Source organism: Aurantimonas marina, from assembly GCF_017183135.1.
Classification (GTDB): domain Bacteria; phylum Pseudomonadota; class Alphaproteobacteria; order Rhizobiales; family Rhizobiaceae; genus Aurantimonas; species Aurantimonas marina.
Map to the genome: position 1 here is coordinate 1 of NZ_JADDXW010000016.1, position 57017 is coordinate 57017.

The following is a 57017-nucleotide window of genomic DNA, read 5'->3' on the forward strand; positions in this document are numbered from 1 at the left end:
ACTGCCGCGCCGCCGCTTCCGCTTGCCCAATCTCGGTGATCGCCACGCCCGCCGCGACCGGCGCCCCGTAGCCCTTCAGCACTTCCTTGGCCTGATATTCGTGGATGTTCATCTGTGGTCTTCCTCGGCGGGGAGGGGAAAAGGAACGGGCCGCTCGATGAGCGGCCCGGCAAAATCACTTCAGCTTCGGCGCGATTTCCGCGCAGGCTTCCATCAGGCCCTTCACCGCCGCGACGGACTTCTCGAACTGCGCCTTTTCGTCACTGGCGAGGTCGATCTCGATCACCCGCTCGACACCGTCGGCGCCGATGACACAGGGCACGCCCACATACATGTCCTTGAGACCGTATTCGCCCTTGAGGTTCGCCGCGCAGGGCAGCACCCGCTTCTTGTCCTTGAGGTAGGATTCGGCCATCTGGATCGCCGAGGCGGCCGGCGCGTAATAGGCCGAGCCGGTCTTCAACAGGCCGACGATCTCCGCGCCGCCGTCGCGGGTGCGCTGGACTATCTCCTCCAGCCGCTCCTTCGAGCACCAGCCCATCTTGACCAGATCGGTGAGCGGGATGCCGGCGACCGTCGAATAGCGGGTGAGCGGCACCATCGTGTCGCCATGCCCGCCCAGCACGAAGGCGGTGACGTCCTCGACCGAGACCTTGAATTCCTCGGCGAGGAAGGTGCGGAAGCGGGCGGAGTCGAGCACGCCGGCCATGCCGACGACCTTGGCCTTGGGCAGGCCGGAGAATTTCTGCAGCGCCCAGACCATGGCGTCGAGCGGGTTGGTGATGCAGATGACGAAGGCGTTGGGCGCGTATTTGGCGATGCCGGCGCCGACCTGCTCCATGACCTTGAGATTGATCCCGAGCAGATCGTCGCGGCTCATGCCCGGCTTGCGCGGCACGCCGGCGGTGACGATGCAAACCTCGGCACCCTCGATAGCAGCGTAATCGTTGGCGCCGGTCAGATGCGCGTCGAAGCCCTCAACCGGAGCCGACTGGGAGATGTCGAGGGCCTTGCCCTGCGGCGTCCCCTCGGCGATGTCGAACATCACGACGTCGCCGAGTTCCTTCAGGCTCGCCAGATGGGCGAGCGTGCCGCCGATCATGCCGGAACCGATAAGTGCGATCTTCGAACGGGCCAAGGCCTCTTCCCTCCTGATGCCGGCCGGCCTCGGCATCGCACCGGAAGCGGACCTCTGGTTATCGCGCGGGCACGGCGGATGGAACGCTCGCTCCGCCGAGCCTCGTCTCCTGGGAGCCGCCGCAGCGGGCTAGGCTGAGCGCAGCCGTAAGGCTGATGTCTGAGCGGCGCCCCCCGTTGCGGCGAGGCAATAGACCGGCTCACCGACAGATGCAACCGCCGCCAATCTGACCTAGGAAATTCAATCGGTTAGAATAGTTTGGGCTTACGTAAACGTAAGAACAATTGACCTAATGACCGAGCTTCCGGCGCCCTATTGTTTCGTTAGTCCTACTTTCCTGTTCCTGTTCGCGGACGGGATCAAAGCTTGCCCTTCGAGCGTAACTGTCCGAGTTCGATCCTGGGAACGTGCCTTCCCCCCCACGATGCGGTGGCGCGTTCGGTGGTCCGCTGACCGCGGTGATATCCGGTCAGGAGCGCCGCGCGGTTCGATGCGCCGCATCGCGCGTCGTCCCGCTCCTTGCCAAGCATCGGCGCCAAGGTGCTGGGAATGGCCGGTCGAATGGGTTCTATCAGTGCAGGTTGGTATTAACCGGAGGCGCCGGGTGTCTGGGCTAGATAATCGTCCGATCGCATCTCGACGAGTCGGGAGACGGCGCGATCGAACTCGAAAGCGACGGTGCCCGAGCTCCCCCGATAGAGCCGATCCGCCGGCGCTTCGGCGGACATCACCAGCCGCCGACTCGCATCGTACAGCGCGTCCACGAGGGTGATGAAGCGCTTGGCTTCATTGCGCTCGGCCTGATCCATCACCGGAACCCGGTCGAGCATCACCGTGTGGAAACGCCGCGCGATCGCCAGATAGTCCTGCGCGCCGAGGGGGCGCTTCAACAGATCGTCGTAGGAAAAGCGCGCCGCCCCGTTACCGGCGCGCGGCACCTTCACTGTTCGTCCCTTCACCGAAAGCGACGCGGCGCCTTCCTTGGTGCCGTCAAGCAGCGTCAGCCAGATTGCGTCCATCCGGGCCTCGGCGGTCGGATCGAGCGGCGACAGATAGACGTCGTCGCGGCCGATCGCAGCAAGCCGGTAGTCTTCCGCGCCGTCGAGCGGGACGATATCGGTATGGGCTTTGAGAATGTCGATGAACGGCAGGAACAGCGGTCGGTTGAGACCGTCGCGATACAGATCGTCGGGCGCGACATTGGACGTCGCGACGAGCACGACGCCGTTTTCGAACAACGCCTTGAACAGCCGCGACAGGATCATGGCGTCGGCGATGTCGGTCACTGCGAATTCATCGAAACACAGCAGTCGGACATCCTTGGCGATCTGGCCGGCGACCGGGCCGATCGGATCGTCGCCGCTGGCTGTTCCCGCCTTCACCGCCTTGCGATGGGCGCCGATGCGCTCATGAACGTCGCCCATGAAGGCATGGAAATGCACCCGCCGTTTCGCCGACACCGAACTCTGGCGAAAGAACATGTCCATGAGCATGGTCTTGCCGCGACCGACATCGCCATGGATGTAGACGCCGCGGATCGGGTCAGCCTCGCGCTTCTTGCCGAACAGCCAGCCGAGAGCGCTCTTCTTCGAGGCGACGGTGGCGGCCGAGAGCGTCTGATCGATGTGGTCGAGCCGGTCGGCAAGCGCCCTTTGACCCGGGTCCGCCTCGATCTCCTGGATGGCGATCAAATGCTCCAGCGCCGAGCGGACAGGTCCTTGCGCCTTCCTGTCGTCGCGCGTGGCGGTACTCGGCATCATTCCTCGAAGGGTCGTTGGTAAAGCTGGCGACAACCTGGGCCAGGATCACGGCAAAGTCTGGCAGCCGAGCCGAGCAGCCTGGCTTGGTCCGAAGCGTGGCCGGACAGCGTCATGCGCGACGCTGTCCGGCGCCGGTGCCTACCGGTAGAGGCTGATCGGCTGGCCGCTCTTGGTACGGCCCTCGTAGCGCGATCCGCCCGACGAGCTCAAATTGGCGACATTGGAGCCGCCGGAATCCTTCAGCACCACCTGATTGCCCGAGACGTCCCAGGCACTGACGTCGGCGACTGCGCCAGGGCAGCCGCGTGATGCCGCCCGATAGCCGCCGGTCCACTTGGTCAGCGACAAGATAATCTGGCAGTTGCCGCCCGTCGTCGTCACCTTGTAAGCGCCGAGCACGGAGTTGCGCGAGATTGGCCCGCTGCTGACAGATGCGACCTTGGTCTCCTGATTTGTCGAACCGTCGACAGATGCATTCTGGCCGGTCTGGTCCGTCTCGTTTGCCATCACATCGGTTTCGCTTTCGAAGGGCGAATTCTGCGACGTCGACGGTGCCGCCGGCGGTGGCGGTGGCGGCAGTTGCCGGGCCGCAACCTGCTGCCGCGGTGCCGGGGTCAGCGGCGCCGGCCCGCTGCTCTCGAAGGACGGCATCGAGCGCGAACAGCCCGCCGCCAGAAGCAGCGTGACGAGTACCGCGCCCGTCCTGGTCAAATTGGTCATGAGATTACCCCGTGCATGTCTTGTTCCTTGCGGTCCCGGGCCGACACGCCCAAGACATTCCTCGTCATAAAGCGGACCACTGCCACGCTTCGCAAGGCTCAATTGTGTCGAAATGCAACAGAAGTCGGTTCATGTGACCCGCAATCCACGAAAACCGACCGAAAAAGGACGGACCTGCCAGGTCCAAACGCGCGGCCGAGCTTGTTCAAGCGTCGGCGAGCGCGCGAGAAAAATCCCCGGTTTCCGGGTTCATCACCCAGAGTTCGCCGGATCGGATGTCGACCCACGCCCCGTGCAGCGACAGCGCACCCTCGCTTTCCAGTTTTTCCACGGCGGGAAACGTCCTGAGATTGGCGATGGAATAACGAATGGCGATGCGCTCCAGCGCCGCCTGCCGCTCGTTCGCGGTCATGTGATCGTTGGCGCCGACCGCCCGCGCCACCGGATCGAGAAGGCTCATCCACTTGCCGATGAAATCGCCTGGCGACAGCGGCTCGGCGGCCGGCGACAGCGCGGCGTGGATGCCGCCGCAGCCACCATGGCCGAGCACGACCACATGCTCGACCTTGAGCGCGTGCAGGGCGAATTCCAACGCCGCCGAGGTCGAATGAAATTCTCCGTCCGGCGAATGCGGCGGAACAAGATTGGCGACGTTGCGCACGACGAAAATCTCGCCCGGCGCCGTGTCGAAGATCGTCTCGGGCGCGGCGCGGGAATCGCAGCAGGCGATCACCATCGTTTTCGGGCTTTGTCCGGCCTCGGCGAGCTGCCGCATGCGCTGACGTTCCTGCGGCAACCGCTTGTCGACAAAAGCGCGATAGCCATTGAGGAGGTGGTCGGGAAGAAATTTCGTCATGCGGCGATCAGTAGCGCTTCGCTGCGGCGCAATCAATTGCCCTGCCGCCGCCCACACACAGCCCGACAGCCGCACCGATCAAGCCCGGCGCCCGCCGCCGGGATAGGCGAGGCTCCGGGTCTGAACCATCGCCATCGGATGCTTGAGACTGTCACTATCGGTTTCGAGCGTCAGTTCGTCGGCACCGCGCTTCGTCGTGCGGGCGAGGATTTCGAACACCGTCGCCGTGGTCGTCCGCAGTGCCTTTTCGACGGGTAGTCCGGCGAGGATGCGGGCGAGATACACCGCTGCGGTCAGATCGCCGAGACCATGCGGCGGATTCTCGATCACCCGATGTTCGGCGAGCATCGCCTGGAAATCATGCACCAGGAGATTGCCGATCCCACCGCGGAGCATCGCGAAGGCCGAGGTGACGATGACGGTTCGGGGGCCGAGCGCGGTGGCGGCCTCTATCAGATGGACGTTGTCGGTCAGTTCCAGACTGCAGAGGAATTCCAGCTCGAAACGGTTCGGCGTCGCGATATCGGCGAGCGGAATCAACCGGTCGCGGATCGCCTCCAGCATCGCCTGCGGCTGGTACAATCTGCCGCTATCGCCGATCACCGGATCGCAGATATAGATCGCGTTCGGATTGACTCGCTTGACGGCTTCGATCAGGCGCCTGATGGGTTCGATCTGATCGCCGGAGCCGAAATAGCCGGTGAGGATCGCGCCGACCTCACCGAGCCAGGGTGCCCCCGCCAGATCGTCGATCAGCGCCGAGAATTCAGCTTCCGGCGGAACGATCCGGGTGGCTGGTCCATGGCCCGGATGCCAGGGCAGAGTCACGGTGGGAACCGACCAGACCGGGAAGCCGAGGGATTCCAGCGCGAACACCGCCGCGCGGTTGCCGACGGTGCCGCGCGCCACATGGCTCGACACCGAGATCACGGCCGGCCGGTCGCTCTGCTGAATGGACTTGGCTGTCGGCATGGGCGGCCGTTCAATCGCTGGCGAGCTGGATGGCGAGAAGGACGGCGAAGACGATGAAGCCGACGATCGCGGCAAGACGTCCGATGCGCGTGCCGATGACCTCGATCCGATCGTTCGGATCGGCGTCGCGCGCCATGAAATGATCGCGCGTCCTGAACAGCATCGCCTCCGTGTGCCCGCCGACCTGCGGCTCGGTCTCCTGGCGCACGCGGTCGAGGATGGCTTTTGCCTCGCGCTGCCGCTCGTCGTCGTGATGATGGCCGGTCATGCGAAATCTCTGTCGCAAAAGCCGGTCGAGAGCAACCGTGAGTGTGGCTGGCACCTTCTGGAACTCACCAGGATGGTCTACATAGTCGCCGACGGGCCGCCCCGCCCATGACCGGAGACCCACCATGCCTTCCCTTGCCGCCGCCCGACCGCCCCGTATTCGCGCCTTCGTCACCGCGTTCGTCATCGCCGTCCTTGCTCCGCTGCTGTCGGCCTGCGGGATCAACGCGATCCCGACTTATGAGGAGCAGGCCAAGGCCACCTGGGCGCAGGTCGAGAACCAGTATCAGCGCCGCGCCGACCTGATCCCCAACCTCATCGAGACGGTCAAGGGCTTCGCCGCGCAGGAGCGCGAGGTGCTGACCGCCGTGGTCGAGGCGCGCGCCAAGGCGACGCAGACGCAGATCAATGCCGATCAGCTGACCGACCCGGCCGCGATCCAGAAATTCCAGGCGGCCCAGGACCAGCTCTCCGGCGCGCTGTCGCGCCTGCTGGTCACGGTCGAGCGCTATCCCGACATCAAATCCAACCAGAATTTCCTGGCTCTCCAGAGCCAGCTCGAAGGCACCGAAAACCGTATCTCGGTCGCTCGCCGCGACTATATCGACGCGGTCCGCGTCTATAACACCGAGCTGAAAACCATCCCCGGCCGCTGGATCGCCGCGCTATTCTATCCAGAGGCAAAGGAAATGCAGGCCTTCACCGCGACGGCCGGCGCCGAGACGCCGCCCAAGGTCGACTTCGGCCAATGAGGAGTACGCCAGCATGGCGATGACGCCGCGGCGCGATACGCATCCCACCCGGCCTTGGCCCGCGCTGCGCCGTGTCGCCCGGCCGACCCTTGGCGCCGCCACCTGGCTGGGCCTGGCTATGGCCCTGTTGCTGGGGGCCGCGGCCCCCTCGGAGGCGCAGGAATTCCCGCCCCTCACCGGCCGCGTGGTCGACACCGCCGACCTGCTCGACCCGGGCGCGGAAGCGGCCCTGACCGAGAAGTTGGCCGCCTTCGAGGCGCAGTCGAGCGACCAGGTCGTGGTGGCCACCATCCCCGACCTGCAAGGCTACGACATCGCCGACTATGCCAACCGGCTGGCGCGGCAATGGGCGATCGGCCAGAAGGACGAGGACAACGGCGTCCTGCTGCTGGTCAGCCGCGACGATCGCAAGGTCCGTATCGAGGTCGGTTACGGTCTCGAGGGCACCCTGACCGACGCGCTGTCGACGCTGGTCATCCAGAACGACATCCTGCCGGCCTTTCGAAGCGGCGACTATCCGGCCGGTATCGTAAAGGGGGTCGACGGCATCCTGCAGGTCCTGTCCGGCGACGCGGCCGAGCTAGAAGCGCGGGCTCAGCGCAATGAATCCTGGTCCGGCGGCGAGGTCTCGGACTGGCTGTTCACGCTGTTCTTCGTTGGCGTCTGGGTCTTCGTGATCGGCAGTTTCGTGATGACCAATCTCGCGCGGCGCCACGGCCGCAAGATCGGCAAGAACCGCTATCGCTGGCTCGGCATGATCTGGGCCCTCGATGCCGCCGGCAGGTCGCGACGATCCGGTCATGGCGGATTTTCAGGTGGCGGCGGCGGTTTCGGCGGCGGCGGCTTTTCCGGCGGTGGTGGATCATTTGGCGGCGGCGGATCGTCGGGGAGCTGGTAGATATGGCGCATCTCAGTTTCACCGAGGCCGATCATGTGCGCATCGCCGAGGCCATCCGGGCCGCTGAAGCGGCCACCACCGGCGAGATATACGCGGTTTTCGCGCGCACCAGCGACGCCTATGTCTTCGTGCCGGCGACGATCGCGCTCGCCTTGTCGCTGGTCGCCGCGCTGCTGGCGGCGCTGTTCGCGCCGCTAGCCGGCTTGGCGATCTCGGGCCTGGCGCTGGTGACCAGCCAGCTTGCCGCGACACTGCTGCTGCTGGTGCTGTTCGCGGTCGTCCCGTCGCTGCGCATGGCGTTCGTGCCGCGCGCCGTCGCCGAGGATCGCGCCCATCGCATGGCGCTGTCGCAGTTCTTCGCCCACAATATCCATGCAACCGTCGGGCGGACCGGAATCCTCGTCTTCGTGTCCGAAGCCGAGCGCTATGCCGAGATCGTCGCCGACGCGGAGATCGCCGCCAAGGTGCCGCAGGAGGCCTGGGATGCCATCGTCACCGACCTCATCGCCGCCGCCCGGGACAACCGCCTGCCCGAGGGCTATATCCAGGCCGTTACCGCGGCCGGCGCGATCCTGACCGAGCATTTTCCCGGCGACCATGCCAATCCGAACGAGATCGACGACCGGCTGGTGGAGATTTGAGGGGAGCGAATTGCCCGAGAAATGGAATGCGAGGCTTCCGTCTCGGGACGAAGCTCTGAGACGGGGTCCGCCAGGCAGCTCTCGGCTTCCTGTGGCGAGAGCTGCCGTAACCATGGCATCATCGGCTTTGCGGCATCGACTCCGGTCGAAGATATGCCGACATGTGGGGAACGTAATCGGCTTTTCCGAGCTCTACCCCTTGGCTTCGCAGGATGGCGTAGGCTGTAATCAGATGAAAATAGAATTGGGCCAGCGCCCAGTCCCGCGCATATTGCTCGCCGGTCATGTCGAAGACGAGGCCGTTCGGAAGTTCGATTGTGATCGTGCGTTTCGTGCCCGCGTCGAGCGCATCTGATCCAAGCCCACCCAGCAACGACAGAGTTTGATCGATCCGGGCCTGTGCATCCGAAAGTGTACCCGGCTCTTCACCCGCGCTTCTGCCCGCCCGACCCAGCTGCTCTAACGTCTCTGGCAGGGGATCCCCCGGAGTCGGAATGTTGCTTCCTGCGCCTGCAAACAGGCAAAGCAGACCTGGGATGAAAGGGGGTACATGTCCGGCGCAAGTCGCGCGGACAGCAGCGCCTCGGCGCCGGCGTCCGGGATCTGCTTCTGTGCCTTGTCAAGCCAACCCGATAGGGCGCGCAGCATCTGCGTGTAGGTTGGGACAAGAAGGTTGGTCAGTGACATGGGGTACTCCTGAAACCTGATGGTCTGACACCAGACCGTACGAGGCTGCGATCGGACAGCCCTGTTCCGGATTAGTCGGATCGCTCGGAGATGACCATCAAGGGTCGGAGACCGTCAACATGATTGGCGGGCCCTTTTGGATCGTGGCGGACGGGTCCGCTTTTTTTTCACCGCGCCATCGCGTGATAGGCTGCGTTCGGCTTCATATCCGTCGCGGAGGCGACCCGGTTCGACATGGCGAAGAACGCCGCCACCGAGGCGATGTCGAAGATCGCCCGGTTCGAATAGCCGGCGTCGCGCAGCGCCTGCCGGTCCGCCTCGACGATCGTGTCCGGCCGCTCGGTGAGCTTGACGACGAAATCCAGCATCGCCGTCCGCTTCGCGTCGAGCCCGGCCGCGCGCCAGTTTTGCGCGATCGTCTCACCGAAATGCGCGTCGCCGGCAAGCTGCCGGACGGCGGCCCCGTGCGCGGTCAGGCAGTAATGGCAGTGGTTGATCGCCGAGACGACCACCGCGATGATCTCGCGATCGAGCTTGTCGATCTCGCTCTCGCCCAGCATCAGCTCGTTATAGAAGGTCGAGAACGCCTCGAGCTTCTTTTCGTCGAAGGCGTAGGCGACGAGCACGTTTGGCACGAGGCCCAGCTTCTCCTCGCATTTGGCGAAATAGGTTTTCGTACGTTCCGACAATGGTTCGGCGACGCCGAGATCGAGCGCGGTAACGGCATCTTGATGGTCGTCTTCCATGCTTCCTCCCCCAGATGAAATGCCGTGTGGGAATGCCCGCAGGCATCGCACACTGGCGCCACTCCCCTATGATAGGGTGCTTGGACAGACAAGGCGACGCTTGGAGCGCGGCACGAATGGACCATCACGAGATCAGCAAATCCGCGATCCTGAGCGCCGTCGAGGCTGAAATCGGGGAAGGCCGACCGGAGGCGATTCTTGCACCGCTTCTGTTCGCCCGCCCCCCCGCCGAGGATCTCGCCGCCTTCACCCCGGACGCTCTCGCCGCCGCCGCCCGGGCCGGTATCGCCGCTCTCGATTCGCACCGCCGCGGCCGGTTCGTCGTGGCGATCGAACGGCCGGAAGCGTTCTTGCACGGCGGCGAGCTACAGGATCTGGTCACCGTCGTCAGCGACGACATGGCCTTCCTGTTCGATTCGATCACCGCCGAGATCGCCGAGACCGCGCCGGCGATCCATTACATCTCCCATCCAATTCTCGACGTGATGCGGGGCGCTGACGGGGAGATCACCAGCTTTTCCGCCTCGCATGCGAGCGACGAAACCCTGGCGGAACCGGACCGCACCAGCCTCATCCAGTTCGCCATCGACCCCCTCGGCGACGACGACGCGCCGGCTTTGCGCGCACGGGTGGAGGCGATCTTGACTCAGGTCGCGCAGGCCAACGCCGATTTCGGCGCCATGCGCGATCGCGTCAGCGAAGCGGTCGACGCGCTGCGCCAGCGGGCTGGCAGCCTCGCTTCAGACGACGCGCGGACCATCGTCGAGGAATCGGCCAATCTGCTCGAGTGGCTACGCGACGACAATTTCATCTTTCTCGGCTGCCGCGAATACGACTATCGCGGCGATGCCGAGGGCGAGGCGCTGGAACGGCGCGAAGATATTGGGCTCGGCATCCTCGCCGATCCGCGCCTGCGCATTCTCGGGCGTGACGGCCGCTCGATGACGACCACACCGGAGATTCGCGCCTTTCTGAAGGCCCCGAACCCGCTGATCGTCACCAAGGCCAACGCCCGCTCGATCGTTCACCGCCGGACCTACATGGATTATGTCGGAGTCAAGCAATATGACGCGGCCGGCAACTTTACCGGCGAATTGCGCATCGTCGGCCTGTTCACCTCGAGCGCCTATACCCAGTCGATTCTCACCATCCCCTATCTCCGCCTGAAAGCCGAAACCGTCATCGACCGGTCGGGGCTTCGTCCAGGCTCCCATTCCGCCAAGGCGCTTCTCAACGCGCTGGAATCCTATTCGCGCGACGAAGTCTTCCAGATGGACGTCGACCTTCTGGAGCGCTTCGCGACGACCATCGTCGAACTCGGCGAGCGTCCGCGCGTGCGCGTGCTGTCACGTATCGACCGGTTCCACCGTTTCGTCTCTGTGCTCGTCTTCGTGCCGCGCGACCGCTACGACACGCGGCTGCGCGAGCGCATCGGTCTTCTGCTCGCCGAGGTCTATGACGGTCATGTCTCGGCCTACTATCCGGCCTTTCCCCAAGGCCCCTTGGCCAGGGTTCACTTCATCATCGGCCGCGGGGAAGGCACCACGCCGGATGTCGACATCCCCCGCATCGAGCAGCGGATCGTCGAACTGGCGAAGAATTGGGAGGATGCCTTCGTCGCCGCGCTCGCCGATGCGGGACGGCCGCACGGACTGGGCAAACTGGTCCCCGGCCTGCCGGAAAGCTATCGCGACGTCGTCGCGCCGGAGGAGGCGATTCACGACGCGGCCGTTATCGACGACCTGTCGCCGGGTCGCGATCTCACGGTGGATTTCTACCGACGCGATGGCGACCCCCAAGATCTGCTGCGTCTGAAGATCTATCACCTGGGCGCCGCGGTGGCGCTATCGACCCGGGTTCCCATCCTAGAAAACATGGGCTTTTCCGTCGTCTCCGAGCGCACCTTCCCCGTTACGCGACCCGATGGGCAGGTCATGCATCTTCACGACATGGATCTCACCCGCGGCAATGGCGGCGACGTCGTGTTCGACGACGACGGCGATGCGTTGCAGGCGACCTTCGCGGCGGTGTGGGCCGGCCGGATCGAAAACGACGGCTTCAACGCGCTAGTTCTCGAAGCCGGCTTCGATTTCCGCAAGGCGAACGTTCTGCGCGCCTATTCGCGCTATCTGCGGCAAGCCGGACTGTCCTACTCGCCAGACTATCTGGCAGCAGCACTGTTGCGCCATCCGGCGATCGCCGCTCGGCTGTGGGAGCTGTTCGAAACCGCTTTCGACCCGGAGCGATCCACACCGCGCGGCGGCGCGGCCACCGATGGCGACGCCACCGACGAGCCCGACGCCCGCCAGGCCCGCCGGGCCGCCGAGCGGGGGGCCGAGACGATTCATGCGGCGATCATCGAGGCGCTGGACGCGGTCGATTCCATTGACGACGACCGGATCATCCGGCGTTTCATGGGCGCCATCCTGGCCACCTTGCGGACCAATTTCTACGCGGTCGACGGCACGTCGTCGGAGGCGAACTCCGAACCGGGCCGGGTTGCGCCGGCCCTAGCCTTCAAGCTCGAATCCGCCGCGGTCGAGGGGCTGCCCGCCCCGGTGCCATTCCGCGAGATCTTCGTCTTCGACGCGCGCGTTGAAGGCGTGCATCTGCGCTTCGGCCGCGTGGCCCGCGGCGGTCTGAGATGGTCCGACCGGGCCCAGGACTACCGCACCGAGGTGCTCGGGCTGGTCAAGGCGCAGCAGGTCAAGAACGCCGTCATCGTGCCGGTCGGCGCGAAGGGCGGTTTCTATCCCAAGCGTCTGCCCGACGCATCCGACCGCGACGCCTGGTTTGCCGCCGGCCGGTCGGCCTATGTCGTCTTCATCGCCTCGCTTCTGTCGGTAACCGACAACATCGTCGGCGATGCGGTCGTTCCGCCGCCGTCGGTGACGCGCTATGACGGCGACGATCCTTATTTCGTCGTCGCCGCCGACAAGGGCACGGCCACCTTTTCCGACACCGCCAACGCCATTGCCCAATCGAATGATTTCTGGCTGGACGACGCCTTCGCCTCCGGCGGTTCGGCCGGCTACGACCACAAGGCGATGGGCATCACCGCGCGCGGCGCGTGGGAGGCCGTCAAGCGCCATTTCCGCGAGCAGGGCCGGAACATCCAGGCCGAAACCTTCACCGCTGTCGGTTGTGGCGACATGTCGGGCGATGTGTTCGGCAACGGTATGCTGCTATCGCGCCAGACCCGGCTGATCGCCGCCTTCGACCATCGCGACATCTTCATCGACCCCGATCCCGACCCCTCGGTGTCCTTCGCGGAGCGCCAGCGCCTGTTCGAAAAGCCGCGCTCATCCTGGGCCGACTACCACGCGGACAGGCTGTCGGCCGGCGGCGGCATCTTTTCCCGGGGCGAGAAGCGGATCACGATTTCGGAGCAAGCTGCGGCCGCGATCGGTTGGGACCGTTGCTCGGGAACACCCGCCGAAGTGATCACTGCCATCCTCAAGGCGCCGGCCGACCTGTTGTGGTTCGGCGGTATCGGAACCTATGTGCGCGCCGCGGCGGAATCCAACGCCGAGGTCGGCGACCGCGCCAATGACGCCGTCCGCGTCACCGGCCTGGAGCTTCGGGCCAAGGTGGTGGGCGAGGGCGCCAATCTCGGCGTTACCCAGAAGGGGCGGATCGAATTCGCGCGCGCAGGCGGCCGGATCAATTCGGACGCCGTCGACAACTCGGCCGGCGTCAACACCTCCGACGTCGAGGTCAACATCAAGATCGCCTTGAAGAACGCGATGGAGGCCGGCCGGCTGACCCGAAGCGACCGTGACGCGTTGCTGGCCGGCATGACCGACGAGGTCGCCGAACTGGTGCTCGCCAACAATTACGAACAGACCCTGGCGCTGTCGTTGGAAGAGCGGGAGGGAGCCGGCGCGCTGGCGCTCCAGGCCCGGTTCATGACGGTTCTCGAAGCGGAGGGGACCCTCGATCGCTCCGTCGAGACCCTGCCGGGAGAAACCGCGATCGGCGATCACAGGGGCAACGGTCGCGGCCTCACGCGGCCGGAAATCGGCGTCCTGATCGCCTACGCCAAGATCACGCTGTTCGATCAGCTGGTGGCCGGCACGCTGACCGACGACCCCTATTTCGAAGATCGGCTGCTGGACTATTTTCCTGTCCCGATGCGCCACGACTTCGCCCGGGATATTCGCGGCCACCGGCTCTCCCGCGAGATCGTGGCGACCGTCCTCGCCAACGAGATCGTCAATCGCACTGGCCCGACCTTCGTCACCGTTATGCGCGAGGCGCGGGGCGCGTCGCCCTCGCAGATCGTGCGCGCTTTCGTCGCGGCGAAGGACGGCCTCGACGTCACCGCGATCTATGAGCGGGTGGACGCGCTGGATGGTCGCCTCTCGGGCGAGATCCAGAATGCGCTTTACGCGGAGATCGGGCGGTTTCTCCACCGCACGACCCGCTGGTACGCCCAGAACGAGCTCTTCGAAACCGGTCTCACCGGCGCGGTGGTGAGCAGCCGGGACGCCCTCGATCAGCTGAAGCCGAAATTGCTGCAGCTGGCGACGGACGTCGCGCGCGCCGAGGCCATGGCCCGCGCCGATGGCTGGATCGAAAAGGGCGTGCCCGCCGACCTCGCCGGCGAGATCTCGCTTCTGCCGCTGCTGTCCCTGGTGCCGGACATCGCCTCTGTCTCACGTGAAACATCGGCGTCGCTGGAGGCGACGATCGAAACCTACTTCGGCATCACCCGCCTGTTCGGGATCGGCCGGCTCGAAGCAGCCTTGTTGACCCTGCAGACCCCCGACTATTACGAGACCTTGGCACTGGACCGCGCCGCCAGCGAGATCGCGGGAGCCCGTCGATCGCTGACCGCGGCGGCCCTGCGGCAGCATGGCAGCGCTGGCGACGACGCCGCCGGTGCCTGGGCCGAAAGCCGACGCGGCGCCGTCGATCGCATCGCCGGCCAGATCGCCGCGCTGGCGGGGACCGGCGAGACCTCCGTCGCGCGGCTCACCGTCGCGGCGGGGTTGCTGTCGGACCTGGCGGGATAGCGAGCGGCCGCCTGATGGCGACGGGCGGCGCCCGGCTCGAGGGTCAGCCTCCGCCTATTTTTTCTTGCCGTCGCTCTTTTCCTGCGGCGCGAACTTGCCGGGCACGGTGGCGGGGGCCACGACCTTCGCCTTGTCCGCCTTCGGCTTGCGGGTTTCCTTGTTGCTGCGCATTTGACCCTTGGCCATGTTCGATTCCTCGCGGCATCCTGATTGATGCGAGCCGCAGACTAGCATGCGTCGGGCGACCATGGGCATCCCAATCGCGCCGAACTTGATGGATTGTGCTGGCGCCATCGCTTGGTGCAAGGCTCTTTGGAACGCCGATCGACGAGGCCCTGGATGATCCCCGTAAGCGACTCCCCACCCTATCGCGCGCCCCTTCGCCGCCGGCCCGTCTGGGGCTGGATGGCCTTCGATTTCGCCGCCCAGCCCTTCTTCACCGTCATCATCACGTTCGTCTTCGGCCCCTATTTCGTCTCGCAACTCGCCCCCGATCCCGCCACGGGGCAAGCCTGGTGGAGCGGCGCCGTCACGCTCACCGGCATCGTCGTCGCGCTGCTGTCGCCGTTTCTCGGATCGATCGCCGACCGCGCCGGCCCCCGCAAGCCGTGGATCGCAAGCTTCGCCGTCGTGCAGATCGTCGCCCTCGGCCTCTTGTGGTTCGCCGCCCCCGGCTCGCCGCTCGTCCTCGTCGCCCTTCTGATCGTTCTGGCGCAGATTTCCGCCGAGTTCTCGATCGTCTTCAACGACGCGATGATTCCCCGGCTGGTCCATCGGGATTCGATTGGTCGCGTCTCCAACGTCGCCTGGGGCCTCGGCTATGCCGGCGGCATCACCTTCCTGTTCTTCACCCTTGCCTTCCTCGCCGGCTCGCCCACGACCGGCCGTACGATCCTCGGTCTCGAGCCGCTTTTCGGCCTCGATCCGGCGGCCGGGGAAGGCGCGCGGGCGACAGGGCCGCTGGCGGCCCTGTGGTATCTGGTCTTCGTCCTGCCGATGTTTCTTTTCACCCCCGACCGTCCGAAGGCCGAGCCGATCGCCATCGCCGCACGGGACGGTTTCAAGGACCTTCTGGCGACCTGGCGCGAGATCCGCGCGCGGCCAACGCTGTTCCGCTTCCTGATCGCCCGGATGATCTATCAGGACGGCGTCAGCGCCCTGCTCGTCCTCGGCGGAGCCTTCGCGGCCGGCATGTTCGGCTGGTCGATCACCGAAAGCGGCCTGTTCGGCATCATCCTCAACGTCACCGCGATCCTCGGCTGTCTCGGCGCCAGCTTCCTCGACGCGCGGCTCGGCTCCAAAGCGGTCATCACGATGTCAATCGTCTGCCTGATCGCGGCCACAATCGGGATTGTCTCCACCGCGCCCGGCTTCACCGCCTTCGGGCTGATCACCTTCGCACCGTCCGAGGCGACCGGCCTGTTCGCCACCGCGGCAGAGAAAAGCTACATCGCCTGGGGCCTGTTGATCGGCCTTGCCTTCGGACCGGTGCAGGCCTCGTCCCGCTCCTGGCTCGCCCAGGCGGTGACGGCGGACGAGGCGGGGCGCTATTTCGGCTTCTATGCCCTGACCGGCCGGGCGACGTCGTTCCTCGCCACCGGCGCAGTCGCCGTCTTCACCGCCATCGCGGCGGCGCTCACCGATCCGGTGAGCGCCTCGCGCATCGGTATGTCGGCGATCATCCTCTTTTTGATCGTCGGCCTGGCGCTGCTGAGGGGCACGTCGGGACCGGTAAAGGCCCGCGATCGACAAAGAGACTACGGCCTGGACAGCGCCTGATGCGCTCGTCCGGATTCCCGGATTCGGCCCAGCCCCGCGCCATCAATGGCGGAAATGGCGCATTCCGGTCAGGACCATGGCGATGTCGTTGTCGTCGGCGGCGCGGATCACCTCGTCGTCGCGCATCGAACCGCCCGGCTGGATGACCGCGGTCGCCCCCGCCGCGACGGCCGACAGCAGCCCGTCCGCGAAGGGGAAGAACGCGTCTGACGCGACCGCCGAGCCCCGCGTCAGCGGTTCGGCGAGGCCGAGCGCCTTTGCCGCGTCCTCGGCCTTGCGCGCGGCGATCCGGGCCGAATCCACCCGGCTCATCTGCCCGGCGCCGATACCCACGGTGGCGCCGCCCCTGGCATAGACGATGGCGTTGGACTTGACGTGCTTGGCGACCCGGAAGGCGAATTTCAGGTCGGCGAGTTCGGCATCGCTCGGCGCCCGCTTCGTCACCACCTTGAGGTCGAGATCATCGACCACCCCGGCATCGCGCGATTGTACCAAAAGCCCGCCCGCGACCGATTTTACGAACCGCCCGGCGGCGCGCGGATCGGGCAGGCCGCCGGTGATGAGCAGGCGCAGGTTCTTCTTGGCCGCGATGATCTCAACGGCGTCGGGGTCGGCATCCGGCGCGATGATCACCTCGGTGAAGACCTGGACGATCGCTTCCGCCGCGGCCCGATCGACCCGGCGGTTGAGCGCGACGACACCGCCGAAGGCCGAGACGGGATCGCAGGCCAGCGCCTGCCGATAGGCCGCTAGTAGATCCGGTCCTTCCGCGACGCCGCACGGGTTGGCGTGCTTGATGATGGCGACGGCCGCGGTGCGATCCGGATCGAACTCGCCGACCAGTTCGAAGGCGGCGTCGGTGTCGTTGATGTTGTTGTAGGAGAGCGCCTTGCCCTGCACCTGTCGGGCCGTGGCGACGCCGGGCCGCGTCTCGCCGGTCTTGTAGAAGCCCGCGGACTGATGCGGGTTCTCGCCATAGCGCAGTTCCTCGGCGAGCATTCCGGCAAAGCTCGCGCGGCGCGGCATCGCGTCACCCACCTCGCCGGCGAACCATTGCGAGACCGCCGCGTCGTAGGCGGCCGTACGGCCGAAGGCGCGGGCCGCGAGCCGCTGCCTGAGCGCGAGGTCGGTCTCGCCCTCGTTCGCCTGCAGCGCGCCAAGGACCTCGCCATAATCGGCCGGATCGACGACGACGGTGACATAGCCGTGGTTCTTGGCGCCGGCCCGGATCATCGCCGGGCCGCCGATGTCGACATTCTCCACGATCGTCGCGGCGTCGGCGCCGCCGGCCAGCGTCGCCTCGAACGGGTAGAGATTGACCACCAGAAGGTCGATCCCGGCAATATCGTGGGTCCGCATCGCGTCGGCATGGGCGGGATCGGCGCGAATCCCCAGAAGCCCGCCATGCACACCCGGATGCAGCGTCTTCACCCGCCCGTCCATGATCTCCGGAAAGCCGGTGAGGTCTGACACGTCACCGACGGCGAGGCCGGCGGCTTCCAGCGCCTTGCGGGTACCGCCGGTGGAAACCAGCTCGACGCCGAGCGCGGCGAGACCCTTGGCCAGGTCTTCGAGACCCTCCTTGTCCGACACGGAGATGAGCGCCCGGCGGATGCGGACGCGGTCGGGGATGGGTGTGAGATTGGCCTTGACGGACATGGGGATTTCCTGCGGCGATCGGGAAAGGGGTTCGGGCCCTGATACCGGGACGCGGAGGCCGCGACAATGCCCGGGGGTGGCCGAGCCCTACCCCGGGTCGCGCGGCGCCGCCCGATCGCTCTCGGAACGCCCCTTTGAAAGCTCCGCGAGGTCATCGAGCGTGTTCGGCAGGACGGTGACGGCCCGATTCATACCGCAGGATGCGAGCACCACTCCGGCGGCGGCGAGAAGGACGACGGTCTTCATCGCCAGCAGGTTGGCCCCCGGCGGGCTTTCGTCAAGTCGGATTCCGTTGCTTTTGCCAGAGCATCGGACCGAAAAGTGGAATCCGGTTTTCGGGTTCTCCCGATGCTCGATCAAAGTATTAGAACGCGGTGTTGCCGGCGTGAAGCCGCCGGTCACCGCTCGCGCAGGAAGTGCCAGGCAATACCGTTCGGGTCCCGCGCGTCGAACGGCACGACGAGCTGAAGCGTGCGGCGCGCGCCGCCGGCATCGGCGAAAAAGATCGAATCCTCGATCGCCAGATCGCCATCGGTCTCGAACAGCCAACGCTGGTCGCGGACGCTGAGCCGGACCCCGGTCCCCGCCGTCTCGACATTGACGCCCGGATGGAGATGGAAGCGTGCAGTGGCGCTGAGCGCCGTCGCCGCACTTGCATGCGCGCCCGCTGCCTCGAAACGATCGATGCCCTCCACCTGGTTTCCGTCAGGTGACACGGCGAGCCTGCGGCGATGCAGGAGACCGAACCCGCGCTCATAGCCATTGTGGGTGGCGTCGAAACAAAGACCGGTGTCGCCCGGTGCGGCCAGTGTCACGGCGGTCGGCCCCGGCACAAGCGGGGTTCCGAGAAACCGGTCGAGGCTGGCGGAGCGGGCGAAGTGCGACGAGGATTTGTCCGCCACCGTGACAGTCGAATGGGCGGCGGTGGAGCGCGAAAGCCGTCGCCAGTCGGCATCCTCGGTGATCGGGCGTCCGCAATTGACGACGATGCGGCTGGCCTCGCTCGAAAGTTCGAAGGCGAGCGTCCCGGCATGGGCGTTGCTGGAGACCGATGTGTGCGCTGGACAGCCGGTGTCGGCGATGACGGTGGTCCCAGCGGCCGTGATCCGATGGTAGCCCGACTGGCGCGCGTGGCTGATCGGCTCGCCGAGGGTCTCGTCGTAGCGCAGCAGCACGGTCATCAGATGGAGGTCGGAGATGCCGGCACCGTTGAACAGCGCCAGCGCCCCGTCGCCGTGGCGAAAGAAGCGGATCGCCGGCAGCATCCGATCGATCGCCGAGTAGAGACCCTTCGGCAGCGCCTGGCCCTGCCCGAGATAGGTCAACCGCAGCGGGATCAGATCCGCCAGGATCCGGATGATTACCGAAGGGTCGCGGGAAATGTGTCCGCCATCGGGAAAGATCTGCCGGTCGAGCTCGTCGGATAGAGACTGCGCGGCGATCTTGATGCGCCCGCGGGCCGTCGGCAGACACAGCGACGCGAAGGCGAGCGCCGTGCGCACGATGAGGCGCGGCATGCCGTCTGGCGCTTCCTGGGCGATGGCGCGCAGATAACGCGCCTGCGCCGAGAGGCTTTTCATGAAGCGGCGGTAAAAGCCTGGTTCGGCCCCGGCGAGCAGAAGGTCGGCATGGGTGATCCAGGCGATGAGGCGCCGCGCCGCGACCGCTGGCTCGAAGGCCGGGCCGCCGATCGTCTTGCCCTTGAGGCGGATCCAGTCGTCGACCAGCGCGCGGGCGTTCTGGGCCGCCAGCGCGTCACTGGCCGCCGCGTGGTGGCTCAGCCAGTCGAAACCATGGAGTTCGACCGAATAGGCCGCCGACGGCGGCGTCGACTGGAAGATCGACGTGCGGCCGGGCTCGAGCAATTGTCCGGCGAAATGAAAACGCCCGGCATAGATCGCTTCGGCAATCATCGGATCGCCATGGCGCAGATTGGGCGGAAGCGCGATCAGTTTGCCGAAGGTTCCTCCGGCGAAGCGCCAGCGGTGGATCGGGCCGGTGTGGAGTCGCCGCCGGACCCGGCGCCAGGCCTCCCGAAACGTCAACACCGCAAGCAGCGGATGATCCACCAAACCCGTCGACACTCCCGTACTCCAGCGCTATCGGATCGTTTCAGATGCGCTCACCGGTTTTCGGATCACGCGATGCGGCATTGCAGAGATTCACGGCGTTCCGCGCGTGTTCAACCAGGCGCGCACCGTTGTCACCATCGTCTCGCAGGCCAGCCGACGCCGGCCCGATGCCAGCGAGCGCGTGGCGACTGCTCGATACGACCGAGTTTCGCGCGATATGGTAAAGGCTTTGCTAAGGAGCGGAGGCGAGCACGAGCGCCCAGATCACAGGCGCTTGAGCCGGGCCGCGTAAAACCCGTCGAGGCCGCCGTCCGGACCCGCGCCGACCCCCAGCATCTCTGGCGTTGTGCGCAGATCGCCGTCGGGCGTTAGGGCGAATTCGAAGCCCGGCAGCTCCGCCGGCAGCACCGCATCGCGGGCGAAGTCCGGCCGCGCCGCGAGAAACGCCGCGACCACATTCTCGCCTTCCGCCTGGTCGAGCGAACAATTGGAAAACACCAGCCGTCCGCCCGGCGCCAGGAGCCGCGCCGCCTCGGCGAGAAGCCGCGCCTGGACGACGGCGAGCTTGTCCACCTCGGCGACGTCCTTGGTGTAGCCGACATCGGGATGGCGGCGGATCGTCCCGGTCGAGGAACACGGGGCATCGAGCAGGATCGCATCGAACAGCGTGTCGGGTTCGTAGGCCGACAGATCGGTAACGACCGTCTCTGCCTCCAGCGACAGGCGCGCCAGATTCTCCTTCAGCCGCTTCATCCGGTTGGCGTTGATGTCGAGCGCGGTGACCTCACCGCCAGCGAGGATCAGCTGCGCCGTCTTGCCGCCAGGCGCCGCGCAAACATCGGCGACGCGCTTGCCGGAGAGATCGCCGAACAACTTCGCCGGCAGCGCGGCGGCGGCGTCCTGCACCCACCATTCGCCGGTGGCGAAGCCGGGAAGGTCGGTCACCGGTCCGTCGAAGCTGCCGAGCCGGACCGTCCCGGAGGCCAGCACGACACCGCCGAGGCGCTCCGCCCAGGCGGCGGGATCATCCTTCACGGAAAGATCCAGTGACGCCGGCAACAGATGGGCCAGCGCGATCGCATCGGCGCGGGCCGCCCCATAGGTCGCGACGAGCCGGCGCATCAGCCATTCCGGCATGTTCTCGCCAGGCTTGGCGACCGCGCGCAACGTCTCCTTCTCCCGCGATAGGCGGCGCAGCACCGCATTGATCATGCCGGAAAAGCGCTGGCTGCGGGAATCGACGCCGGAGGCCGCGACGGCGAGATCGACAGCCGCCGAATCCGGCACGTCGAGAAACAGGATCTGCGCCGCGCCAACATGCAGGATGTGCTTCAGCACCGCGGCGTTCGGCGGTAACGGCCGGTCGAGGCAGACGTCGAGCGCCCGGTCGATCGTGCCGCGAAAGCGCAGGGCGGTCAGGATGATCGCCTTGACGAGACCCTGGTCGCGGCGTTCCAGCGCGCGAAAGCCGGGATGACCGCCCTTTGGGTCGAGAAGACCGTCGGCGGAGGTTTTGGCGTCGACGATCGCCGACAACAGCTTGGCCGCCACGAGCCGTGCGCCGAGGCCCGGCCGGTCGCCGGCCGAATAGCCATCCGGCACGAAGGCATCGGGTCCGGCGGCGATCCGGGGCTGGCCCGCCCTGTCGGCCGCGACCGGCGCCTTGCCCGGCAATGGCCGCTTACGCGGCGCCGAGCGGGATGCGTCGAAATTGCCACCGCGGCGGGACTTTCGGCCGTCCGACCCGGCGCTCAACCCCAAGGACCCTTGCGCGCGCCGCCGGACGGCGTCTTGCGCGACCGGTTCCACGGCCCCGACGCCTGATCGTCATGCGCGACCGGCGTGGCCGATGTGCCCGCGACGAAGCCCGAAGCGCCGCCACCGCCCATGTCGACCGCCATCTGGCGCAGGGCGGCGATACGATTGCCGGTGTCCGGGTGGGTCGAGAACAGATTGTCCATGCGCTGGCCTGACAAGGGGTTGATGATGAACATGTGCGCCGTCGCCGGGTTGCGCTCAGCGTCCTCATTGACGATGCGCCCGGCGGAACTGGCGATCTTGCCGAGCGCCGAGGCCAGCCAGTCGGGATTGCCGCAGATCTCGGCGCCGCGTCGGTCGGCCGAATATTCTCGGGTGCGGCTGATCGCCATCTGCACCAGCATCGCGGCGAGCGGCGCCACGATGATCGCCGCGATCACGCCGACGAAGCCGAGCGGGTTGTTATTGTCGCGGTTGCCCCCAAAGAAGAAGGCGAAATTGCCGAGCATCGAGATCGCGCCGGCCAGCGTCGCGGTGATCGTCATGATCAGCGTGTCGCGGTTCTGCACATGGGCGAGTTCATGCGCCATAACGGCGGCGACCTCTTCCGGACTCAATCGTTCGAGCAGGCCCGTCGTGGCGGCAACCGCGGCGTTCTCGGGGTTGCGGCCGGTGGCGAAGGCGTTCGGCTGCGGGTTCTGGATCACGTAGACCTTCGGCATCGGCAGACCGGCATTGCCGGCGAGGCCCTGGACGATGCGGTAGAATTCCGGCGCCGTACGCGCGTCCACTTCCTTCGCATGGTGCATCTTCAGCACCATCTTGTCGGCGTTCCAATAGGCGAAGAGGTTCATCCCCGCCGCGATGACGAAGGCGATCATCATGCCGGCGCGGCCGCCGACCAGAAGCCCCAGCCCCATGAAAAGGGCGGTCATGAAGGCGATCAGCATCGCCGTCTTGATCATGTTCATGGGACGGTCCCAACCCTCTGTTCATGGCACGGTCGATCCGCGCCTTTCCGCCAGCAAATCTGGTGATTGCAGGTCGCCGCCGCAATGTCGATCGGCAGGGGACCGTTTCAGCCGCTCCGCGCAATGAGCGTCCCGACCATCTGCGGGCCGCTGTAGGCAATCGCCGAATGGCTCCCTATCTTGCCGGCACCGACCGTCGACCAGGACCATCCCGCCATGACCGACCCCGAAACTTCAGCCTCCCCGCAAACCGTCGCGACCGACGGCCTGGCCGATCCGGAACGCAACGACACGGCCTCTGACCGCCGCCGTCTGTCGGCCGCCGCCCGGCGCGCCCTTGCCGAGGCCGAAGCGCGGCGTCGCGATCGCGACGTCGAGGCGATCGATCCGGCCGGCCAGCCGAAGGAGCTGAATGGCCGCGACGGCCCGGAACCGGTCCGCTACGGCGATTGGGAGAAGAACGGCCTGATTTCGGACTTCTGATTCGCGCGCTCCAAACTGGAAAAGCAGCCGCACCCGGCATCCCGGGCAAGGCCGCCGGATTCATTTCAGCTTATGATTGTGGGCACGATGTCCTAAGGGAAACCGGCTCATCCACGAGGCCGATCAGTGCGGGGAAGACGTGACACCTGGAGCGACCCTTTGCTCTGGGTGAACTAATTGACTTCTTCCGAATCTGGTATAGGAATAATATCCGCAACCCAGATGATTCGGATCGTCCACTGCCGTGAGATACTTCACTCATACCCTTTCCGGTTGCATCGCCGCCTTGCTTGCGCTCGGGGGAGCGACCAGCGCCGCCGAGACTGGCGATGCCTATCTGCGCAAGATCGCCGGGCCGGTGGAGGCACGTGTGATCAAGGTACGCGACGGCGATACGATTATGGTCGAGGCGTTCATCTGGCCGATGCAATCCGTCCATGTCGCGGTTCGCCTGCGCGGCATTGACGCGCCGGAGCATCGCGGCGGCTGCGCGGCGGAGAAGGCCGCGGCGCAAATGGCGACAGATCGGCTCAAGCAGCTGGTCGGCGGCGGAAACGTCACGTTGACCGGCGTTTCCGGCGACAAATATTTCGGCCGCGTGCTGGCCAGCCTGTCGACATCGGACGACATCGACGTCGCCGACCGATTGCTGCGCGAGGGCCTTGTTGTTCGTTATGAGGGCGGGAAACGGCGCGATTGGTGCAACGGCGCCGTGCTGGGCGGGCTCGGCACAGCAGAACGTCATCCAGGCCGGCGTGGATAGCCTGCCTGACGAGATATCGACGACACCCATCTTTCGCCTGTGGCGACGGCCCCCGCTCTGTCATACGCTGTGCTAGCCTCCCCCGAGTTTCACGTGAAACAGGAGGCCGGTCATGGCGACGGGCGAAGCTAAACTCGAAGCCATCGTCCGGCAGGCGATCATCGCCTTCCAGCCGAAGATAGCCGTCCGGTTGTGGACCGGCGAACGCATCGGTCCCGCGGACGGACCGGCCCTCGCCTTGAACGATCCGGCCGCCGTCGCTCGCCTTGCCATCCGCCCGACGATCGCCACGGCCGTCGAATTATGGATGGCCAAGGCGGTCGATATCGAGGACGGCACGATCTTCGATCTCGCCGCCGCGCGTTCCGACATCCGCACCAAGGACGCGCTGAAGAAGCTCGACAAATTGCGGATCGCCGCCGCGCTGCCGGCGCTCTACCGCCTGTCCCGTAAAGGCTGCAAGGCCGCCAAAACGGCGCCCCCAACGGGCGAGGGGGCAGGCGCCAGCGGCTCGTCCATGGCGGCGATCCAGTTCCATTACGACATCTCCAACGATTTCTACCGGCTCTTCCTCGACGAGCGGATGCTGTATTCCTGCGCCTATTTCGACGGCTGGCACGACGACATCGACAAGGCGCAGCGCGACAAGCTGGAGATGATCTGCCGCAAGCTACGGCTGAAACCCGGCGAACGGCTGCTCGACATCGGCTGCGGCTGGGGCGCGCTGCTCATTCACGCCGCCGAGAATTATGGCATCACCGGCCACGGCGTGACGCTGAGCCAGGCGCAACACGACCTCGCCTGCGAGCGCATCGTCGCGAAGGGGCTGGGCGACCGGGTCACGGTGGAGCTCAAGCCGTTTCAGGAGGTCGCCGGGAGCTTCGACAAGATCGCCTCGATTGGCATGTTCGAGCATGTCGGCTGGGCGCATCACGACGCCTATTTCAGCGCCGTGCGCAAACTCCTGCGGCCGAATGGGCTCTACCTCCATCACGCCATTACCAGGCCCGCCAAGGCCACCGACAAAGCGTTTTTAAAGGGCACGAAGGAATATGCGGCGATCATCCGCTATATTTTCCCCGGCGCCGAACTGGACCATGTCGGCCACTCCGCGCAAAAGCTTGAGGCACACCGTTTCGAGGTGCATGACGTCGAGAACTGGCGCGAGCATTACGGCCGGACCTGCCGGCTCTGGCACGACCGTCTGTGCGCCAATATGGACGAGGCATCGCAGATAGCCGGAGAGCCCCGCGCCCGGCTTTGGCTGCTCTATCTCGCCGGCGTTTCGCTGGGCTTCACCCGAGGCGGCTTGCTGATCTACCAGACACTCGCCTCGCGTCGAGCCAAGGGACCGGCCGAGCTGCCGCCGACCCGGCGGGACCTGTACCCGTAGACGCCCCGAGGGAACCTGCCCCTGCGGACCGTCGATTTGATTGGCCCAACTTAGTTTCTTTTGGAACCTCCTACGCCGTGGATCATTCTTTCGTGATCACCAACGGGAGTAAAACCGATGAGAAACACTCTCTACACGGCTCTTCTCGCAGGCGTCGTCATGCCGTTCGCGGCATTGGCGCAGGATTCCACGACGCCGCCGCCGACCGACACGCCGTCGGCCACCGAGGCTCCGGCCGACGCAACCGCACCGGCGGATTCGACGGCGCCAGCCGACTCGGCGGCTCCCGCGGAGAGCACCGATCCCGCAGCAAGCGACGCCACCGCGCCAGCCGAAGGCGAGCCGATGTCGCTGGACGACTCGACGGCCATGCCCGATGCGGGAGCGACGCAGGCTCCTGACGCCGCCACCGACGCGGCTCCGGCGGATGCGGCATCCACCGGGACGGCCACGGCGGGCGATGCCACCATGGCCGACGGACCGTTCGTGGTCGTCCCCCCGACCGGCGCATGGCGCGTCGAAGACCTGGACGGCAAGGACGTCTACGACACCGCCGGCGAGAGCATCGGTTCGATCACCGACGTCCTCGTCTCCGAGGATGGCGAAGTGATTGCCGTGCTCGTCGGTGTCGGGGGTTTCCTTGGCATCGGCGAGAAGGACGTCGCTGTTGCGATGGACGCGCTCGAATTCGGCCCGGGCAAGACCGAAGGTCTGCCCAAGGAGGCTGATGTCGCGGCGGCTGCCCCGGCTCCGGTCGATCCGGCGGCTGGTGGTGCGGCAACGGGCGTCGATCCGGCGGCCGGCGGTGCTGCCGCGCCAGCGGCGGAGCCGCAGACCCCGGTGGTCGGCAAAGACAATTTGCCGGATCGGATCGTCCTGAACGTGTCGCGTGAACAGCTCGAGGCCGCGCCGGCCTATGGCGAGCCGGAACAGGCCGAGGAGGCCGCGCCGGCTGCGGACGCCGGTATGACTCCCGTCGAGGGCGAGCCGCCGGCACCGCAATAAGCGCACGAGCGCGCAAGCCGCGTTCGTCCAGTGGATCGTTCTGCCCTCGCCCGTCCCGGTTCAAACTGGGGCGGGCTTTCACGTCCGGGCATCGGACGCCACCAGGAACGCGTTCTTTCAGCAGGATTGCGGGACGACGCGCAGGTCGGCGCAGCGGCCGCTAACCGGACATTCCGCTGCCGGAGCGCTGTCGGCATGCAAAAAGGCCGCTCCCTGTTTCCAGGAAGCGGCCCCGTGACTTACGTGTGCCGGCGGTCTTTCGACCGTAACCGGACCCGACTGTCTCAGGCGAAGCGCGAAGGCTGCTCCGTCGCCTGACCGAGACATTGAGACCCAACCGGCATCTGGAAATCACTCGACATTGGATCACCTCCTTTCGCTTCGTTAAACACGCCCAGAGTATGGGAGCGGACGACCGACGGCGCAAGACGGTGGCGCTTTTTGCGCCAGCCTGACGCAAGTCCGCCGTCTCCGGCGACGTCGATCAGCCCTTCCTGTTCTCACGATTGTCGACGAGATCGTCGACGACGGCCGGATCGGCAAGCGTCGAGGTATCGCCCAGCGCGCTGAAATCGTCCTCGGCGATTTTCCTCAGGATACGGCGCATGATCTTGCCCGACCGGGTCTTCGGCAGGCCCGGCGCGAACTGGATCTTGTCCGGCGAGGCGATCGGGCCGATTTCCCCGCGGACATGGGCGACGAGCTCTTTCTTCAGTGCGTCCGAGGGCTGCTGCCCCTCCATCAAGGTGACGTAGCAATAGATGCCCTGGCCCTTGATGTCGTGCGGGTAGCCGACCACCGCGGCCTCGGAGACCTTCGGATGCGAGACCAGCGCCGATTCGACCTCCGCCGTGCCCATGCGGTGGCCGGAGACGTTGATGACGTCGTCGACGCGGCCGGTAATCCACCAATAGCCGTCGGTGTCGCATCGCGCGCCGTCGCCGGTGAAGTATTTGCCCTTGTAGGTCGAAAAATAGGTCTGCTCGAAGCGGTCGTGATCGCCGTAGATCGTGCGCATCTGCCCCGGCCAGGAATCGGTGATGCACAGATTGCCTTCGCCCGCGCCCTCCAGCGCCGCCCCCTCATTGTCGACCAGTTCCGGGATCACGCCGAAGAAGGGCCGCGTCGCAGAGCCAGGCTTGAGGTCCGTCGCACCCGGCAGCGGCGTGATCAGGATGCCGCCGGTCTCGGTCTGCCACCATGTATCGACGATCGGCGAGCGCTCGTCGCCGACCACCCGGTAATACCAGTTCCACGCCTCGGGGTTGATCGGCTCGCCGACGCTACCGAGTACCTTGAGGCTCTTGCGCGAGGTCTTGGTCACATGGTCGTCGCCAGCGCCCATCAGCGCCCGGATCGCCGTCGGCGCGGTGTAGAAGATATTGACCTTGTGCTTGTCGATGACCTGCCAGAATCGCGAGGCGTCCGGATAGTTCGGCACGCCCTCGAACATCAGCGTCGTCGCGCCGTTGGCGAGCGGGCCGTAGACGATGTAGCTGTGGCCGGTCACCCAGCCGACATCGGCCGTACACCAGTAAATGTCGCCGTCATGGTAGTCGAAGACGTATTCATGCGTCATCGCGGCAAAGACGAGATAACCGCCGGTCGTGTGCAACACGCCCTTCGGCTTGCCGGTCGAGCCAGAGGTGTAGAGGATGAACAGCGGATCCTCGGCGCCCATCTTCTCGGGCGGACAGTCGGTGGACGCTCTCTCGCGCGCCTCGTGCCACCAGACGTCGCGGCCCTTGGTCCAGGGAACGTCGGCGCCGGTGCGCCGCACGACCAGCACTGTCTTGACCGCATGGCCGGCCTTTTCGGCGATCTGGCAGGCCCGATCCGCGTTCTTCTTCAGCGGTATCGTGCGCCCGCCGCGCAGGCCCTCGTCAGCGGTGATCAAGACGTCCGAGGTTGCACCGTCGAGACGGCCGGCCAGCGCGTCCGGCGAGAACCCGCCGAACACCACCGAATGGACGGCGCCGATCCGCGCCGAGGCGAGCATCGCATAGGCCGCCTCCGGGATCATCGGCATGTAGATCGTCACCCGGTCGCCTTTCTTCACGCCCCGCGCCTTGAGGGCGTTGGCCATGCGGCAAACCTCCTCATGCAGTTCGCGATAGGTGATCGCCTTCGATTCGGACGGATCGTCCCCCTCCCACAAGATGGCCGTCTGGTCGCCGCGCTTTTCCAAGTGCCGGTCGATGCAGTTGGCCGCGACATTGAGCGTACCGTCCTCGAACCAGCGAATGTCGATATTGCCCGGCGCGAAGGAGGTGTTTTTCACCTTGGTGAAGGGTGTCATCCAGTCGAGGCGCTTGCCGTGCTCGCCCCAGAAGCCGTCCGGATCCTCAATGCTGCGGCGATACCAGGCCTGGTAATCCTGGTTGGTGAGCTTCGCGCAGGCCTTCCATTCGTCCTTGACGTGGATGATGTTCATGCTTCGCCTCCCGTATCGTCCCGGCGGTCCCCCGCCTGCGAAAGGCAACTTAGGGTGAAACCCCGCGGGCGGTCCAGCCGCGCGCGGTTAGACTTTCGAGGTGCGCACGCCGGCTGCCGGTTCAAGGTGCATCGACCGCGTATCCGCCGAGCGTATCCTTCACATAGAGGTCTTCGACCATCGTCTTGACGATGGCGACCAGGGGCACCGCGAGCGCCACGCCGATGAGGCCGAACAGGAGACCGAAAACCAGTTGCGATCCGAGTGTCAGGGCTGGGGGCAGGGCGGTTGCCCAGCGCTGCGCCATCGGCTGGGTGACGTTGCTTTCGACCCCTTGGATGATGACGTAGACGATGAGACCGTAGAGAGCCATCTGCGGGCTGTCGGCAAAGCCCGCCAGAACGATGACGACGCCGGCAACGAAGGGTCCGAGCGTCGGCACGAAAGCCAGAAGCCCGGCCTGCAGCGCCAGCAGAAAGGCATTCGGCATTCCGATGGCCCAGAGTCCGACGAGCGACACCACGAAGACCGTTGCCATGGAGATGGCTTGCCCGGCCAGCCACATCGTCAACTGGTGCGCGCTATTGCACAGCGTTTCGGTGATGCGCGCGCGCCGTGGCTTGGGAAACAGGCTGACGATGCCGTGCCGATAAAGGTCCGGCTGCCACGAGACGAAGATGGCGATGAATACGACGACGAAGGCGTTGCCGAGACCGCCGAGAATGGCGTAGGCGGCATGCGAGGCCGAAGAGAACAGACCGGACGCGTTCGGCAGAAGCGGCTCGATGCCGCCTTCCGGCGTTCCCGTGCCCCCGGAGATACCGAAGTCCTGTAGCAGTGATGCCAGGCGCTGGATCTGTCCCGCGACGAGTTGGACCAGCTCGTTGAACTGCTGGACGATCACCACGCCGCCCCAGACGAAACCGGCCGTGATCAGCAGGAACAGCATGAGATAGGCGACCAGCAGCCCGAGGCGGCGAGGAACGCCGACGTATCGCAGGCCGGACGCGATACCAGTGAAGGTCGAGGCCAGCACCAGACCCGCCAGGATCAGGAAGAAGGCCAGCGAAGCCGTCCAGAAGACGAACAGCGCGATGCCGACGGCAGCGACGATTCCGGCGGCAATCAGGGTCTTGCGGGTAAAGGCCGCTTCGGCCGAGCTTTCCGCCATTTCTATCCCCTCACTTTCATCCCGTCGCGGTTTCGCAGACAAAGGCTGGAACACTACCGCCGGTTCCTGACAGCACTATCGGATTGCGGTGCGGCAAGACGTGTCGCAACGCATCGCTGCACGCCCGCGAAGGAGCGCCGGACAAACGGTCCGTCAGTCATAATCCCGCTCTCCGAAGATCGCCGAACCGACCCGCACGGATGTGGCGCCGAAGGCGATCGCCGTCTCGAAGTCGGCGGACATGCCCATCGACAGCTTTGCGACGCCCGCCTCGCCTGCGATCTTGGCCAGCAGCGCGAAGTGCGGGCCGGGATTTTCCTCGGCCGGCGGAATACACATCAGCCCCTCGATCTCCAGCCCATGGTCGGTCCGGCAGCGGGCGACGAAGGCCGCCGCCTCGCCCGGCGCGATACCGGCCTTTTGCGGCTCCTCGCCGGTATTGACCTGGACATAGAGGCGCGGATGCCGGTCCTGCTTGGCGTTTTCCTTGGCGATCGCAGCGGCGATCTTTTCCCGATCGACGCTCTCGATGACGTCGAACAGCGCCACCGCCTCACCGGCCTTGTTCGACTGCAACGGGCCGATCAGCCGCAACTCGATGTCGGGGAAGCGTTCGCGCAAGGCCGGCCATTTGGCCTTGGCCTCCTGCACCTTGTTTTCGCCGAAGATCCGCTGACCGGCCGCGATCACCGGCAGGATCGCGTTCGCGTCGTAGGTCTTGGAAACCGCCACGAGGTCGACCGCGTGCTCGGCTCGGCCCGCGTCGTTCGTCGCGGTGGCGATGCGTTCGCACACCGCCCGGTAGCGTTCGCCTGTCGTGTCGTCCATGCTCATCCTTTTTGCCGCTTCGGCGGCATTCAGCGCCGAATTTGCCGCGATTCGGCGAAATCTCGCCGGTTCGTGTTGAACGGGACGCGAACAACGGAGTAAGTCAAGCCGCATTGCCCACGCCCGACGGCCGCAGATGGCCGCGCCAGGATACCGACCCGCCGCATGTCATCAGAACGCTACAACCCCCGCGCATCCGAATCCCGCTGGCAAAAGGCCTGGGAGGAGGCAAAACTCTTCGAGACCCGCACCGACGCAGGCGGCGAGACCTATTACGTCCTCGAAATGTTCCCCTATCCGTCCGGCCGCATCCATATGGGCCATGTGCGCAACTATGCCATGGGCGACGTGGTGGCGCGCTACAAGCGGGCGAAGGGCTTCAACGTCCTGCATCCGATGGGCTGGGACGCCTTCGGCATGCCGGCCGAGAACGCCGCGATGCAGAACAAGGTGCATCCGCGCGAATGGACCTATCAGAACATCGCCACCATGCGCGGCCAGCTCAAATCGATGGGCCTCTCGTTGGACTGGTCGCGGGAATTCGCCACCTGCGACGTCGATTATTATCACCGCCAGCAGATCCTGTTCCTCGACTTCCTGGAGCACGGCCTCGCCTACCGCAAGAAATCCAAGGTCAATTGGGACCCAGTCGACCGGACGGTGCTGGCCAACGAGCAGGTGATCGACGGCAAGGGCTGGCGCTCCGGCGCCGAGGTCGAGAGCCGCGAGCTCACCCAGTGGTTCTTCAAGATCAGCGATTATGCCGAGGATCTCGACGCCGCGCTCGATACCATGCCCGGCTGGCCCGAGAAGGTCCGAACGATGCAGCGGAACTGGATCGGAAAGTCGCGCGGCATCGAGATTCCGTTCCCGCTCAAGGCCCCTCTGGCCGGACACGATGCGATCACCTGCTTCTCCACGCGGCCGGACACCTTGCACGGTGCGAGTTTCCTTGCCATCTCTCCCGATCATCCGCTGTCGATCGCGCTCGAGGCCGGGAATGCCGGCCTCGCCGCCTTCAATGCCGAATGCCGCCGCGTCGGGACTTCAGAGGAAGCCTTGGAGAAGGCGGAGAAGCGCGGCTTCGACACCGGTCTGAAGGTCCGTCATCCCACCGAGGACCGCGATCTATCGGTTTGGGTCGGAAATTTCGTCCTGATAGGCTACGGAACCGGCGCAGTGTTCGGCTGTCCGGCGCACGATCAGCGCGATCTCGACTTCGCTCGCACATACGGCTTGCCGGTTCGTAATGCGTTCTTTCTGCCGGGTGACGAAACACCTGTGGAGGCCGAGGCGCTCGTCCCGCCGAAGTCGGAAACGGTGGTCTTTGTCGATCACTTCGCCGGCCTCGCGGAGCTGACGAGCCAAGAGGCGATCGACCGCACGATCGACTGGTTTGAGGCCGAGGGCCTGGGCAAGGGTGTCACGCGCTACCGCCTGCGCGACTGGGGCATCTCGCGCCAGCGCTACTGGGGCTGTCCGATTCCGGTGCTGCATTGCGAGGCTTGCGGCGTCGTACCGGAAGCCAAGGCAAACCTTCCCGTCAAGCTGCCCGACGACATCGATTTCGACAAGCCCGGCAATCCGCTCGACCGGCACGCGACCTGGCGCGATGCCACCTGCCCGCAATGCGGCGGCAAGGCGCGGCGCGAGACTGACACGATGGACACCTTCGTCGATTCCTCGTGGTATTTCGCCCGCTTCACCGCACCCCATGCGGACGCACCGACCGACCCGCAGGCCGCCAATGCCTGGCTGCCGGTCGACCAGTATATCGGTGGCATCGAGCACGCGATCCTGCATCTTCTCTATTCCCGCTTCTTCGTCCGGGCGATGCGGTCTTGCGGCCATCTCGATCTCGATGAGCCGTTCAAGGGCCTGTTCACCCAAGGCATGGTGGTCCACGAGACCTATCGTGAAGGCCGCGAGTTTGTACCCCCGGCCGAGGTGGCGATCGCGGAAAGCGAGACCGGCCGCATTGCGACCCGGATCTCGACCGGTGCGCGGCTGGAAATCGGCGGCATCGAAAAGATGTCGAAATCGAAGAAGAACGTGGTCGATCCGGATGACATCATCGCCTCCTACGGCGCCGACACCGCGCGCTGGTTCATGCTGTCGGATTCGCCCCCCGACCGCGACGTCATCTGGACTGAGGCCGGCGTCGAGGGCGCCTATCGCTTCGTGCAGCGGCTGTGGCGGCTGGTTGCCGACACCGCGCCGCGCCTTGCCGGGGCGCCTGAGCAAGGTTCCGGCGACGACGCGTCCGTCTTGGCGATCCGCCGTGCCGCGCATCGCACCGCCGCAGGCGTTGCTGATGACATCGAGCGTCTGGCCTTCAACAAGGCGGTGGCGCGGATCTACGAGCTCGTAAACACCCTCGCCGCGTCCCTTCCCAAGGTTTCCGGCGACAGAGACCCGGCTATGAAGGGCGCGGCACGCGAGGCGCTGTCGATTCTCGTCCGCCTGATCGCGCCAATGATGCCGCATCTGGCCGAGGCGTGCTGGGCCGAACTGGGCGAAGCGGGACTCGTCGCCGCGGCGTCCTGGCCGAGCGTCGACCCGGCGCTGTTGCGCGACGACACGATCACGCTTCCCGTCCAGATCAACGGCAAGAAGCGCGGTGACTTGACCATGCCGGTCGCGGCCGGCAAACCTGACGTGGAGCAAGCAGCGCTGGCGCTCGACTTCGTCCAGTCGGCGCTGGCCGGCAACGCGCCGAAGCGTGTTGTGGTCGTCCCCGGGAGAATTGTGAATGTCGTCCTCTGATCCGCTTCGATCCCGCGCCCTTGTGGCTGTTGGCCTTGCCTTGGTGGTCCTGGCCCTGCCGGCCTGCACCCTCCGCCCGCTTTATGCCTCGGCCGGCAATTCAGACATGCTTGCGCCCGGCGGCGCCTTGGCAGCGTTGCGTGGCCGCATCGCCGTTTCGGAAGCCAATTCGCGAACCGATCAGATCGTCCGCAACGCCCTCCTGTCGCGCCTGAACCAAGGAACGCGGGTGGCCCAGCCGCTCTACGAGGTCCGCCTCACCGTCACCGGCGGCGAAGTCGGCATTACTATCGAAGCGGGAGGCGCGCTCAGCTCCTCCCTCTACCGCATGACTGGGCGATATCAGTTGGTCCGGATGTCTGACAATCAGGTGGTCGAGACAGCCAGCCGCACGGCGACAGTGCCCTTCGATCGGACCGCGCAGCTCTATCAAAGTCAGCGCGCGCTCATCGACGCGCGCCAGCAGGCAGGCGAGGATGTCGCGGCCCAGCTCGAGATTGCGCTCGTGCGCGCGCTCGAGAAGGCCGGCGTCTGACGACAAGGACCGTCACCGACGTGCAGGGCGCTCGATGATGAAGGAAATTGGCGCGACAGATCGCAAGGACGGACTCGGATAATGGCGCAAAAGAAGGCGGGCGAGGTCGAGGCGTTCCTCTCCCGTCCCGATTTTTCGTTTCCGGTCATCCTGCTTTACGGCCCCGATCCCGGTCTCGTCGCCGAACGCTCCGCCAAGATCGCCGAGATGTCCGGCGTCGACCGCAACGACCCCTTCGCGGCTGTGACGCTGGCGGCCGACGAGTTGGAAAAGGATATCGGCCGGCTCTATGACGAAGCCCGGACTGTGTCCCTGTTCGGCGGACGCCGTCTCATTTGTGTGCGTGGCGCCGGCGCCGGCAAGGGTCTGGCGGAAGCGGTCGGCGATCTGGCGGCTTCGCAGCTGGAAGGCGCCCTCGTCATCGTCGAAGCCGGCGACCTCAAGAAGAGCGCCGCGCTACGAAACAACGTCGAGCGCGGACGATTCGCCATGGCGCTGCCCTGTTACCAGGACGAAGGCAGGGTGATCGACAGGATGATCGACGAGGAATTCGGCCAAAGCGGGCTATCGATCGGCCGGGAGGCGCGCGACGAACTGCGCGCCCGCCTCGGAGCCAATCGTCTTGCCTCACGCGGCGAAGTCCGCAAACTCTGTCTCTACGCTCTGGGCGCGCCGTCGGTGACCGAGGCCGACGTCCGGGCGGTCGTCGGCGACGTTTCGGCGGACACGCTGGAAGAGACCATCGACGCCGCGGCGAGCGGGGACGTCAAGCGCCTGCCGCATCTCATCGGCCGACTGGTGTCCGCCGGCACCGCCACCTTCCAGCTTCACCAGAATCTGTTGCGCTATTTCCAGCAGCTGCAGACCATGCGCGAGATGATCGAACGCGGCGGCGAGCCGATCGGGCGGGTGGTCGAGCGGCGACGGCCGCATTTTCGCCGCAAGGCGGCTCTCGAGGCCGCGCTGGCGGCTTGGCCGCTGGAAGAGATCACCGCGATTCTCCAGCGGATCGAGCGGGACATCCTGACGAGCCGCAGGGAAGGCGGGCTCGCCTCGACGATCACCCAGAAGACCTTGCTCGACATCGCCGTCGAGGCGGCCCGGCTGCGCGCCCGGGGCAGCCGCGCCTGACATCAGGCCAGACGACACCGCCCTAGGCGGCATCGAACGCCATCTTTTGTTTCACGTGAGTCATGCGGCCACCCGGACGTGGTCGGTCAGAGCTCCCGCACCCGCGGCGCCTGTTCAACCCGGCGTTGTGCCCGCGTCTGCAGCAGGCCACAGATCTCGTCGAGCTGCTCGAGATCAGCATAGTCGATGCGGATGGAGCCGCGCTCCCCATCGACGCGGATTTCCACCGGCATGCCGAGTGCCTGCGCCAGAAGATTCTCCAGCGCCATGACATCGGCATCGCGCTCGGCAGCCGCTTTGCGCTTGCCTTTGCGCGCGGGCTTGGCAGGCCGGTCTTCCACCGCCTCGGTAGGTTTGCGGGCGAGATCCTCCGCCTCGCGCACACTCAAGCCGCGCGACACGATTTCATTCGCCAGCGCGAGCGGATCATCGGCGGTCACGACGGTCCGCGCCGCGCCGGGCGACAGCGTGCCGGCCACCACCATGCCGCGCACTTCCTCCGGCAATTTCAGCAATCGCAGCGTGTTGGCGACGTGGCTGCGGCTTTTGCCGAGCACGTCGGCGAGATCGGACTGGGTGTAGCCGTGTTCATCGATCAGCGTCTCGTAGGCTTGTGCCTCTTCGACCGCGTTTAAATCGGCGCGCTGGACGTTTTCGATGATCGCGATTTCGAGCGACTGACGATCGCCGATGTCGCGCAGCACGACCGGGACCTCGCTGAGGCCGGCGGCCCGGGCGGCGCGCCAGCGTCGTTCGCCGGCGACGATCTCGAACGCCTCCGGCTGGCCAGGCTTGGGACGCAGCAGCAGCGGCTGGACCACACCATGATTCCTGATCGAGGCGGCAAGATCGTTGAGATCGGCCTCATCGAAGCGGCGGCGCGGATTGTTGGGGTTGGGCGAAATCCTGTCCAAAGCGACGAAGCGCTCGGCCGGAATCGCGGCCGGCGCTGCCTCCGATCCGCCATGGCCTGGCATCGGCCTCGGAGGCATGACGCCGCCAGTCCCGATCAGCGAGGCGAGGCCGCGTCCCAGCCGCTGCCGCGATTTATCTTCGTTCATCCTCGTTTCCCCGCTTCTATCGGCTCGGTTTCCGCGAAATTCCGCCTCGGACGGCGACCCGCCATCGCGCCCCGTCACGCGGCCACCAGCCGTCGTTCGCGCCGAATGATTTCCGACGCTAGGCGAATATATGCCTGACTGCCCGGACATTTCATGTCGTAGAGGACGACGGGTTTGCCGAAAGACGGCGCTTCCGAAACCCGCACATTGCGCGGGATGATCGTCTCGTAGACATGTTCACCCATATAGGAGCGCACGTCCCGGACCACCTGGGCCGCCAGATTGTTACGCCCGTCATACATCGTCAAGACGATCCCGTGCAGTGCCAGTGCCGGGTTCAGGGTATCGCGAACCTGCTCGACCGTCTGTAGCAACTGGCTGAGACCTTCCAGCGCGAAGAACTCGCACTGCAGCGGAACCAGGATCGAATCCGCCGCCGCCATGGCGTTGATCGTGAGGAGATTCAGGGATGGCGGACAATCGATCAGGACGAAATCGAACAGCGGCGTGTCGACCTGATGGAAATGCAGGGCATCGCGCAGCCGATAAGCGCGGCCGGGCGCACCGGAAATCTCCATCTCCAAGCCCAGGAGATCGAGCGTCGACGGGATGATCGACAGGCTCGGCACCGCCGTTGCCATCGCTGCCTCGGTAACCGAGACGTTTTCCATCAGAACGTCGTAGGAGGAGACGTCGCGATCGTCCTTTTCGATCCCCAGCCCAGTCGAGGCATTGCCCTGGGGATCGAGGTCGATGAGCAACGTCCGCTTGCCGATCGCGGCAAGGGCGGTGGCGAGGTTGATGGCGGTCGTGGTCTTGCCGACTCCACCCTTCTGATTGGCTATGGTGATGATCCGCATCGGCTGCCCGCTAGTCGCATCCATCGGTCGCCTCCCGCATCGTTACGATGGCGGCGCACTTGCCAGCCATCACGGCTTGCCTCAAGGCCCGCCGGATAACGATCTCGACCCCGGGGGCGCATGGCGTAGCCTAACGCCGCGCGATGTTGCCGATGTCGAGGACGACCGAACCATCCTCGAGGTTCGATTCATGCTTTACCACGGTGAATCGCCAATGGGCAGCCGCTTGGTTAATTTCCTGTTCATGATTGCGACCCTTTTGAAAAAAGCACCGCGCCGACGTCCTGATATGAGGCGCCACCATCGCCAACAGCTCCGGAAGCGTCGCCAAGGCCCGCGCGGTCACTAAATCCGCCGCTCCCAGCGCCGCGCCGCAATCCTCGATCCGGGCGGCGTGAACCGTCCCGTCGAGACCGAGTCCGCGCTGGACGGCGCGCAGGAAAGCCGCCTTCTTAGCGTTGCTCTCGACCAAATCGACGAGACCGCCCTGGTCCGCCCGCGCCGCAGCCACGACAAGGCCGGGAAGCCCCGCACCGGATCCCAGATCGACGCAGCGCTGAAACGGCGGCAGGAGGCGCTCCAGCACCAGCGAATCAGCGACGTGGCGCGACCAAACATCGCCGATCGTCGCCGGGGCGACGAGGTTGATGTGGCGCTGCCATTCGGTCAGCAGGGCGACATATTGATCCAGACACGCCAGCGTTTCACGTGAAACATCGCGGTTTTCGAGAAACTGGGCACGCCCCTCCGCCTGTTGCGCCGCCACTTCGGCGGGCCGCGGCGCGGCTTTGCGCTTTGGTTTGGCCGCGGGCTGCCGCTCCGGCGGAAAAGGCTTTCGCTCACGCCGCACGAACGACCTCACTGCGCCGCATGGCGACGAGGATCAGCGCGAGGGCGGCCGGCGTCATCCCGTCGATCCGTTCAGCTTCGGCAATCGACGCCGGGCGACGGGCCATCAGCTTTTGCCGCAATTCGTTGGACAAGCCGGTGAGACTGGAAAAGTCGAGATCGTCCGGGATCGTCCGGTTCTCGTCCCGGCGCAGACGTTCCTGATCGCGCCGCTGGCGCTCCAGATAGACATCGTAGCCGGCTTCGATCTCGATCCGCTCCCGAATCGGCCCACCAATATCCTTGAACTCCGGCCAGATGGCGGTCAGCCGATCCAGATTGATCTCGGTTTGCGAGAGTAGCTGCCAGGCCGAGCGGCGGCGGCCATCCTGATTAATTGCCAACCCCTGTCGCTGGGCTTCGGACGGCGTCAGCTGAGCTGTTTCTAGCATCGCGCGGGCCCTTGCGAGCGCCCCCTCGCTTTCCTCGAAAGCCTGGCGACGTTCCGCGTCGACGATGCCAAGCGACAGACCGAGTGGCGTCAACCGGCGGTCGGCATTGTCGGCCCGAAGCGAAAGGCGGAATTCGGCCCGCGAGGTGAACATGCGATAGGGCTCGGACACCCCGGTGCGGGTGAGATCGTCGATCATCACACCGATATAGGCGTCGGCCCGGCCGATGCCGACAGGCTCCGCGCCGCCAGCAAGCCGCGCCGCGTTGATCCCGGCGACGATCCCCTGCGCCGCGGCTTCCTCGTAGCCCGTCGTGCCGTTGATCTGGCCGGCGAGGAACAGGCCCTCCGCCCGGCGAACCGCCAGATGCCGGTCGAGTTCGCGCGGATCCACGTGATCATATTCGATGGCATAGCCCGGCTTCAGCACCGCCACCCGCTCAAGTCCCGGTATGGAACGCAGGAACTGCAGCTGGACGTCCTCCGGCAGGGAGGTCGACACGCCATTCGGATAGATCGTGTCGTCGTCAAGCCCTTCCGGCTCAAGGAATATCTGGTGGCCGTCGCGGTCGCCGAACTTGACGATCTTGTCCTCGATCGAGGGACAATAGCGCGGCCCCGCTCCCTCGATGCGGCCGGAATAGAGTGCCGAACGGCCAATATTCTCGCGGATGATCCGGTGGGTTTCGGGCGTCGTCCGGGTAATCCCGCAATCGATCTGCGGATTGGTGATCGCCTTCGTCAGATAGGAAAACGGGACCGGGTCCGCGTCTGGGGCCTGCCGGTCGAGCCCGCTCCAGTCGATCGTGCGGCCGTCGAGCCGTGGCGGCGTGCCGGTCTTCAGCCGGCCGAGTGCCAGGCCGAGCCGCTTCAGCGTTCCCGAAAGGCCCAGCGAGGGATCCTCACCCATGCGCCCGGCCGGAATCGTCCGGTCGCCGATATGGATCAGACCCGACAGGAATGTCCCCGTCGTCAGCACCACGGCCCGGCACTGAATGGCGCGGCCGTCGCCGAGGACCACACCGGTCACCCGGTTCCGCTTGTCCAGGACAAGATCGGCGACGTCGCCTTCGACCACGTCGAGATCGGCGTGGGCGGCAATCGCCGCCTGCATCGCCTCGCGGTAGAGACGCCGGTCAGCCTGGGTCCGGGGTCCGCGCACGGCTGGCCCCTTGCGCCGGTTGAGCAGCCGAAACTGGACGCCCGCCGCGTCGGCCACCCGCCCCATCAATCCGCCCAGCGCGTCGATCTCGCGGACGAGATGGCCCTTGCCGATGCCGCCGATCGCAGGATTGCAGCTCATCGCGCCGATTGTATCGAAGCGGTGGGTGACCAGCGCGGTTCGCGCCCCGGCTCGCGCCGAAGCGCTGGCGGCCTCGCAGCCGGCATGGCCGCCGCCGATGATGACGACGTCGTAGTTGGACGTTGCGGGGAGGGACGGATCGCGCATGGGTCTCGGATACTGGTTGGACGGGACGGAGTGACAGCCGCGAAAGGGGCTTCGGCACCGACAGGCAAACATTTTGCAGTGAGGCTTAAGCCTATAAAGGCTCAATCGCTCGGAGACAACGCAAGCGGAAATGCGGCAACAAGCCCGCCTTGACTCATTTGCCGATGCAGAACTCGGAAAAGATGACGTCCAGAAGATCCTCGACCCCGACCTGGCCAGTCAGCGCGCCGAGGCGGTTGCCGGCCCGCCGCAGGGTTTCCGCCCCCACTTCCGGCGGCATGTCCCCCTCCGAGACGAATTGTTCGAGGATCCGCAGCGCATCGGCGACCAACTCCTTGTGACGAGTCCGCATCGGCACCGCCTCGTCCGGATCGCCTGCCGCGTCGACCGCCAAGGCCGCGACATGGGCGACAAGCGCCGACATCCCCTCGCCGGATTGGGTGGAAATGCCGAAGTCGAAGGCGAAATCGTCCCATTCGCCGCCGAACCGGGCCGCCAGACCGTGCGGTTTGGGGCGGTCCACCTTGGTGCGAACGGTCAGAATATGGCGTCGGGGCCGGGACATTCCGGTCACCACGTCGTCCCGCGCCGCCTCCGACGCGGTGAGCATCATCGGATGTTTCACGTGAGTCAAAAGCTCCGCGAACCGCGCGAACGGACCGTGTCCTGATTGTGGGTCGACCAGCGCCAGGACCAGATCCGCCGAATCCATCACGGCCTTGGCCCGCTCAACGCCGATCGCCTCCACCGCATCGGCCGTTTCGCGGATTCCAGCCGTGTCGGAGAAACGCACCGGGACACCGCCGAGATCGAGGGTCGCCTCGATCACGTCGCGCGTCGTACCGGGAATTTCGGTGACGATCGCCACCTCGCGGTCGGCCAGGGCATTGAGCAGGCTGGACTTTCCGGCATTGGGCGCGCCGACGATCGCCACCCTGTAGCCCTCGCGCAGTATCTCGCCGCGGTCGGCCTTGGCGAGATGGGCCCGCATCTCATCGACGAGCAACGCGACCTTTGCCATGACCCCGCTAGCAACGTCGTCGCCGACATCGCCCTCGTCGGCAAAGTCGAACGAGGCTTCGATCATCGCCCGCGCTTCGGTCAGCCGCTGCATCCAGTCTTCGTAGATCGCGCGCAACGCCCCGCCCGCCTGCGCCACCGCCATGCGGCGCTGCGCCTCGGTCTCGGCCGAAATGAGATCAGCCAGCCCCTCGGCCTCCGTCAGGTCGATACGGCCATTTTCGAAGGCGCGCCGGGTGAACTCGCCAGCGACCGCGAGACGCACCTCGGGGAGCGCCGTCGCCGCGTCGAGAAAGGCCGCGACGACGGCCCGCCCACCATGCAGGTGAAACTCGGCGAGATCCTCCCCGGTGACGCTGCCAGGCGACGGAAAGAACAAAACGATGCCCCGGTCGATGGTCGCGCCGGCCGCATCGCGGAACCGGCGAAGGCTGGCGCGGCGTTCCGGCGGGATTCCGCCGGCGAGGCTCTCCAAGACAAGCCGAGCGTCCGGACCGCTGACGCGCACGACCGCAACACCGGAGGGCAGGGCTCCGGAGGAGAGGGCAGCAATGGTATCGGATGGGATCAAACGAGCGGCTCGGTCTATTCCGTGATGGTCGAAGGCGACAGAACCAGCTTCTTTGGACGTTCGCAACCGGCAGGCCGCGAGGCATTCGGGACCGCGTTTTGGCCGCGACACGCCATTGAACGGGAAGCAGCCCTCGAAATCGTCGATCGCTTGCCTTAGGCTTCCGGGTTTGAGGGCCGGAACCACAGGATATTCATGAACGACGCGCGCGACAACAGGCTCGGCGATGCCGTCAGCCCGTATCTTCTGCAGCATCGGGACAACCCGGTCCATTGGCGGGAATGGTCCGACGCGACGCTGGCCGAGGCCCGCGCGCTCGATCGGCCGATCCTCCTGTCGGTCGGCTACGCGGCCTGCCACTGGTGCCATGTCATGGCGCATGAGAGCTTTGAGGACGAGGGCGTGGCGGCCGCGATGAACCGCGACTTCGTCAATGTGAAGGTGGATCGCGAAGAGCGGCCTGACATCGACCATCTCTACATGACCGCGCTGCAGGCGATGGGCGAACAGGGCGGCTGGCCGATGACCATGTTCCTGACACCCGAGGGCCAACCGTTCTTCGGCGGCACGTATTTTCCCAAGGATGCCCGCTATGGCCGTCCCGGTTTTGTCCAGGTGCTGGAGGCCATCGCCAAGGCCTGGCGCGAGAAGCGCGCCGATCTGACGACCAGCGCCGGTGCGATTTCCGGGCGGCTGAGCGAGTTCCTGTCGCGCTCGGCGGCACCGGGACCGCTCGCGGCGCTTGATCTGGCGGGTCCGGCGGAACGCATCGGCCAGATGATCGATCCCGCCCAAGGTGGGCTTCGCGGCGCGCCGAAATTTCCCAGCGCCCCGTTCATGGAAATCCTGGCTCGCTCGGCTTTCGAGACCGGCTCCCCGAAGCATCGCCAGGCCTTTCTCAAGACCGTCCGGGCGCTGTCGCTCGGCGGCATCTACGACCATCTCGGCGGCGGCCTGCATCGCTATTCGACGGACGACCGTTGGCTGGTGCCGCATTTCGAGAAGATGCTCTACGACAATGCCCAGTTCCTGCGCCATCTCGGCTGGGCCTACCGGATGACCGGTGACGATCTGTTTCGATCCCGTATCGATGAGACCGTTGGCTGGTTGCGGCGCGAAATGCTGGTTGAGGGCGGCGGCCTCGCCGCGTCGCTCGACGCCGACAGCCTAAACGCCGACGGCCACTCGCAGGAGGGCGCCTTCTATGTCTGGTCGGCGGCCCAGATCGATGGTCTGCTGGGCGATCGCGCGGCGCCGTTCAAGGCCGCCTATGACGTCGGCGAAGCGGGCAATTGGGAGGGCCATTCGATTCTTCATCGCCTGCACCCCGGCGCCGCGTCGAGCGACCCGGACTTTGCCGAGGAACGCCAGATTCTTCTCGGAGCAAGAGCCGGCCGGCCTCGCCCCGGCCGCGACGACAAGGTGCTCGCCGACTGGAACGGCCTGATGATCCGGGCGCTGGCGGAAATCGGTAGCGCTCTCGGGAACGAGGATGCGCTGGCCCTCGCGCGCGATGCCTTCGATTTCGTCGTCCGGGATATGATCGTCGCCGGTCGCCTTCGCCATGCCGCGCGAGCCGGGCGAACGACAGGCCTGGCGCTGTCCTCCGACTATGGCGCCGTGATCCAGGCCACGGTCGCGTTATTCGCGGCAACCCTCGACGGACGCTATCTCGACCACGCCCGCTGGTTCGCCGACGAGCTCGAACGCTGGCACACGGATGGCGATGGCGGACATTATCTGAACGCTTCGGACGCCTCGGACGTCATGATTCGCCTGCGCGGCGACCAGGATGACGCGATTCCCGGCGGCACGGCGCTGGTCATCGAAGGGCTTGCGATGCTCGTCCAGGCCAGCGGCGCGATCGAGATCGGCGAGCGGGCCGAGCGGGCGGCCCTGCTTGCCGCCGGGCGCATCGGCCAAGGAGCGGCCGGCTTTCCCGGCATTGTCGCGGCCACGGGCAGGCTACGCCGCGGCAGCGAACTCTGCGTGATCGGCACGTCAGACGATCCCGGATTCCCCGAGATGCTGGCAAAGGCGCATCAAAGCGTCGATCTCGATCGCCTCGATCTGGTCCTGGCCGATCCCGATCGGCTGCCGGAGCAGCTGCCGACCGCCGCGATGCGGCCTTTGCGCCGGCCCGCCGCCTACTTGTGCGAGGGTCGCGTCTGTCGGCCCCCGGTCTACGATGACGCGGCGCTGGCGAAGGCGTTGAGCGGCGACAGCGATTAATACGAGGGCTCCGCCGGCGCGGTCTACGTCACCCGGCAGACGGTTGCACCGGTAGCACTGCGCAATTGGAGCGGCACCACCTCGAAGACGTGCCGCGGCGTCCCCGCGGCGGCCCAGACGGTGGCGTGCTGGAACAGATCCTCATCCATCAGGGTGGCAAGCTTGCGCGAGGCCCCCAGCGGCGAGACACCGCCGATGGCAAAGCCGGTCGCCTGACGGACGAAATCGGCGTCGGGCCGCTCGAGCGCCTCGCCGAAATGCGTCGCCATCGAAGTCTCGTCGACCCGGTTGGCTCCCGACACCAGCAGGAGGTAGGCTTGGCCGGTCGCGGCGCCCCTAAACACCAGGGATTTGACGATCTGGCCGACGCTGGCGCCGACGGCCGCCGCCGCTTCCTCGGCGGACCGAGCCGATTGGGTGGTCTCGACCACCGCGATCTTGAGGCCCTTGGCCTCGGCATCGGCCTCGACCCGCGCCACCGCGTCCAGTTTCTCTGTCATCCCCGATCCCTCCTGGTTGCTCGCTGCAGGCATCACCGTCCGAGCCGTCGCAGTCAAGCCGAGGTTCGGCGCAACGAAAAACGGCGGCCCGAAAGGACCGCCGTTTCACGTGAGTCATGCCCCGGGTCCGGGACCGAATACGGTCAGGTATTCATCGAATCGAAGAAATCGGCGTTGCTCTTGGTCTGCTTCAGCTTGTCGTTCAGGAACTCGATCGCATCGGTCGTTCCCATAGGCGCCAGGATGCGGCGCAGCACGAAGATCTTCTGCAGATCGGCGCGCGGCACCAGCAGATCTTCCTTGCGGGTGCCGGACTTGAGGATGTCCATTGCCGGGTAGACACGCTTGTCGGCGACCTTGCGATCGAGCACGATCTCGGAGTTGCCGGTGCCCTTGAACTCTTCGAAGATGACCTCGTCCATGCGGCTGCCGGTATCGATCAGCGCCGTCGCGATGATGGTCAGCGAGCCGCCTTCCTCGATATTACGCGCCGCGCCGAAGAAGCGCTTCGGCCGCTGCAGGGCGTTGGCGTCGACACCGCCGGTCAGCACCTTGCCCGAAGAGGGGACGGTGGTGTTGTAGGCGCGGCCGAGACGGGTGATCGAATCCAGGAGGATGACCACGTCGCGGCCGTGTTCCACCAGGCGTTTGGCCTTCTCGATCACCATTTCGGCGACCTGCACATGGCGCTGCGCCGGCTCGTCGAAGGTGGAGGACACCACCTCACCCTTCACCGAACGCTGCATGTCGGTGACTTCCTCCGGCCGCTCGTCGATCAAGAGAACGATCAGGTAGCATTCGGGATGGTTCGCCGTGATCGAATGGGCGATGTTTTGCAGAAGAACGGTCTTGCCGGTTCGCGGCTGCGCGACGATCAAGGCGCGCTGGCCCTTGCCGAGGGGCGCGACGAGGTCGATGACGCGGGCCGACATATCTTTCTTGGAGGTCGGCTCCTCGAGTTCCATCTTGAACCGCTCGGTCGGATAGAGCGGCGTCAAATTGTCGAAATGGCTCTTGTGGCGTATCTTTTCCGGATCGTCGAAATTGATCGTATTGACCTTCAGCAGCGCGAAATAGCGCTCGCCATCCTTAGGACTGCGGATCGGTCCTTCGACCGTGTCGCCGGTCTTCAGCTGGAACTTGCGGATCTGTGACGGCGAAACGTAGATGTCGTCCGGTCCCGGCAGGTAGTTCGCCTCCGGTGAGCGCAGGAAGGCAAAGCCATCCTGAAGAATTTCGACGACACCCTCGCCGATAATCTCGACCTCCTGGGCCGCGAGTTGCTTAAGAATCGCGAACAGCAACTCCTGCTTGCGCAGAACGGAGGCGTTCTCAACATCGTTTTCTTCGGCAAACGCGATTAATTCGGGCGCGCTCTTGTTCTTCAGGTCCTGAAGTTTCATTCGGAAAGTGGCTCTTTTAGGGTTCGGACCGACAGCTCGCGTCGGAACAGATGAAGGCGAAATGGGGAAACGCTGAGGCCGGAAACACGAGACGGTTCTGCGGCAGGGACGATGCGGCCGGCAAGGCTACGCAACGCCCGAGAAAGGCGGGATAGTCCTTCGTGATATAACGGGGGCGGCGCGCGGGCGCAAGGGGCGCGTTGGCCCCCGAGCCGAACGCCTCCCATCGCGGTTACCGCCTCGTGTACCAGCGGCGACGTTGCACGGTGACGGCGGAGCGTGTCGTGGTCGGTTTAGCCTTCCTGGTCGAACCCGAGCGCTTCAAGGGCGTGTGTGACAACCGCTTCGGGCGGGACGCCGACGGATATGGTCACGCCATCCTCGTCGGATTGCAGCGGTTCCAGATCGTCGAACTGGGATTGGAGAAGCGATTTCGGCATATAGTGCCCTGTGCGCCGACCCAGGCGTTCGCCGACGAGATCCTGTTCCGCCGTGAGCGAGACGAAACGCACGCGCGCATCCGCCTCGCGCAAGACGTCACGGTAGCACCGCTTCAACGCCGAACAGGCGACGACGGTCGAAACGCCGCCGGCGGCCTGCCCGGTGATCCAGTCGCGAATGGCGACGAGCCAAGGCGCCCGATCGTTGTCGTTCAGCGGCTGACCGGATTCCATCTTGGCAATATTCGCGGCCGAGTGAAATTCGTCCGCCTCGGCGAAAGGCCAGTCAAGACGCTCCGCAAGCAGCTTTGCCGTCGTCGTCTTGCCGACCCCCGACGGACCCATGACCACGAGCGCGGTGGTCTCTTGCGGCATCAAACGAGCCCTCCGATCAGAACGGCTTCACGACGACGAGGATGATGATCAGGATCAGGATCACCGCCGGCACCTCGTTCATCACCCGCCAGAACTTGCCGGATCTAGTGTTCGCGTCCCGCTCGAACCGCTTGAAAGAGGCGGACAGATAGCCGTGCAGGCCGGACATCACCAGGACGAGGGCGATCTTGGCATGAATCCAGCCGCCCTGGAACTCGAACACCTTCCAGGCGAGCCACAAGCCGAGCACCCAGGTCAGGATCATCGAGGGCGTCATGATCCCCTTGAGCAGCCGCCGTTCCATCACCTTGAAGGTCTCGGACTGGGGTGTGCCCGGTCCCGCTTCCGCGTGGTAGACGAACAGTCGCGGCAAATAGAGCATGCCGGCCATCCAGGCGATGATGACAAAGATGTGAGCCGCCCTGATCCAGAGCTGCCACTCAACCGGCACCAGGACGAACAGGGCTGCGACAAGCGCCAGTGCGACAAGGGCGACGGCGGCGGTGCGTCCGCCACTGGCCGGCTTGGTCATGGACTTGTTCGGCGATGGGTTGTCCTGGTTCATGGCTTGGCGGTCCTGATGCGATTGAGAAGGGCTTCGACGTGCGCGATCGGCGCCTCGGGCGTGATGCCGTGGCCGAGATTGAAGATCAACGGGCCGTTGCCGAGATTTTCGAGGATCCGGTCGACGCCGTCTTCCAGCGCCTTGCCGCCTGCGATCAGCCGCAGCGGGTCGAGATTGCCCTGGACGGCGCCAGCTTTCTGCAATTCCTTCGCCTGGGACACCGGCACCGACCAATCGAGGCCGACTGCGTCGACACCGGTCTTTTCGCGATAGGTGTTCAAAAGCGTTCCCGCGCCCTTGGCGAATCCGATGATCTTCGCACCCGGCACCGCGGCACGAACCTTTTCCACCATCCGGGCGACCGGCCGCACCGCATAGGCTTCGAACGACGCCTCGTCGAGAACGCCGGCCCAGGAATCGAAGATCTGGACGCAGTCGGCACCCGCCTGCAACTGGCGGATCAGATAGTCGGCGCTCATTTCCGCCAGCAGATAGAGCAGCGTCTCCATCTCGGCCGGGTTGCGATAGGCGAACAGCCGCGCCGGGGCCTGATCCGGCGTCCCATGGCCGGCGATCATGTAGGTCGCCACGGTCCAAGGCGCGCCGCAAAAGCCGATCAACGTCGTCTCGTCGGGCAGTTCCTCGCGCAATCGGCCAACCGTCGCGATCACTGGAGCCAGATGAGTTTCGCCGCGCGACGGATCGAGAGCCGCGATCTCGTCGGGGCGAATCGGCGTCAGCTTCGGGCCCTCGCCCTGAACGAAATGCAGGCCGCGATCGAGCGCATCCGGAATCACCAGAATGTCGGAAAACAGGATCGCCGCGTCGAAGCCGAAGCGGCGGATCGGCTGCAAGGTGACCTCGGTCGCCAGATCCGGATTGTAGCAGAGATCCAGGAACCCGCCGGCCTTTTCGCGGGTTGCTCGATATTCGGGAAGGTAGCGGCCGGCCTGTCTCATGAGCCACACTGGAGGGGGAAAGACGCTTTCGCCTTCCAGGACCCGGACGAGCTTGCGCTTCTGCATCAGGTTTGGGCTCCTAATAAAAAAGAAAGATTTCAAGAGAAATCGTTATTTTGATTCTATGAGTCGGTGGATAGCCGGAATTCACAAGCGGCGGTAGATGGCAGGCGTTTCACGCTCGTCCACAGCCTGCGACGATCGGTTTCGGACCAGCGGTGTGAGAAACGTTAAACTTTTAGGGCATCCGCGAAATTTGTCAGGATGTTAGCGAGGCATCCGCGTGGCCGGAAACCTGTCCGGGAGCTGTGGAAAGCGTGGGATGAACACGCGCTGTCCACAAATGCTGGGCTACGCGCACACAGGCCGTGCATCGCCGCCAATTGTGGACGAAAGCCGACTTATGCGCCTCGGTCCGGAGCGTCACGGCGGCGGGCCGGCTTAACGCTTCCTTAACCCACAGGCCCGGCGGAATTCCGGGGGTGGAGGCGGCCGGCCCCTTGCGAAGCGATGCCGAATCGAGTCCCGAGGGGCGCCAATGGCGTTTCGTTCCTCAAGACGCTATCAAACCCATCGGACGTGAAGAAACGGTTAAATGGGGACGGAATGGCCAAAGGCATCGTGCTCGCCTCCGGCAGCATCCACCGCAAGGAATTGCTCAAGAACGCCGGCATCGATTTCACGGTCGAAGCCTGCGAACTCGACGAACGAGCGATCGAGGCGCCGTTGCTGAAATCAGGGGTCGGACCGGAAGATGTCGCCGCCGTCCTCGCCGAGGCAAAGGCGACGGACGTTTCCGAGCGCCATCCGGGCGAGATCGTCATCGGCGCCGACCAGACGCTCTCCCTCGACGACGAGGTCTTCTATAAGCCGGCAAACATGGAGGAGGCGCGGCGTACGCTTCTGAAGCTCTCTGGCCGCACCCATACGCTGAACAGTGCCGTCGTCCTGGTCGAGGACGGCGTGGTCACCTGGCGGCATGTCGCCACGGCCGCGATCACCTTGCGTCCGCTCGATCCGGGCTTTATCGGCCGCTATCTCGCCGCCGCCGGCCAGAAGGCGACGACCAGCGTCGGCGCCTATCAGATCGAGAAGGAAGGTATTCAGCTGATGGAGAGGATCGAGGGCGACTATTTTACCATCATCGGCCTGCCGCTGCTGCCGCTCTTGAAAGAGCTGCGCGAACGGGGCGAGATCGATGGCTGAACCCGAGGCGGAGTGGACGCCGAGTCCTTACGTCAGCGGCGCGTCCCGCCCGCGCGGCGAAGGCTCGATCTTCGATCCGCGCGATGTCCAGGCGACCCCCAACGGCCCAAAAGCCTTTGTCACCGGCTGGCCGGTGTGGCATTCGCGCTCGCCGGTGATCCATCAGAGCTGGCTCGCCGAATTCGGCCTTGCCGGCTCCTATAGTCGCGTCGGCGTGCCGCCAGAGGAGATCGCCGAATTCCTGAAGAGCCTGCGCAAGAACGGCTTTGTCGGCGGCAATGTGACGATCCCGCACAAGCTCGCCGCCTTTGCCGCGGCCTCGCGGCGGGACGCGGCGGCGGAGGCGATCGGCGCGGTGAATACGCTGTGGTTTGAAAAATCCGGCCGGCTGGTCGGCGGCAATACCGACGCCTATGGGTTCGCGGCCAATCTCGACGAACGGCTGCCGGGCTGGGCCGATGTTGAAACGGCGGTGGTGCTCGGTGCCGGCGGCGCGGCGCGGGCCGTAGTCTTCGCGCTGTTGAAGCGCGACGTCAAAGCCGTGCGGATCGTCAACCGCACGATCGAGCGGGCCGAGGAACTGGCGGCGCGCTTCGGGCCCCGTGTCAGCGGCCATGGCGAGGCGGAGCGGGACGCGCAGCTCAGGACCGCCGACCTGCTGGTCAACACCGTGCCGATCCCGGCGCCGGACCCCGACGACGAGACCCCGGACTGGTTCGCGCCGAAGCTGCCGGATCTGTCGGCGCTGCCGGACCACGCGCTGGTCACCGACATCGTCTATGTGCCGCTGATGACGCCGACCCTGCAAGCGGCCGAGCAACGCGGACTGCGCCATGCCGACGGGCTCGGCATGCTGCTGCACCAGGCGGTGCCGGGCTTCGAGCGCTGGTTCGGCCAGCGCCCGGCGGTCAGCGAGGCACTGCGCGCGAAAATCATCCGCGACATCGAGAGCGGGGTCTGACGGTGATGCGAGGCCGGCGCGGACAGGGCGAGCGATGATCGTCCTCGGCCTCACCGGCTCGATCGGCATGGGCAAATCGACCGCCGCCGCCATGTTCGCGGACGAAGGCGTGCCGGTGCATGATGCCGACGCTGCGGTGCATCGGCTTTATGCCGGCCGCGCCGCACCGCTGATCGAAGCGGCCTTTCCGGGCACGGTGAGCGACGGCATCGTCGACCGCGCGGCGCTGGCGGCAAGGGTGCTGAACGATCCCGCCGCGCTCAAACGGCTGGAGGCGATCGTGCACCCGCTGGTGCGCGCGGAGGAACAGGCGTTTCTCGACGCCGCGCGAAACTCCGGCGCGAAACTCGCGGTGCTCGACATTCCGCTGCTTTACGAGACCGGCGCCGAGACCCGCTGCGACAAGGTCGTGGTGGTCAGCGCGCCGGCCGAGACACAGCGCGAGCGGGTGCTGCGCCGGCCCGGCATGAGCGAGGAGAAATTTGCAACGATCCTGGCCAAGCAGCTGCCGGACGCGGAAAAACGCGCCCGCGCCGACATCGTCATCGACACCGGCGGCGGCTTCGACGCCACCCGCGCGGCGGTCGCGGCGGTGGTGGCGGACCTCTGCGGGGGTGAGGACACTTTGCTTTCAGAATAGACACGAACACCCACATCGCCGGTGGATACCGGCCACCATCTCCACCCCGCCCCTTGCCTCGCCGTCCCGCCTGAACGACAACACCCCCAAAGCGGGGGCCAGCATGCGGGAAATCGTCTTCGACACCGAAACCACGGGCCTCGACCCGGAGGTCGAGCGGGTGATCGAAATCGGCGGCGTCGAGTTGTGGAACCACATTCCGACCGGCAAGAGCTACCACACCTTCGTCCGGCCGGACGGCCGCAAGGTCGATCCCGGCGCCTTCGACGTCCACGGCATTTCCGACGAATTCCTGGCCGACAAGCCGCTGTTCGAGGAGATTGCCGAGGAATTCCTCGAGTTCTTCGCCGGCGCCCGGCTGATCGCCCACAACGCCGTCTTCGACACGCGGTTTCTCAACGCCGAGCTGAAGCGCATCGGCCAGCCGCCGATCGAGGCCTCGCGCGTCATCGACACGTTGCCGATGGCGCGGCGCAAGTTCCCGATGGCGCCCGCGACGCTCGACGCGCTGTGCTCGCGCTTTTCGATCGACACCAGCCGCCGTGACAAGCACGGGGCGCTCTTGGATTCGGAGCTGCTCGCCGAGGTCTATATCGAACTGATCGGCGGGCGGCAGGCGGCGCTGGGACTGGCGGTGGAGACCGATACCGCCGGCGACGGGACGGATGGCGATTTCGGCCGGATCGAGCCGCGGCCGGTGCCGTTGCCGCCGCGGCTGACGGCGGAAGAGGCCGCAAGCCACCGCGCCTTCGTCGCGACGTTGGGCGAGGAGGCGCTGTGGTGGCGGTTTCTGGAGCGCCCGCGGGCGGCGGAAACCACCGACGCCTGATCGCGCCGGCTCAAGGTGCTGCTCACCGAAACGCCGGCGGCATCGCGTGATGCCGCCGGCGTTTGTCATTCAAGTCTGATGGCAGGCGTCCGCCTCAGCCGGTCTGGACCTTCTGGCGGGCGCGCTCCTCGGCCATGCGCTGCTGGAACAGTTGCGAGAAGTCGATCGGGTCGATCATCAGCGGCGGAAAGCCGCCATTGCGGGTCACATCGGCCATCACCTGGCGGGCGAAGGGGAACAACAGCCGTGGGCATTCGATGAACAGCACCGGCAGAATGTGCTCCTGCGGAAAATTCTGCAGCTTGAAGACGCCGCCATATTCGAGCTCCACGTTGAACATCAGGTCGGCGCCCTCGCCGGCCTTGGCGTTCAGCGTCAGCCGCACGTCGTAGTCGCCGTCGGAGCCCTCGATCGGATTGGCGCCGACATTGACCCCGATATTGATACCCGGCGCCTTGGTCTGGCCGCGCAACACGCCCGGGGCGTTCGGGCTCTCGAAGGAGAGATCGCGGATATACTGGGTGAGGATGTTGATGCTGGGCGGCGTGGCGGTCGTCGCTGCGCCGTCGCCGGTGGCGGCACCATTGCCGTTGGTCTTCTGGTCGTTGGTCTCGGACATGTTGGCTCCCGTCTTGATGCTGGTCCCGGCCTGGATCACCGCCAAAGCGGGCGCCGCGTCGGGCTCGGTCATGTTGGCGCGGGATGCGGGCGAAACCGGTTTCCGCTCGACCTCACCCCGCTTTTGCGGCCCCGGTACTGGCCCGGAGCGGCACGAAAATGGTGGGCGCGAGCGCTATCACGCGGTCAAGGCGAGGACAAGACGAAGGCGATCCCGCGTCGCGCCCGGCTCAGTGCAGGATGCGGCCTTGCGGCGTGTCGTCACCCTCGCGCTTGTCGTTCCAGGGCGAGGAGGGATCGGGCCGGCGCTCGAACTCCTCGCCGCTGAGATCGACCACGTCCGGCCCGCCGCCAGCCCGCGGATCGGGTTGGGGGCCGCGGGTGCCGGGATTCCACGTTCCGGACCCCTGCGCCACGACGATGACGCGGCTTTTCATGAAATTCCAGATGCCGTCGCGGATTTTCGGCACGAACAGGAGAAATCCGAGCGTGTCCGTGACGAGGCCGGGGGTCAAAAGCAAAACGCCGGCGATCGCGATCATCACGCCATGCACCAACTCGCGGCCCGGCATGCGTCCGGCGCGGATGTCGGCCTGGATGCGTGCCAGGGTGGACAGGCCCTGCTGCTTCAGCAAAAGCGTGCCGATGATGGCGGTCAACAAGACGAGGCCGAGCGTTGGCCACAGGCCGATCGCGTTGCCGACCAGGATAAACACGGCGATCTCGAGGATCGGTATTACCAGCAGCAGAAAGGGAATTAGGGCGAAGGGCATGGTTTGGTCACTCCTTTGACGGCATAATGCCCCTCAAGCGCATTTCGGGCACCATCGCATCGCAAGATGAGATAGGAAGTCCGGGAACGAATTTGAATGCATCGCCTGCCGTCTCTATATGGGAGCGGATGGCATGGGCGACGGCGAGGCGACGGCACCAATGAGTTTCGGGACGATCTTTTTCATAGTACTTGCGGCGATCGTCCTGTTTCAGCTGCGCAGTGTGCTCGGGCGGCGTACCGGCAGCGAGCGTCCGCCCTTCGACCCCTATTCCCGTCAGGAACGGCGGCCGGAGGAAACCGCACCGAACGACAACGTCGTCACACTGCCGCATCGCAGGCTGCCCGGCGGCAGCGATGCCGCCGCGCCTGAGACCACCTATGAGGCCATCGACAAGCTGGCCGCGCCCGGCACGCCTCTGAATACGGAGCTGCGCCGTATCCGCGATGCTGACCCGAATTTCGAGCCGAGGGAATTCCTCGAGGGCGCCAAGCTCGCTTATGAGATGATCGTCACCGCCTTTGCCGATAGCGACCGCAAGGTCTTGAAGAACCTGTTGTCGAACGAGGTCTATCAGGGCTTCGAGCAGGCGATCACCGACCGTGAACAGCGCGGCGAGCGCATGCAGTCCTCCTTTGTCGGCATCGACGACGCGATCATCGTCTCGGCCGAGCAAAAGGACCGCGAGGCTTTGGTCACGGTGCGCATCGTCGCGCAGTTGATTTCCGCCGTGCTGAAGCCGGATGGTGAGATCGTCGACGGCGATCCCGAAGCCGTTGTCGAGGTCAAGGACGTCTGGACCTTCTCGCGCGATACCCGCTCGCGCGATCCGAACTGGAAGCTGGCCGGGACCGAATCCGAAGAAGACTGAACCGGATCGGCGAGTCGTTCGATGACCCGTTTCGTGCGCCGCAGCTTTGCCGAACTGCCGGGCTGGGCCGGAGCCGATCACGCCCTGGCCTTTGCCGCGTTTCGCGGCAGCGCTACCCGGATCGTCGAGGACCAGGTGGCTGCGGGAAAGCTGGACATTGCGCCAGGTGCCTTTCGCATCGCGGCCGAGGCGGCGTTGGCGGCCGAAGAGCTGGACAAGGCCGCCGGACGGTCCTTCTTCGAGACGCATTTTGTGCCGCTGCGCATCGTGCCGGACGGCGCCGGGACCGAGGCATCGGGCTTCGTCACTGGCTATTACGAGCCGGTCGTCGCCGCTTCGCCGGTGCGCACAGGCAAATTCCGGTTCCCGCTCTACGCGCCACCGCCGGATCTGGTGAAGATCGACGACGTGTCGCGCCCCCCGGGGCTTGACCCATATTTCCGCTTCGCGCGCCGCGCTCCCTGCGGGCTGCTCGAGGAATATCCCGACCGCGCGGCGATCGAAGCCGGGGCGCTGGCCGGACAGGGTCTGGAAATCGCCTGGCTCGATGATCCGGTGGAGGCGTTCTTCATCCACATTCAGGGATCGGCTCGGCTGCGTCTGTCGGACGGACGCGAGATCCGTGTCGGCTATGCCGCCAAGACCGGCCATCCGTTCACCGCGATCGGCCGTCGCCTGGTCGATGAGGGCGAACTGACGCTGGCTGAAGCCGACATGGACGGCATCAGGGGATGGCTGACGGCACATCCCGAGCGGCGGCAGGCGCTGTTCAACCGCAACCGCTCCTTCATCTTCTTTCGGGAAATGCCGGTGGATGACCCGGCAAAGGGCCCGATCAGCGCGGCGAAGGTGCCGCTCACGGCGCTGGCCTCGATCGCGGTCGACCGGGAACTCGCGACCTTCTGCGTGCCCTATTTCATCGACGCGCCGCAGCTTGTCGTGGCGGGTGAGCGGTTCCGCCGCCTGATGATCGCGCAGGATACCGGCTCGGCCATTCTCGGACCCGCCCGCGCCGACATCTTCGTCGGATCGGGACCGGAGGCGGGAAGGATCGCCGGGCGGATTCGCCATGCAGCGGATTTTTCCGTCCTGGTGCCGGCGGGGCTCGCCGAGAGTCTCGTCCGATGAGGCGGGGGCGGCGGCTCAGCGGCGAGGATGCCCGCCTGTGGGCGAGCGTCGCGCGCACCGCCATGCCACTGAAGGGCAAGGTGCATCCCCAAATGCCGGAGGAACCGCCGGATCGGCTCTCCGAAGCCTTTTCCGCGACGCGCGGTCAGAGCGAGGATGCTGGCTCGGCCGACCGGCAGGTGCCAGAGCGCCCGGGCCGGCGCCTGACCCAGCATCCCATTGAAAAACCGACGCGGCGCAAGATCGCCAAGGGGCGGCTCGGCATCGAGGCGCGCATCGACCTGCATGAAATGACCCAGGGCGGCGCCCATGACGCGCTGATCGGCTTTCTGCGCCAGGCGCAGGCGATGGGCCTGCGCCATGTGCTCGTCATTACCGGCCGGGGTGCGCGACCCGGTTCGGCCTTCGGCTCGCGCGGGGTCTTGCGCCGGGTGGTGCCGCTGTGGTTCGCAGGGCCGGAATTCCGGCCGCTGGTGTCCGGCTTCGACAGCGCCGAGCGTCATCACGGCGGCGACGGCGCGCTCTATGTCCGAGTGAGGCGCTTCTCATGACCCCACTCGGCGAGAAGATCCGCGTCATGCGCAAGGAGCGCGGCGTGTCCCAGGGCGAAATGGCCGCCGCGCTCGGGATTTCGAGCGCCTATCTCTCGGCGCTCGAACACGGCCGGCGCGGACGCCCGACCTGGGAACTCCTGCAGCGCATCATCGGCTATCTCAATGTGATCTGGGATGAGGCGGAGGAGCTGGAGCGGTTGGCCGAACTCTCGCATCCGAAGGTCACGGTCGAAACCGCCGGACTGAGCCCGGATGCGACGGCGCTGGCCAACCGGCTTGCCGAGACCATCGCGATCCTTCCCGCCGACGACGTCAAGCGTCTGCTCGCCGCGCTGGAGACAGCGGCGACGCGGGCCGAGGCGGCGCTGAAGGAAAAGCGGCGACGACGGTAGCTGCGGGTTGCAAGGGGGCAGCCGCGGCCTCCGGCGGTCGATTCACGTGAAACGGACGGGCTCAGGGCGAATTCTTAAGCATCCGTTAACCATGACCCACGAAACTGGTCCGTCCGGCGACGACACGGTCGTGGCCAACCCTCTCGCGGTGTCACGCCCGATGTGCCGACTTCTTGCCTATGCCGGCCCGCCCATCTTTCTCGATCGGCTGCTGGTCGAACCGCGCGCCTCGCTGATCTCCCAGTCGCTGGCGGCACGCGAAGCCAAGACGATCGTCAATGGCGACGGCTGCGGTATCGGTTGGTATGGAGAGCGCCCCGAGGCCGGCGTCTATCGCGGCATATCGCCGGCCTGGTCGGACGCCAATCTCGTTTCGCTCTGTCGCCAGATCCGCTCACCGCTGTTCCTGGCGCATGTCCGTTCGGCGACCTACGGCGAGGTCTCCACCGCCAACTGCCATCCTTTCGCCGACGGCCGGCATCTGTTCATGCACAACGGCCAGATCGGCGGCTATGAGCGGCTGCGCCGGGGCATCGACGCCCTCATCCCGGACGCGCTCTATCCCAGACGGCGAGGCACCAGCGATTCGGAGGCAATCTTCCTGGCGGCACTGGGATGTGGACTGGACGACGATCCGGTCGCCGCCATCGCGGCGACCCTCTCCACGATCGCGACGACGGTTCGCGCGACCGGGGAAACCGCGCCGCTCCGCTTCGCCGCCGTCCACAGCGACGGCGAGACCTTTTGGGCCTATCGCTGGGCCAATGACGGCCTGCCGCCGTCCCTGTACTGGCGCCGCGAGGGTGACGGGATCGTCGTCGCGTCGGAGCCCTGCGACGCGGACACCGGAAACTGGACGATCGTGCCGCCGGCCTCGGTGCTGGTCGCACGGCGCGACGGTGCCCCGCGGATCGTCCCGTTCGAGCTTGCCGTAGCGGCACGCGCTGCTGCGTGAGACCGCCGGCCGCCGGGTCGCTGCTTTAGAGGATGAACCGCGACAGATCGGTATCGCCGGCGATGCCGTCGAGCGCCTTGTGCACATAGGCGGCGTCGACCCGGTAGCTCTCGCCGGGCTTGTCGGGCGCCTCGAAGGAAATCTCGTCGAGCACCCGCTCCATCACCGTCTG

At 65.9% G+C, this 57017-nt stretch carries 53 protein-coding genes (1 of these 53 running past the window's edge); 22 read left to right on the forward strand and 31 right to left on the reverse strand.

Features of this window, described 5'->3' with window-relative positions; genetic code table 11:
- Nucleotides 1–175: 175 nt before the first annotated feature.
- The 6 genes from mdh to ING15_RS15980 all read right to left on the reverse strand — a co-directional run bounded on the left by mdh (nt 176) and on the right by ING15_RS15980 (nt 5714).
- Nucleotides 176–1138 (reverse strand): malate dehydrogenase, encoded by a 963-nt coding sequence (mdh, locus tag ING15_RS15955; RefSeq protein ID WP_206455836.1) that lies wholly within the window; start codon nt 1136–1138, stop codon nt 176–178.
- Nucleotides 1139–1725: 587 nt separating this feature from the next.
- Complete coding sequence (gene zapE / locus ING15_RS15960) at nt 1726–2895, reverse strand: cell division protein ZapE (RefSeq protein ID WP_206455837.1); 1170 nt, start codon at nt 2893–2895, stop codon at nt 1726–1728.
- A 141-nt stretch (nt 2896–3036) separates the two neighbouring features.
- Entirely contained in the window at nt 3037–3618 is a 582-nt protein-coding gene (locus tag ING15_RS15965) for a protease inhibitor Inh/omp19 family protein (protein WP_206455838.1), read from the reverse strand.
- A gap of 205 nt (nt 3619–3823) precedes the next feature.
- Nucleotides 3824–4474, reverse strand: a complete 651-nt coding sequence (locus ING15_RS15970) for a carbonic anhydrase (RefSeq protein WP_206455839.1) — start codon at nt 4472–4474, stop codon at nt 3824–3826.
- Between the two features lie 78 nt (nt 4475–4552).
- A complete protein-coding gene (gene pdxY, locus ING15_RS15975) occupies nt 4553–5446 on the reverse strand; it encodes a pyridoxal kinase PdxY (RefSeq protein WP_206455840.1) in 894 nt (297 codons plus the stop codon).
- A 10-nt stretch (nt 5447–5456) separates the two neighbouring features.
- Nucleotides 5457–5714, reverse strand: coding sequence for a hypothetical protein (locus ING15_RS15980; RefSeq protein WP_206455841.1), 258 nt, complete (start codon nt 5712–5714; stop codon nt 5457–5459).
- Between the two features lie 124 nt (nt 5715–5838).
- Here ING15_RS15980 and ING15_RS15985 point away from each other — a divergent pair, with 124 nt between their 5' ends.
- The 3 genes from ING15_RS15985 to ING15_RS15995 all read left to right on the forward strand — a co-directional run bounded on the left by ING15_RS15985 (nt 5839) and on the right by ING15_RS15995 (nt 8004).
- The gene (locus tag ING15_RS15985) at nt 5839–6465 is read left to right on the forward strand and encodes a LemA family protein (protein ID WP_206455842.1); all 627 of its coding nucleotides are present in this window, start codon (nt 5839–5841) and stop codon (nt 6463–6465) included.
- A gap of 118 nt (nt 6466–6583) precedes the next feature.
- Nucleotides 6584–7363: a TPM domain-containing protein gene (locus ING15_RS15990; RefSeq protein ID WP_206455904.1), complete on the forward strand. Its 780-nt coding sequence runs from the start codon at nt 6584–6586 to the stop codon at nt 7361–7363.
- Nucleotides 7364–7365: 2 nt separating this feature from the next.
- Nucleotides 7366–8004, forward strand: coding sequence for a TPM domain-containing protein (locus ING15_RS15995; RefSeq protein WP_206455843.1), 639 nt, complete (start codon nt 7366–7368; stop codon nt 8002–8004).
- 118 nt (nt 8005–8122) lie between these two features.
- Here ING15_RS15995 and ING15_RS19995 read toward each other — a convergent pair whose 3' ends face one another.
- The 3 genes from ING15_RS19995 to ING15_RS16010 form a co-directional block, all read right to left on the reverse strand.
- On the reverse strand, nt 8123–8542 hold the full coding sequence (locus tag ING15_RS19995) for a DUF1993 family protein (protein ID WP_206455905.1): 420 nt from the start codon (nt 8540–8542) through the stop codon (nt 8123–8125).
- Complete coding sequence (locus ING15_RS19770; RefSeq protein WP_206455844.1) at nt 8464–8691, reverse strand: DUF1993 family protein; 228 nt, start codon at nt 8689–8691, stop codon at nt 8464–8466. Before ING15_RS19770 ends, ING15_RS19995 begins: the two co-directional genes overlap by 79 nt.
- A gap of 167 nt (nt 8692–8858) precedes the next feature.
- Entirely contained in the window at nt 8859–9437 is a 579-nt protein-coding gene (locus ING15_RS16010) for a peroxidase-related enzyme (protein ID WP_206455845.1), read from the reverse strand.
- A 116-nt stretch (nt 9438–9553) separates the two neighbouring features.
- On the opposite strand from ING15_RS16010, the gene ING15_RS16015 reads away from it, so the two are divergent.
- A complete protein-coding gene (locus ING15_RS16015; protein ID WP_206455846.1) occupies nt 9554–14455 on the forward strand; it encodes an NAD-glutamate dehydrogenase in 4902 nt (1633 codons plus the stop codon).
- 54 nt (nt 14456–14509) lie between these two features.
- Here the strand turns inward: ING15_RS16015 and ING15_RS16020 are convergent, their stop codons facing one another.
- The gene (locus tag ING15_RS16020) at nt 14510–14749 is read right to left on the reverse strand and encodes a hypothetical protein (RefSeq protein ID WP_206455914.1); all 240 of its coding nucleotides are present in this window, start codon (nt 14747–14749) and stop codon (nt 14510–14512) included.
- 45 nt (nt 14750–14794) lie between these two features.
- Between ING15_RS16020 and ING15_RS16025 the strand changes: the two genes are divergently transcribed.
- Nucleotides 14795–16234 (forward strand): MFS transporter, encoded by a 1440-nt coding sequence (locus ING15_RS16025; RefSeq protein WP_206455847.1) that lies wholly within the window; start codon nt 14795–14797, stop codon nt 16232–16234.
- A gap of 42 nt (nt 16235–16276) precedes the next feature.
- On the opposite strand, the gene purH is transcribed toward ING15_RS16025, so the two are convergent.
- From purH to htpX, 5 genes are all read right to left on the reverse strand, one after another.
- Entirely contained in the window at nt 16277–17893 is a 1617-nt protein-coding gene (gene purH / locus ING15_RS16030; protein ID WP_206455848.1) for a bifunctional phosphoribosylaminoimidazolecarboxamide formyltransferase/IMP cyclohydrolase, read from the reverse strand.
- Between the two features lie 87 nt (nt 17894–17980).
- Nucleotides 17981–18295 carry a hypothetical protein gene (locus ING15_RS16035; RefSeq protein WP_206455849.1) on the reverse strand — a complete coding sequence of 105 codons (315 nt, stop codon included), beginning with the start codon at nt 18293–18295 and terminating at the stop codon, nt 17981–17983.
- Complete coding sequence (locus ING15_RS19875) at nt 18292–19977, reverse strand: heparinase II/III family protein (RefSeq protein ID WP_206455850.1); 1686 nt, start codon at nt 19975–19977, stop codon at nt 18292–18294. The genes ING15_RS16035 and ING15_RS19875 overlap by 4 nt, the downstream gene beginning before the upstream one ends.
- Before the next feature lie 252 nt (nt 19978–20229).
- On the reverse strand, nt 20230–21639 hold the full coding sequence (locus ING15_RS16045; RefSeq protein WP_206455906.1) for an RsmB/NOP family class I SAM-dependent RNA methyltransferase: 1410 nt from the start codon (nt 21637–21639) through the stop codon (nt 20230–20232).
- A 77-nt stretch (nt 21640–21716) separates the two neighbouring features.
- On the reverse strand, nt 21717–22694 hold the full coding sequence (gene htpX, locus ING15_RS16050; protein WP_206455851.1) for a zinc metalloprotease HtpX: 978 nt from the start codon (nt 22692–22694) through the stop codon (nt 21717–21719).
- A gap of 216 nt (nt 22695–22910) precedes the next feature.
- Between htpX and ING15_RS16055 the strand changes: the two genes are divergently transcribed.
- The 4 genes from ING15_RS16055 (at nt 22911) to ING15_RS16070 (ending at nt 26338) form a co-directional block, all read left to right on the forward strand.
- The gene (locus tag ING15_RS16055; RefSeq protein WP_206455852.1) at nt 22911–23177 is read left to right on the forward strand and encodes a DUF1674 domain-containing protein; all 267 of its coding nucleotides are present in this window, start codon (nt 22911–22913) and stop codon (nt 23175–23177) included.
- A 244-nt stretch (nt 23178–23421) separates the two neighbouring features.
- On the forward strand, nt 23422–23940 hold the full coding sequence (locus tag ING15_RS16060; RefSeq protein ID WP_332873849.1) for a thermonuclease family protein: 519 nt from the start codon (nt 23422–23424) through the stop codon (nt 23938–23940).
- 112 nt (nt 23941–24052) lie between these two features.
- On the forward strand, nt 24053–25333 hold the full coding sequence (locus tag ING15_RS16065; protein WP_206455853.1) for an SAM-dependent methyltransferase: 1281 nt from the start codon (nt 24053–24055) through the stop codon (nt 25331–25333).
- Nucleotides 25334–25450: 117 nt separating this feature from the next.
- Nucleotides 25451–26338 (forward strand): PRC-barrel domain-containing protein, encoded by an 888-nt coding sequence (locus tag ING15_RS16070; RefSeq protein ID WP_206455854.1) that lies wholly within the window; start codon nt 25451–25453, stop codon nt 26336–26338.
- A 484-nt stretch (nt 26339–26822) separates the two neighbouring features.
- Here ING15_RS16070 and acs read toward each other — a convergent pair whose 3' ends face one another.
- The 3 genes from acs to ING15_RS16085 form a co-directional block, all read right to left on the reverse strand.
- Complete coding sequence (gene acs / locus ING15_RS16075; protein WP_206455855.1) at nt 26823–28772, reverse strand: acetate--CoA ligase; 1950 nt, start codon at nt 28770–28772, stop codon at nt 26823–26825.
- Between the two features lie 121 nt (nt 28773–28893).
- Nucleotides 28894–29943 (reverse strand): AI-2E family transporter, encoded by a 1050-nt coding sequence (locus tag ING15_RS16080; protein WP_206455856.1) that lies wholly within the window; start codon nt 29941–29943, stop codon nt 28894–28896.
- 153 nt (nt 29944–30096) lie between these two features.
- The gene (locus ING15_RS16085; RefSeq protein ID WP_206455857.1) at nt 30097–30771 is read right to left on the reverse strand and encodes a YggS family pyridoxal phosphate-dependent enzyme; all 675 of its coding nucleotides are present in this window, start codon (nt 30769–30771) and stop codon (nt 30097–30099) included.
- Between the two features lie 165 nt (nt 30772–30936).
- On the opposite strand from ING15_RS16085, the gene leuS reads away from it, so the two are divergent.
- The 3 genes from leuS (at nt 30937) to holA (ending at nt 35203) form a co-directional block, all read left to right on the forward strand.
- The gene (gene leuS / locus ING15_RS16090; RefSeq protein ID WP_206455858.1) at nt 30937–33537 is read left to right on the forward strand and encodes a leucine--tRNA ligase; all 2601 of its coding nucleotides are present in this window, start codon (nt 30937–30939) and stop codon (nt 33535–33537) included.
- Nucleotides 33524–34072, forward strand: a complete 549-nt coding sequence (locus ING15_RS16095; protein ID WP_206455859.1) for a hypothetical protein — start codon at nt 33524–33526, stop codon at nt 34070–34072. The genes leuS and ING15_RS16095 overlap by 14 nt, the downstream gene beginning before the upstream one ends.
- Before the next feature lie 81 nt (nt 34073–34153).
- Nucleotides 34154–35203: a DNA polymerase III subunit delta gene (holA, locus tag ING15_RS16100; RefSeq protein ID WP_206455860.1), complete on the forward strand. Its 1050-nt coding sequence runs from the start codon at nt 34154–34156 to the stop codon at nt 35201–35203.
- A gap of 86 nt (nt 35204–35289) precedes the next feature.
- On the opposite strand, the gene ING15_RS16105 is transcribed toward holA, so the two are convergent.
- The 5 genes from ING15_RS16105 to mnmE form a co-directional block, all read right to left on the reverse strand.
- A complete protein-coding gene (locus tag ING15_RS16105; protein ID WP_206455861.1) occupies nt 35290–36264 on the reverse strand; it encodes a ParB/RepB/Spo0J family partition protein in 975 nt (324 codons plus the stop codon).
- Nucleotides 36265–36338: 74 nt separating this feature from the next.
- Complete coding sequence (locus ING15_RS16110; RefSeq protein WP_269812753.1) at nt 36339–37148, reverse strand: ParA family protein; 810 nt, start codon at nt 37146–37148, stop codon at nt 36339–36341.
- Nucleotides 37149–37254: 106 nt separating this feature from the next.
- Nucleotides 37255–37974, reverse strand: coding sequence for a 16S rRNA (guanine(527)-N(7))-methyltransferase RsmG (gene rsmG / locus ING15_RS16115; protein ID WP_206455862.1), 720 nt, complete (start codon nt 37972–37974; stop codon nt 37255–37257).
- Nucleotides 37964–39853 carry a tRNA uridine-5-carboxymethylaminomethyl(34) synthesis enzyme MnmG gene (gene mnmG / locus ING15_RS16120; protein ID WP_206455863.1) on the reverse strand — a complete coding sequence of 630 codons (1890 nt, stop codon included), beginning with the start codon at nt 39851–39853 and terminating at the stop codon, nt 37964–37966. The genes rsmG and mnmG overlap by 11 nt, the downstream gene beginning before the upstream one ends.
- A 154-nt stretch (nt 39854–40007) precedes the next feature.
- The gene (gene mnmE / locus ING15_RS16125) at nt 40008–41444 is read right to left on the reverse strand and encodes a tRNA uridine-5-carboxymethylaminomethyl(34) synthesis GTPase MnmE (RefSeq protein ID WP_206455864.1); all 1437 of its coding nucleotides are present in this window, start codon (nt 41442–41444) and stop codon (nt 40008–40010) included.
- Between the two features lie 195 nt (nt 41445–41639).
- Between mnmE and ING15_RS16130 the strand changes: the two genes are divergently transcribed.
- Nucleotides 41640–43676, forward strand: coding sequence for a thioredoxin domain-containing protein (locus tag ING15_RS16130; protein ID WP_206455865.1), 2037 nt, complete (start codon nt 41640–41642; stop codon nt 43674–43676).
- A 23-nt stretch (nt 43677–43699) separates the two neighbouring features.
- Here ING15_RS16130 and ING15_RS16135 read toward each other — a convergent pair whose 3' ends face one another.
- The 5 genes from ING15_RS16135 to hemE form a co-directional block, all read right to left on the reverse strand.
- Nucleotides 43700–44176, reverse strand: a complete 477-nt coding sequence (locus ING15_RS16135; protein WP_206455866.1) for a YbaK/EbsC family protein — start codon at nt 44174–44176, stop codon at nt 43700–43702.
- Between the two features lie 143 nt (nt 44177–44319).
- Nucleotides 44320–45579: a transcription termination factor Rho gene (rho, locus tag ING15_RS16140; protein WP_206455867.1), complete on the reverse strand. Its 1260-nt coding sequence runs from the start codon at nt 45577–45579 to the stop codon at nt 44320–44322.
- A 293-nt stretch (nt 45580–45872) separates the two neighbouring features.
- Nucleotides 45873–46394 (reverse strand): gluconokinase, encoded by a 522-nt coding sequence (locus ING15_RS16145; RefSeq protein ID WP_232845820.1) that lies wholly within the window; start codon nt 46392–46394, stop codon nt 45873–45875.
- A gap of 16 nt (nt 46395–46410) precedes the next feature.
- Entirely contained in the window at nt 46411–46959 is a 549-nt protein-coding gene (hemJ, locus tag ING15_RS16150) for a protoporphyrinogen oxidase HemJ (protein WP_206455868.1), read from the reverse strand.
- Complete coding sequence (gene hemE / locus ING15_RS16155) at nt 46956–47984, reverse strand: uroporphyrinogen decarboxylase (protein WP_206455869.1); 1029 nt, start codon at nt 47982–47984, stop codon at nt 46956–46958. The genes hemJ and hemE overlap by 4 nt, the downstream gene beginning before the upstream one ends.
- A gap of 540 nt (nt 47985–48524) precedes the next feature.
- Here hemE and ING15_RS16160 point away from each other — a divergent pair.
- The 4 genes from ING15_RS16160 to dnaQ all read left to right on the forward strand — a co-directional run bounded on the left by ING15_RS16160 (nt 48525) and on the right by dnaQ (nt 51554).
- Nucleotides 48525–49124, forward strand: a complete 600-nt coding sequence (locus ING15_RS16160; RefSeq protein WP_206455870.1) for a Maf-like protein — start codon at nt 48525–48527, stop codon at nt 49122–49124.
- Entirely contained in the window at nt 49117–50085 is a 969-nt protein-coding gene (locus ING15_RS16165; protein WP_206455871.1) for a shikimate dehydrogenase, read from the forward strand. The genes ING15_RS16160 and ING15_RS16165 overlap by 8 nt, the downstream gene beginning before the upstream one ends.
- 34 nt (nt 50086–50119) lie before the next feature.
- Nucleotides 50120–50725 (forward strand): dephospho-CoA kinase, encoded by a 606-nt coding sequence (gene coaE, locus ING15_RS16170; RefSeq protein ID WP_206455872.1) that lies wholly within the window; start codon nt 50120–50122, stop codon nt 50723–50725.
- 103 nt (nt 50726–50828) lie between these two features.
- Nucleotides 50829–51554, forward strand: a complete 726-nt coding sequence (dnaQ, locus tag ING15_RS16175; RefSeq protein WP_206455873.1) for a DNA polymerase III subunit epsilon — start codon at nt 50829–50831, stop codon at nt 51552–51554.
- A 94-nt stretch (nt 51555–51648) separates the two neighbouring features.
- Here dnaQ and secB read toward each other — a convergent pair whose 3' ends face one another.
- Together secB and ING15_RS16185 are read right to left on the reverse strand one after the other, a co-directional pair.
- Nucleotides 51649–52173, reverse strand: coding sequence for a protein-export chaperone SecB (secB, locus tag ING15_RS16180; RefSeq protein ID WP_206455910.1), 525 nt, complete (start codon nt 52171–52173; stop codon nt 51649–51651).
- 229 nt (nt 52174–52402) lie between these two features.
- Nucleotides 52403–52945 carry an FxsA family protein gene (locus tag ING15_RS16185; RefSeq protein ID WP_206455874.1) on the reverse strand — a complete coding sequence of 181 codons (543 nt, stop codon included), beginning with the start codon at nt 52943–52945 and terminating at the stop codon, nt 52403–52405.
- A gap of 133 nt (nt 52946–53078) precedes the next feature.
- Between ING15_RS16185 and ING15_RS16190 the strand changes: the two genes are divergently transcribed.
- From ING15_RS16190 to ING15_RS16210, 5 genes are all read left to right on the forward strand, one after another.
- Complete coding sequence (locus ING15_RS16190; RefSeq protein WP_232845821.1) at nt 53079–53816, forward strand: Tim44/TimA family putative adaptor protein; 738 nt, start codon at nt 53079–53081, stop codon at nt 53814–53816.
- Nucleotides 53817–53837: 21 nt separating this feature from the next.
- Nucleotides 53838–54944, forward strand: coding sequence for a murein transglycosylase A (gene mltA / locus ING15_RS16195; protein WP_206455875.1), 1107 nt, complete (start codon nt 53838–53840; stop codon nt 54942–54944).
- Entirely contained in the window at nt 54941–55495 is a 555-nt protein-coding gene (locus ING15_RS16200) for a Smr/MutS family protein (RefSeq protein ID WP_206455876.1), read from the forward strand. Before mltA ends, ING15_RS16200 begins: the two co-directional genes overlap by 4 nt.
- Nucleotides 55492–55890, forward strand: a complete 399-nt coding sequence (locus tag ING15_RS16205; RefSeq protein WP_206455877.1) for a helix-turn-helix domain-containing protein — start codon at nt 55492–55494, stop codon at nt 55888–55890. Before ING15_RS16200 ends, ING15_RS16205 begins: the two co-directional genes overlap by 4 nt.
- 160 nt (nt 55891–56050) lie before the next feature.
- A complete protein-coding gene (locus ING15_RS16210) occupies nt 56051–56845 on the forward strand; it encodes a class II glutamine amidotransferase (RefSeq protein ID WP_206455912.1) in 795 nt (264 codons plus the stop codon).
- Nucleotides 56846–56870: 25 nt separating this feature from the next.
- Here the strand turns inward: ING15_RS16210 and hslU are convergent, their stop codons facing one another.
- A protein-coding gene (gene hslU, locus ING15_RS16215; protein WP_206455878.1) for an ATP-dependent protease ATPase subunit HslU crosses the window boundary here: on the reverse strand, nt 56871–57017 show its 3' end. It continues 1155 nt past the right edge of the window; the window shows 147 of its 1302 coding nt (coding positions 1156–1302); the start codon falls outside the window, past its right edge; it ends in the stop codon at nt 56871–56873.

Bases quoted from the DNA above. Each gene is read 5' to 3' on its own strand.
- zapE (WP_206455837.1), bottom strand. From the start codon at position 2,895: ATGCCGAGTACCGCCACGCGCGACGACAGGAAGGCGCAAGGACCTGTC.
- ING15_RS15965 (WP_206455838.1), bottom strand. From the start codon at position 3,618: ATGACCAATTTGACCAGGACGGGCGCGGTACTCGTCACGCTGCTTCTG.
- ING15_RS15970 (WP_206455839.1), bottom strand. From the start codon at position 4,474: ATGACGAAATTTCTTCCCGACCACCTCCTCAATGGCTATCGCGCTTTT.
- pdxY (WP_206455840.1), bottom strand. From the start codon at position 5,446: ATGCCGACAGCCAAGTCCATTCAGCAGAGCGACCGGCCGGCCGTGATC.
- ING15_RS15980 (WP_206455841.1), bottom strand. From the start codon at position 5,714: ATGACCGGCCATCATCACGACGACGAGCGGCAGCGCGAGGCAAAAGCC.
- ING15_RS15985 (WP_206455842.1), top strand. From the start codon at position 5,839: ATGCCTTCCCTTGCCGCCGCCCGACCGCCCCGTATTCGCGCCTTCGTC.
- ING15_RS15990 (WP_206455904.1), top strand. From the start codon at position 6,584: ATGGCCCTGTTGCTGGGGGCCGCGGCCCCCTCGGAGGCGCAGGAATTC.
- ING15_RS15995 (WP_206455843.1), top strand. From the start codon at position 7,366: ATGGCGCATCTCAGTTTCACCGAGGCCGATCATGTGCGCATCGCCGAG.
- ING15_RS19770 (WP_206455844.1), bottom strand. From the start codon at position 8,691: ATGTCACTGACCAACCTTCTTGTCCCAACCTACACGCAGATGCTGCGC.
- ING15_RS16010 (WP_206455845.1), bottom strand. From the start codon at position 9,437: ATGGAAGACGACCATCAAGATGCCGTTACCGCGCTCGATCTCGGCGTC.
- ING15_RS16015 (WP_206455846.1), top strand. From the start codon at position 9,554: ATGGACCATCACGAGATCAGCAAATCCGCGATCCTGAGCGCCGTCGAG.
- ING15_RS16020 (WP_206455914.1), bottom strand. From the start codon at position 14,749: ATGGCGCCAGCACAATCCATCAAGTTCGGCGCGATTGGGATGCCCATG.
- ING15_RS16025 (WP_206455847.1), top strand. From the start codon at position 14,795: ATGATCCCCGTAAGCGACTCCCCACCCTATCGCGCGCCCCTTCGCCGC.
- purH (WP_206455848.1), bottom strand. From the start codon at position 17,893: ATGTCCGTCAAGGCCAATCTCACACCCATCCCCGACCGCGTCCGCATC.
- htpX (WP_206455851.1), bottom strand. From the start codon at position 22,694: ATGAACATGATCAAGACGGCGATGCTGATCGCCTTCATGACCGCCCTT.
- ING15_RS16055 (WP_206455852.1), top strand. From the start codon at position 22,911: ATGACCGACCCCGAAACTTCAGCCTCCCCGCAAACCGTCGCGACCGAC.
- ING15_RS16065 (WP_206455853.1), top strand. From the start codon at position 24,053: ATGGCGACGGGCGAAGCTAAACTCGAAGCCATCGTCCGGCAGGCGATC.
- ING15_RS16070 (WP_206455854.1), top strand. From the start codon at position 25,451: ATGAGAAACACTCTCTACACGGCTCTTCTCGCAGGCGTCGTCATGCCG.
- acs (WP_206455855.1), bottom strand. From the start codon at position 28,772: ATGAACATCATCCACGTCAAGGACGAATGGAAGGCCTGCGCGAAGCTC.
- ING15_RS16080 (WP_206455856.1), bottom strand. From the start codon at position 29,943: ATGGCGGAAAGCTCGGCCGAAGCGGCCTTTACCCGCAAGACCCTGATT.
- ING15_RS16085 (WP_206455857.1), bottom strand. From the start codon at position 30,771: ATGGACGACACGACAGGCGAACGCTACCGGGCGGTGTGCGAACGCATC.
- leuS (WP_206455858.1), top strand. From the start codon at position 30,937: ATGTCATCAGAACGCTACAACCCCCGCGCATCCGAATCCCGCTGGCAA.
- ING15_RS16095 (WP_206455859.1), top strand. From the start codon at position 33,524: ATGTCGTCCTCTGATCCGCTTCGATCCCGCGCCCTTGTGGCTGTTGGC.
- holA (WP_206455860.1), top strand. From the start codon at position 34,154: ATGGCGCAAAAGAAGGCGGGCGAGGTCGAGGCGTTCCTCTCCCGTCCC.
- ING15_RS16105 (WP_206455861.1), bottom strand. From the start codon at position 36,264: ATGAACGAAGATAAATCGCGGCAGCGGCTGGGACGCGGCCTCGCCTCG.
- ING15_RS16110 (WP_269812753.1), bottom strand. From the start codon at position 37,148: ATGGATGCGACTAGCGGGCAGCCGATGCGGATCATCACCATAGCCAAT.
- mnmG (WP_206455863.1), bottom strand. From the start codon at position 39,853: ATGCGCGATCCGTCCCTCCCCGCAACGTCCAACTACGACGTCGTCATC.
- ING15_RS16130 (WP_206455865.1), top strand. From the start codon at position 41,640: ATGAACGACGCGCGCGACAACAGGCTCGGCGATGCCGTCAGCCCGTAT.
- ING15_RS16135 (WP_206455866.1), bottom strand. From the start codon at position 44,176: ATGACAGAGAAACTGGACGCGGTGGCGCGGGTCGAGGCCGATGCCGAG.
- rho (WP_206455867.1), bottom strand. From the start codon at position 45,579: ATGAAACTTCAGGACCTGAAGAACAAGAGCGCGCCCGAATTAATCGCG.
- ING15_RS16145 (WP_232845820.1), bottom strand. From the start codon at position 46,394: ATGCCGCAAGAGACCACCGCGCTCGTGGTCATGGGTCCGTCGGGGGTC.
- hemJ (WP_206455868.1), bottom strand. From the start codon at position 46,959: ATGAACCAGGACAACCCATCGCCGAACAAGTCCATGACCAAGCCGGCC.
- hemE (WP_206455869.1), bottom strand. From the start codon at position 47,984: ATGCAGAAGCGCAAGCTCGTCCGGGTCCTGGAAGGCGAAAGCGTCTTT.
- ING15_RS16160 (WP_206455870.1), top strand. From the start codon at position 48,525: ATGGCCAAAGGCATCGTGCTCGCCTCCGGCAGCATCCACCGCAAGGAA.
- ING15_RS16165 (WP_206455871.1), top strand. From the start codon at position 49,117: ATGGCTGAACCCGAGGCGGAGTGGACGCCGAGTCCTTACGTCAGCGGC.
- coaE (WP_206455872.1), top strand. From the start codon at position 50,120: ATGATCGTCCTCGGCCTCACCGGCTCGATCGGCATGGGCAAATCGACC.
- dnaQ (WP_206455873.1), top strand. From the start codon at position 50,829: ATGCGGGAAATCGTCTTCGACACCGAAACCACGGGCCTCGACCCGGAG.
- secB (WP_206455910.1), bottom strand. From the start codon at position 52,173: ATGTCCGAGACCAACGACCAGAAGACCAACGGCAATGGTGCCGCCACC.
- ING15_RS16185 (WP_206455874.1), bottom strand. From the start codon at position 52,945: ATGCCCTTCGCCCTAATTCCCTTTCTGCTGCTGGTAATACCGATCCTC.
- ING15_RS16190 (WP_232845821.1), top strand. From the start codon at position 53,079: ATGGGCGACGGCGAGGCGACGGCACCAATGAGTTTCGGGACGATCTTT.
- mltA (WP_206455875.1), top strand. From the start codon at position 53,838: ATGACCCGTTTCGTGCGCCGCAGCTTTGCCGAACTGCCGGGCTGGGCC.
- ING15_RS16200 (WP_206455876.1), top strand. From the start codon at position 54,941: ATGAGGCGGGGGCGGCGGCTCAGCGGCGAGGATGCCCGCCTGTGGGCG.
- ING15_RS16205 (WP_206455877.1), top strand. From the start codon at position 55,492: ATGACCCCACTCGGCGAGAAGATCCGCGTCATGCGCAAGGAGCGCGGC.
- ING15_RS16210 (WP_206455912.1), top strand. From the start codon at position 56,051: ATGTGCCGACTTCTTGCCTATGCCGGCCCGCCCATCTTTCTCGATCGG.